The 57,671-nt window shown below is 34.9% G+C and carries 50 protein-coding genes and 3 tRNA genes (2 of these 53 cut by a window edge); 24 read left to right on the top strand and 29 right to left on the bottom strand.

The window, feature by feature from the left end:
- A protein-coding gene (locus AC3E9W_RS03980; RefSeq protein ID WP_488767010.1) for a L,D-transpeptidase family protein crosses the window boundary here: on the top strand, positions 1 to 1,053 show its 3' portion. It extends 540 nt beyond the left edge of the window; 1,053 of the gene's 1,593 nt are visible here — the last part of the coding sequence; its start codon lies off the left edge, out of view; it ends in the stop codon at positions 1,051 to 1,053.
- 64 nt (positions 1,054 to 1,117) lie between these two features.
- Here AC3E9W_RS03980 and AC3E9W_RS03985 read toward each other — a convergent pair whose 3' ends face one another.
- From AC3E9W_RS03985 to AC3E9W_RS03995, 3 genes are all read right to left on the bottom strand, one after another.
- Positions 1,118 to 3,544, bottom strand: coding sequence for an ABC transporter permease (locus AC3E9W_RS03985; RefSeq protein WP_488767012.1), 2,427 nt, complete (start codon positions 3,542 to 3,544; stop codon positions 1,118 to 1,120).
- Between the two features lie 133 nt (positions 3,545 to 3,677).
- Entirely contained in the window at positions 3,678 to 4,385 is a 708-nt protein-coding gene (locus tag AC3E9W_RS03990) for an ABC transporter ATP-binding protein (RefSeq protein ID WP_125719006.1), read from the bottom strand.
- Positions 4,386 to 4,534: 149 nt separating this feature from the next.
- Positions 4,535 to 5,773, bottom strand: coding sequence for an efflux RND transporter periplasmic adaptor subunit (locus tag AC3E9W_RS03995; RefSeq protein WP_488767014.1), 1,239 nt, complete (start codon positions 5,771 to 5,773; stop codon positions 4,535 to 4,537).
- Positions 5,774 to 5,933: 160 nt separating this feature from the next.
- Here AC3E9W_RS03995 and AC3E9W_RS04000 point away from each other — a divergent pair, with 160 nt between their 5' ends.
- Together AC3E9W_RS04000 and AC3E9W_RS04005 are read left to right on the top strand one after the other, a co-directional pair.
- Positions 5,934 to 7,283, top strand: a complete 1,350-nt coding sequence (locus AC3E9W_RS04000) for a sigma-54-dependent transcriptional regulator (protein WP_488767016.1) — start codon at positions 5,934 to 5,936, stop codon at positions 7,281 to 7,283.
- A gap of 151 nt (positions 7,284 to 7,434) precedes the next feature.
- Positions 7,435 to 8,760 (top strand): sensor histidine kinase, encoded by a 1,326-nt coding sequence (locus AC3E9W_RS04005; protein ID WP_488767018.1) that lies wholly within the window; start codon positions 7,435 to 7,437, stop codon positions 8,758 to 8,760.
- A 265-nt stretch (positions 8,761 to 9,025) separates the two neighbouring features.
- On the opposite strand, the gene AC3E9W_RS04010 is transcribed toward AC3E9W_RS04005, so the two are convergent.
- From AC3E9W_RS04010 to AC3E9W_RS04030, 5 genes are all read right to left on the bottom strand, one after another.
- Entirely contained in the window at positions 9,026 to 9,352 is a 327-nt protein-coding gene (locus tag AC3E9W_RS04010) for an MGMT family protein (protein ID WP_286968192.1), read from the bottom strand.
- Positions 9,353 to 9,490: 138 nt separating this feature from the next.
- Positions 9,491 to 10,129, bottom strand: coding sequence for a LysE family transporter (locus tag AC3E9W_RS04015; protein ID WP_488767021.1), 639 nt, complete (start codon positions 10,127 to 10,129; stop codon positions 9,491 to 9,493).
- A 41-nt stretch (positions 10,130 to 10,170) separates the two neighbouring features.
- Positions 10,171 to 10,848, bottom strand: a complete 678-nt coding sequence (gene trmB, locus AC3E9W_RS04020; protein ID WP_306154793.1) for a tRNA (guanosine(46)-N7)-methyltransferase TrmB — start codon at positions 10,846 to 10,848, stop codon at positions 10,171 to 10,173.
- A 282-nt stretch (positions 10,849 to 11,130) separates the two neighbouring features.
- Positions 11,131 to 12,513 carry an ammonium transporter gene (locus AC3E9W_RS04025; RefSeq protein ID WP_306154795.1) on the bottom strand — a complete coding sequence of 461 codons (1,383 nt, stop codon included), beginning with the start codon at positions 12,511 to 12,513 and terminating at the stop codon, positions 11,131 to 11,133.
- 263 nt (positions 12,514 to 12,776) lie between these two features.
- On the bottom strand, positions 12,777 to 13,265 hold the full coding sequence (locus AC3E9W_RS04030; protein WP_456891128.1) for a nuclear transport factor 2 family protein: 489 nt from the start codon (positions 13,263 to 13,265) through the stop codon (positions 12,777 to 12,779).
- 333 nt (positions 13,266 to 13,598) lie between these two features.
- Between AC3E9W_RS04030 and AC3E9W_RS04035 the strand changes: the two genes are divergently transcribed.
- Entirely contained in the window at positions 13,599 to 14,258 is a 660-nt protein-coding gene (locus AC3E9W_RS04035) for a hypothetical protein (protein WP_488767024.1), read from the top strand.
- Between the two features lie 246 nt (positions 14,259 to 14,504).
- Here AC3E9W_RS04035 and AC3E9W_RS04040 read toward each other — a convergent pair whose 3' ends face one another.
- On the bottom strand, positions 14,505 to 14,819 hold the full coding sequence (locus AC3E9W_RS04040) for an HPF/RaiA family ribosome-associated protein (RefSeq protein ID WP_306154800.1): 315 nt from the start codon (positions 14,817 to 14,819) through the stop codon (positions 14,505 to 14,507).
- Between the two features lie 341 nt (positions 14,820 to 15,160).
- On the opposite strand from AC3E9W_RS04040, the gene AC3E9W_RS04045 reads away from it, so the two are divergent.
- Complete coding sequence (locus AC3E9W_RS04045) at positions 15,161 to 15,334, top strand: hypothetical protein (RefSeq protein WP_488767025.1); 174 nt, start codon at positions 15,161 to 15,163, stop codon at positions 15,332 to 15,334.
- A 119-nt stretch (positions 15,335 to 15,453) separates the two neighbouring features.
- Here the strand turns inward: AC3E9W_RS04045 and AC3E9W_RS04050 are convergent, their stop codons facing one another.
- From AC3E9W_RS04050 to AC3E9W_RS04060, 3 genes are all read right to left on the bottom strand, one after another.
- Positions 15,454 to 16,620 (bottom strand): phospholipase D-like domain-containing protein, encoded by a 1,167-nt coding sequence (locus AC3E9W_RS04050; RefSeq protein WP_488767027.1) that lies wholly within the window; start codon positions 16,618 to 16,620, stop codon positions 15,454 to 15,456.
- A 7-nt stretch (positions 16,621 to 16,627) separates the two neighbouring features.
- Positions 16,628 to 17,860 carry a DNA (cytosine-5-)-methyltransferase gene (gene dcm, locus AC3E9W_RS04055; RefSeq protein WP_488767029.1) on the bottom strand — a complete coding sequence of 411 codons (1,233 nt, stop codon included), beginning with the start codon at positions 17,858 to 17,860 and terminating at the stop codon, positions 16,628 to 16,630.
- A 96-nt stretch (positions 17,861 to 17,956) separates the two neighbouring features.
- Entirely contained in the window at positions 17,957 to 20,452 is a 2,496-nt protein-coding gene (locus AC3E9W_RS04060; protein ID WP_488767031.1) for an AsmA family protein, read from the bottom strand.
- A 220-nt stretch (positions 20,453 to 20,672) separates the two neighbouring features.
- Between AC3E9W_RS04060 and trxA the strand changes: the two genes are divergently transcribed.
- The gene (gene trxA, locus AC3E9W_RS04065) at positions 20,673 to 20,990 is read left to right on the top strand and encodes a thioredoxin (RefSeq protein WP_008466289.1); all 318 of its coding nucleotides are present in this window, start codon (positions 20,673 to 20,675) and stop codon (positions 20,988 to 20,990) included.
- Positions 20,991 to 21,325: 335 nt separating this feature from the next.
- Here trxA and AC3E9W_RS04070 read toward each other — a convergent pair whose 3' ends face one another.
- Complete coding sequence (locus AC3E9W_RS04070; RefSeq protein WP_488767033.1) at positions 21,326 to 23,401, bottom strand: tetratricopeptide repeat-containing sensor histidine kinase; 2,076 nt, start codon at positions 23,399 to 23,401, stop codon at positions 21,326 to 21,328.
- On the bottom strand, positions 23,398 to 24,105 hold the full coding sequence (locus tag AC3E9W_RS04075; protein WP_456891111.1) for a LytR/AlgR family response regulator transcription factor: 708 nt from the start codon (positions 24,103 to 24,105) through the stop codon (positions 23,398 to 23,400). Before AC3E9W_RS04075 ends, AC3E9W_RS04070 begins: the two co-directional genes overlap by 4 nt.
- Before the next feature lie 207 nt (positions 24,106 to 24,312).
- On the opposite strand from AC3E9W_RS04075, the gene AC3E9W_RS04080 reads away from it, so the two are divergent.
- Together AC3E9W_RS04080 and AC3E9W_RS04085 are read left to right on the top strand one after the other, a co-directional pair.
- Entirely contained in the window at positions 24,313 to 24,867 is a 555-nt protein-coding gene (locus AC3E9W_RS04080; protein ID WP_488767035.1) for a hypothetical protein, read from the top strand.
- 42 nt (positions 24,868 to 24,909) lie between these two features.
- On the top strand, positions 24,910 to 25,491 hold the full coding sequence (locus AC3E9W_RS04085) for a hypothetical protein (protein WP_456891107.1): 582 nt from the start codon (positions 24,910 to 24,912) through the stop codon (positions 25,489 to 25,491).
- Between the two features lie 302 nt (positions 25,492 to 25,793).
- Here the strand turns inward: AC3E9W_RS04085 and AC3E9W_RS04090 are convergent, their stop codons facing one another.
- From AC3E9W_RS04090 to AC3E9W_RS04110, 5 genes are all read right to left on the bottom strand, one after another.
- Entirely contained in the window at positions 25,794 to 27,017 is a 1,224-nt protein-coding gene (locus AC3E9W_RS04090; RefSeq protein ID WP_488767037.1) for a hypothetical protein, read from the bottom strand.
- A gap of 49 nt (positions 27,018 to 27,066) precedes the next feature.
- The gene (locus AC3E9W_RS04095) at positions 27,067 to 29,274 is read right to left on the bottom strand and encodes a TonB-dependent receptor (protein ID WP_488767039.1); all 2,208 of its coding nucleotides are present in this window, start codon (positions 29,272 to 29,274) and stop codon (positions 27,067 to 27,069) included.
- Positions 29,275 to 29,284: 10 nt separating this feature from the next.
- Positions 29,285 to 29,752: a DUF4625 domain-containing protein gene (locus tag AC3E9W_RS04100; RefSeq protein ID WP_488767041.1), complete on the bottom strand. Its 468-nt coding sequence runs from the start codon at positions 29,750 to 29,752 to the stop codon at positions 29,285 to 29,287.
- Between the two features lie 16 nt (positions 29,753 to 29,768).
- Positions 29,769 to 30,689, bottom strand: coding sequence for a DUF4625 domain-containing protein (locus tag AC3E9W_RS04105; protein ID WP_488767043.1), 921 nt, complete (start codon positions 30,687 to 30,689; stop codon positions 29,769 to 29,771).
- 468 nt (positions 30,690 to 31,157) lie between these two features.
- Entirely contained in the window at positions 31,158 to 31,511 is a 354-nt protein-coding gene (locus AC3E9W_RS04110; protein WP_488767044.1) for a hypothetical protein, read from the bottom strand.
- Positions 31,512 to 31,664: 153 nt separating this feature from the next.
- Between AC3E9W_RS04110 and AC3E9W_RS04115 the strand changes: the two genes are divergently transcribed.
- The 10 genes from AC3E9W_RS04115 to AC3E9W_RS04160 all read left to right on the top strand — a co-directional run bounded on the left by AC3E9W_RS04115 (position 31,665) and on the right by AC3E9W_RS04160 (position 43,765).
- Positions 31,665 to 34,241, top strand: coding sequence for a M1 family metallopeptidase (locus AC3E9W_RS04115; RefSeq protein ID WP_488767045.1), 2,577 nt, complete (start codon positions 31,665 to 31,667; stop codon positions 34,239 to 34,241).
- On the top strand, positions 34,238 to 35,164 hold the full coding sequence (locus AC3E9W_RS04120) for a DUF58 domain-containing protein (protein WP_488767046.1): 927 nt from the start codon (positions 34,238 to 34,240) through the stop codon (positions 35,162 to 35,164). The genes AC3E9W_RS04115 and AC3E9W_RS04120 overlap by 4 nt, the downstream gene beginning before the upstream one ends.
- Before the next feature lie 86 nt (positions 35,165 to 35,250).
- A tRNA-Asp gene (locus tag AC3E9W_RS04125) sits at positions 35,251 to 35,324 on the top strand.
- Positions 35,325 to 35,880: 556 nt separating this feature from the next.
- Positions 35,881 to 35,954: transfer RNA gene (locus AC3E9W_RS04130), tRNA-Asp, on the top strand.
- A gap of 65 nt (positions 35,955 to 36,019) precedes the next feature.
- A complete protein-coding gene (locus AC3E9W_RS04135) occupies positions 36,020 to 36,265 on the top strand; it encodes a GIY-YIG nuclease family protein (protein ID WP_488767047.1) in 246 nt (81 codons plus the stop codon).
- 1,169 nt (positions 36,266 to 37,434) lie between these two features.
- Entirely contained in the window at positions 37,435 to 38,259 is an 825-nt protein-coding gene (locus AC3E9W_RS04140; RefSeq protein WP_488767048.1) for a helix-turn-helix transcriptional regulator, read from the top strand.
- Positions 38,260 to 38,720: 461 nt separating this feature from the next.
- Positions 38,721 to 40,025: a TolC family protein gene (locus tag AC3E9W_RS04145; RefSeq protein WP_488767050.1), complete on the top strand. Its 1,305-nt coding sequence runs from the start codon at positions 38,721 to 38,723 to the stop codon at positions 40,023 to 40,025.
- Between the two features lie 141 nt (positions 40,026 to 40,166).
- A complete protein-coding gene (locus AC3E9W_RS04150) occupies positions 40,167 to 41,219 on the top strand; it encodes an HlyD family secretion protein (RefSeq protein ID WP_488767052.1) in 1,053 nt (350 codons plus the stop codon).
- Between the two features lie 82 nt (positions 41,220 to 41,301).
- Positions 41,302 to 42,804 (top strand): MFS transporter, encoded by a 1,503-nt coding sequence (locus tag AC3E9W_RS04155; RefSeq protein ID WP_488767053.1) that lies wholly within the window; start codon positions 41,302 to 41,304, stop codon positions 42,802 to 42,804.
- Positions 42,805 to 43,099: 295 nt separating this feature from the next.
- Positions 43,100 to 43,765, top strand: coding sequence for an HAD family hydrolase (locus tag AC3E9W_RS04160; protein ID WP_488767055.1), 666 nt, complete (start codon positions 43,100 to 43,102; stop codon positions 43,763 to 43,765).
- Positions 43,766 to 43,916: 151 nt separating this feature from the next.
- On the opposite strand, the gene AC3E9W_RS04165 is transcribed toward AC3E9W_RS04160, so the two are convergent.
- The 3 genes from AC3E9W_RS04165 to AC3E9W_RS04175 all read right to left on the bottom strand — a co-directional run bounded on the left by AC3E9W_RS04165 (position 43,917) and on the right by AC3E9W_RS04175 (position 45,522).
- Positions 43,917 to 44,708 (bottom strand): hypothetical protein, encoded by a 792-nt coding sequence (locus tag AC3E9W_RS04165; protein WP_488767056.1) that lies wholly within the window; start codon positions 44,706 to 44,708, stop codon positions 43,917 to 43,919.
- Between the two features lie 159 nt (positions 44,709 to 44,867).
- Positions 44,868 to 45,269: a hypothetical protein gene (locus AC3E9W_RS04170; RefSeq protein WP_488767058.1), complete on the bottom strand. Its 402-nt coding sequence runs from the start codon at positions 45,267 to 45,269 to the stop codon at positions 44,868 to 44,870.
- Between the two features lie 22 nt (positions 45,270 to 45,291).
- Positions 45,292 to 45,522: a helix-turn-helix domain-containing protein gene (locus tag AC3E9W_RS04175; RefSeq protein ID WP_488767060.1), complete on the bottom strand. Its 231-nt coding sequence runs from the start codon at positions 45,520 to 45,522 to the stop codon at positions 45,292 to 45,294.
- Between the two features lie 82 nt (positions 45,523 to 45,604).
- Here AC3E9W_RS04175 and AC3E9W_RS04180 point away from each other — a divergent pair, with 82 nt between their 5' ends.
- On the top strand, positions 45,605 to 45,829 hold the full coding sequence (locus AC3E9W_RS04180; protein WP_488767062.1) for a hypothetical protein: 225 nt from the start codon (positions 45,605 to 45,607) through the stop codon (positions 45,827 to 45,829).
- Positions 45,830 to 46,072: 243 nt separating this feature from the next.
- Here AC3E9W_RS04180 and AC3E9W_RS04185 read toward each other — a convergent pair whose 3' ends face one another.
- Both AC3E9W_RS04185 and AC3E9W_RS04190 read right to left on the bottom strand, forming a co-directional pair.
- Positions 46,073 to 46,984 (bottom strand): hypothetical protein, encoded by a 912-nt coding sequence (locus AC3E9W_RS04185; RefSeq protein ID WP_488767063.1) that lies wholly within the window; start codon positions 46,982 to 46,984, stop codon positions 46,073 to 46,075.
- Between the two features lie 200 nt (positions 46,985 to 47,184).
- A tRNA-Leu gene (locus tag AC3E9W_RS04190) sits at positions 47,185 to 47,269 on the bottom strand.
- Positions 47,270 to 47,378: 109 nt separating this feature from the next.
- Between AC3E9W_RS04190 and AC3E9W_RS04195 the strand changes: the two genes are divergently transcribed.
- From AC3E9W_RS04195 to AC3E9W_RS04215, 5 genes are all read left to right on the top strand, one after another.
- Positions 47,379 to 48,767, top strand: a complete 1,389-nt coding sequence (locus AC3E9W_RS04195) for a dipeptidase (RefSeq protein ID WP_488767064.1) — start codon at positions 47,379 to 47,381, stop codon at positions 48,765 to 48,767.
- A gap of 630 nt (positions 48,768 to 49,397) precedes the next feature.
- A complete protein-coding gene (locus tag AC3E9W_RS04200) occupies positions 49,398 to 49,826 on the top strand; it encodes a toxin-antitoxin system YwqK family antitoxin (RefSeq protein ID WP_488767066.1) in 429 nt (142 codons plus the stop codon).
- A gap of 10 nt (positions 49,827 to 49,836) precedes the next feature.
- Entirely contained in the window at positions 49,837 to 50,799 is a 963-nt protein-coding gene (locus AC3E9W_RS04205; protein ID WP_306155611.1) for a DUF6624 domain-containing protein, read from the top strand.
- A gap of 125 nt (positions 50,800 to 50,924) precedes the next feature.
- Complete coding sequence (locus AC3E9W_RS04210) at positions 50,925 to 51,296, top strand: BlaI/MecI/CopY family transcriptional regulator (RefSeq protein WP_026726910.1); 372 nt, start codon at positions 50,925 to 50,927, stop codon at positions 51,294 to 51,296.
- Positions 51,293 to 52,510 carry a M56 family metallopeptidase gene (locus AC3E9W_RS04215; RefSeq protein WP_488767069.1) on the top strand — a complete coding sequence of 406 codons (1,218 nt, stop codon included), beginning with the start codon at positions 51,293 to 51,295 and terminating at the stop codon, positions 52,508 to 52,510. Before AC3E9W_RS04210 ends, AC3E9W_RS04215 begins: the two co-directional genes overlap by 4 nt.
- A gap of 151 nt (positions 52,511 to 52,661) precedes the next feature.
- On the opposite strand, the gene AC3E9W_RS04220 is transcribed toward AC3E9W_RS04215, so the two are convergent.
- The 5 genes from AC3E9W_RS04220 to AC3E9W_RS04240 form a co-directional block, all read right to left on the bottom strand.
- A complete protein-coding gene (locus AC3E9W_RS04220) occupies positions 52,662 to 52,880 on the bottom strand; it encodes a DUF6814 family protein (RefSeq protein WP_488767070.1) in 219 nt (72 codons plus the stop codon).
- A 10-nt stretch (positions 52,881 to 52,890) separates the two neighbouring features.
- Positions 52,891 to 54,429: an MFS transporter gene (locus AC3E9W_RS04225; RefSeq protein WP_488767072.1), complete on the bottom strand. Its 1,539-nt coding sequence runs from the start codon at positions 54,427 to 54,429 to the stop codon at positions 52,891 to 52,893.
- Positions 54,430 to 54,450: 21 nt separating this feature from the next.
- Positions 54,451 to 55,755: a DcaP family trimeric outer membrane transporter gene (locus AC3E9W_RS04230; RefSeq protein ID WP_488767073.1), complete on the bottom strand. Its 1,305-nt coding sequence runs from the start codon at positions 55,753 to 55,755 to the stop codon at positions 54,451 to 54,453.
- Between the two features lie 91 nt (positions 55,756 to 55,846).
- On the bottom strand, positions 55,847 to 56,266 hold the full coding sequence (locus tag AC3E9W_RS04235) for an IS1/IS1595 family N-terminal zinc-binding domain-containing protein (RefSeq protein WP_488767075.1): 420 nt from the start codon (positions 56,264 to 56,266) through the stop codon (positions 55,847 to 55,849).
- Between the two features lie 226 nt (positions 56,267 to 56,492).
- Positions 56,493 to 57,671: the 3' portion of a saccharopine dehydrogenase family protein gene (locus AC3E9W_RS04240; protein ID WP_488767077.1), read on the bottom strand. 186 nt of this gene lie beyond the right edge of the window; the window shows 1,179 of its 1,365 coding nt (coding positions 187–1,365); its start codon lies off the right edge, out of view; its stop codon occupies positions 56,493 to 56,495.

The raw sequence follows: 57,671 nt of genomic DNA on the forward strand, positions 1-57,671 counted from the left end.
AATGAAGATGATTATTTGTTATTCTCACAATATTATAAACTTCAGGATGCTTTAAAGAAATACAGAAAGATAGAAAAAGATGGTCTTTGGCAGAAAATCACGATTGATAGCGCTACATACAAAGATATGAGACCAGATACTACTGCACCAGCGATAAAACAAATAAGACAAAGGCTCTATGTGCTTGGCGATCTCAAGCAAGATTCTAAAATTGATTTTTATGATAGAGAGTTGATGGATGGTGTTATGAATTACAAAAAAAGACACGGTTTGACACTCAATTATATTATTAATAGAGATCATATTAAGCAGTTTAATGAACCCATTAGCAAAAGAATCAAAACCATTATGCTAAATATGGAACGATGCAGATGGATTCCGACCAAATTGGCACGCGCAGAAGAATATGTAATGGTTAATATTCCGTCTTTCAGAATGTTCTATGTAAAAGACGGCAAGTATGATTTGGTGTCGGATATTTTTGTCGGTAATAGGCTTAGCGAAACCGTCATATTCAGCGGTAATATGGACCGCATCGTTTTTAGCCCTTATTGGTATGTGCCGAACAGTATTATTCAAAACGAGCTCAAACTCCAAATTGCCAGTAATAAAAATTATCTTGCCGAACATAATATGGAATGGAATGGAGGGAAAGTAAGACAAAAACCAGGACCTAAAAATTCGCTAGGATTAGTGAAATTTATGTTTCCAAATCCAAATGACATTTACATGCATGACACACCTGCCAAAAGTTTGTTCCAGTTTGAAAATCGTACATTTAGTCATGGCTGTATCAATGTAAAAGAAGCGAAACAATTGGCTCTGCATATTTTAAAAGATGATCCCGATTGGCCAGTTGATAAAATTGAAAAAGCCATGAGTGGCGAAAAAGAAACTACTTGCATGCTTAAACGCAAAATTCCGGTTTACATAGGGTATTTTACGGCTTGGGTTCAGGACAATGGCGAGATAAATTTCTTTCCAGATGTCTATAGCCGCGACGAAAGTTTAGATAAATTGCTTTATTCGGATGCTGTAACGATGAAAGATTAAAACAAAAGCCCGACGGATTTTACTGAAATCTGTCGGGCTTCTTTAAAAAAAATGGTCTACAAGCTTATTCGTATTTTAGATATTTTAATACATCTATTTTGGTAACCTGAAACGCTTTTGTCAAAACGATAATTAAAGTTAAAATCAAAAGAGAAATCAGCGCAATTACAAAAGGAACAGAGGATATTCCGATTCTAAAAGCGAAATCTTCGAGCCATTTCTGTAATAATATATAAGCAGGAACAATTCCGATTCCAAATCCTATTAAACAGAAAACAATATACTGTTTCGACAATTCTTTTAAGAGTATATCTGTTTCAGCTCCTAAAGTTTTTCGAATGGCGATTTCTTTCAATCTTCTCTCCATCGAAAATGATGCCAAAGCAAACAATCCAAATACAGCAATTACAATTACGACTAGATTTAAGATAAAAAACAGGTTTTTTTGCTTTACTTGCTCTTCATAAGTTCGCGCAAATCCTTTGTTAACAAATTCGTAGTCAAAAGGATAGTCAGGGTTTACATTTTTCTCCCAGTATAATTTCAATTTTTCTAACGTTTCTGTTAAATTATTTGGAGAGACCTTTACAAGGACAGTTCCAAAGTTATTCCACTTTAAAGTTTTAAGATTTATAAAAACCATTGGAGGCACTTTATTCTGTAATCCCGTTAGGTTAAAATCTTTTACAACCCCGACAATTTTAAATTTTAAATTATCTCCTCCGTTGCTCCAACCAGAAGTTATAATAGTATTAACTGGATTTTTTAGATTTAATTCTTTAACCAGTGTCTCATTCATTAACATACTGCTAATAGTATCTGATGCAAATTTAGGAGATAAATCGCGTCCTTGAGCCATTTTTATGTTCATCATGTCTAAGAAACCAAAATCCATTTCGATGTTTTTTGGCTGTACAAAAATCCCATTATGTTTAAATCCTGAACTAGAACCGCTTGAACTTCCAAACGCTCCTGCAAAAACAGTAACATCAACGACACCTGGAATCTTTTTCATTTCTTGTTTTTGTACCAGATATTGATCTGTTCTTCTAATTCTGTCTGGAGTATTATAACGAATCGAAAGAACCTGATCTCCGCTAAAGCCCAGATCTTTATTCATCATATAATCAACCTGCGAGTTCACAATTAAGGCGCCGATGATAAAAAATGCAGCAATTCCGAACTGAAAAATAAGCATCGAATTTCGAATCCAGATTCCGCTTTTGCTTCTCGAAAAATTACCTTTTAATACTTTTAAAGTCTCAAAGTTTGAAATATAAATGGCCGGGAATATACCTGCAAGAACAATTACTAATCCAAAAATGAAAATGAGCTGCAGGTAAAATTCGCTACCATTCAAAGTCAAAGTTTTTCTTAAAAAAGAATTATAATAAGGCAATGAAAGTTCGACAATGGCAAGAGCAAATAAAATAGCCAGTGTTACAATTATAGCAGTTTCAAAAATAAACTGAGTGATAATCTGGTTTTTAGAAGCCCCTACAATTTTACGTACTCCAACTTCTTTTGCGCGTTTTATTGCAGATGCTGTTGCTAGATTGATATAGTTCACCAGTGATAAAACCAAAATCAAAATAGATAAACCAGCCATAATGTAAAGCAGTTTTAAATTACCAACACCTTCTGGGTAATTTTGTCCTGCAGAACTTTTGGTTCCATGCAGACGAGAAGTTTTTAATTGGTCTAATATGACTTTTATTTCTCCATTCTCTTTGACATATTGAGCCACAGTCATTCCACTTTCTTTGGCATCTTTTACAGTTCTGTTTACAAAATAGACATTTTGCATTTTCTTTAAAACAGCATCAATATTGGCATCTTTTTTTGTTCTAATCAATAAGCCGTAATTAAAATTTCCCCAGCTGTTTTCGTCGCCTTCCCTTTTTACTCCGTTAAAAACAAAAGAAGGCTGAATAGAGGAAGGCTTAATAATTCTATAAACCGATTTTATAGTATAATTTTTTCCTCCAAAAACAATAGATTTACCAATCGGATCCTCATTTTTAAAAAATAATTGCGCCTGTTCTTCAGAAATAGCGACACTATTTTTTTCTTTCAGAATATTAGTTTTTGCTCCTTTTATAATATCAAAAGGAAAAAAATCGAAGAAATTTTCGTCAGTGGTGGTTATGTTTTTAACCACTACTTTTTGATTCTCATATTTGATAAGATCTTCGTCGTACCAAGTGTTAAAGAAGCATATTTTTTCGATCTCTGGAATTGTAGCTTTACAAGTTTCACCAAATGGTATCGAATTAGATCCCCAAGTGTCCCCATTGCTAAGTCTGTTCAAAACCATGTAAGTATTGTCTTTTCCAGGATTCCATTGATCGTAAGCATGTTCGTTATTCCAGTACAGAATGGCAAAAATGACCGCAGAAATTCCGATGCTTAATCCTAGAACATTTAAAAACGAAAACAGTTTGCTTTGCTTTAAATGATATATAAATATTTTAAACCAGTTAAAAATCATTTTGATGTATATTTTTTATAGTTGATATGGCAGTTTTTTAAAACCTTTAAGGCTTTAGATCATTGTAAAAATCTTGCAGACTAATTCTACAAGAACTACGAATGCTGTGACAATAATTTTAATCATCATTTTGTTATTTAGCGTCCATAAAAACATCAACATTTCGTTGATTTAATTTCTCAGAAAATATAACTCCATCTTTCATGTGAATGGTTCTTTGCGAAAAAGAAGCATCATAATCAGAGTGGGTAACCATCAAAATAGTAGCGCCTTTAGCATGTAAATCGGTTAAAAGTTCCATTACTTCATTACCGTTTTTACTGTCTAAATTTCCTGTTGGCTCATCGGCCAAAATAATCTTCGGATCATTTACCAAAGCTCTTGCAACGGCAACTCTTTGCTGCTGACCTCCAGAAAGCTGTTGCGGAAAATGTCTCAAACGATGCGAAATATTTAGTTTCTCAGCAATCGCTTCAATCTTTTGCTTTCTTTCAGAAGCTTTTACATTGTTGTAAAGCAAAGGCAATTCGATATTGTCATAAACAGAAAGCTCATCTATTAGGTTGAAATTCTGAAAAATGAAACCAATATTTTCTTTTCTCACTTTCGCTCTTCCTTTTTCTTTTAAGCCAATCATTTCCTGATCTAGTAATTTGTAACTTCCGCCATCTGCACTGTCCAAAAGACCGATAATATTCAGTAAAGTCGATTTTCCACAGCCTGAAGGCCCCATAATAGTTAAAAAATCTCCTTTTTTTATTTCTAAATTGATTCCGCTCAAAGCAGCAGTTTCTATTTCTTCTGTTCTAAAAACTTTGGTTAAATTCTGAATTGTGATCATAATTTTTTAAGGTTTTGAAATGTTATTAAATACGTTTTTTGATTGATGATTGATGTTTTTATATTTTTTGTTTCAAGTTTAAAGTTTCAGGTTTTTGCAGTTCGATAACTTGATCCCGACACTTCGGGAGAAACCTGAAACAAAACAAACTATTCTAAAGAAAGCTCTTCGATGTCTTTATAATCAGTATAAGAAGAAGTAACTACAGATTCGCCTTCTTTCAAACCTTCAAGAACTTCATAGTAAGAAGGATTTTCGCGTCCTAATTTGATATTTCTTCTTACTGCTTTGTTTCCATTCACTACAAAAATCCATTTTCCTGCAGCTTCTTGGTTAAAAGCGCCTCTCGGAATTACCAGCGTTTTATTCTTTTCAGATAAAATCAATTTTACGCCAAAGCTAAGTCCGTCTTGAAGAACAATATTTTCCTTAGATGAAAAAGCCAATTCTACAGTAAAACGTCCGCCTTTAACTTCAGGAATTACTTTAGTTACAATAACTTCAAGAGTTGCGCCTTTAAATTCTACCTGTCCTTTCAGGCCTTCTCTGATTTTTTCCAAATAAAACTCATCCACTTCTGCGGCCAGTTTGTATCCTTTCTTAGAGTCAATTTTTCCGATGCTATGACCTGCCTGAAAAGTTTGTCCCAAAACAGCTTCAAAAGAAGTTAATCGTCCTGTTTCTGGAGCTGTAATTAAAAAGTTCTTTTTATTATTTCTAAGAATATCCAAACTCTTTTCCATTGTCTGAATCGAACGGTTTATCTGCGAAATCTGAACCTGATTGCTTTGTTTTTCTTTTTGAATGCTCTGCTGAATTGTTCTTTTGCGCTCTTCCTGAAAGCGAAGACTTTCTTTAAAAGTATTCCAGTCATTTTTAGAAATTACATCCTTTTCGTAAAGCTTCGCATTCATGTCGTACAGCCTTTTGGCGTCGTTATAATCGTGTTCAATCAGAACTAAATCTTTGTTTAAGTTCAATTCTTGATTTCTGATGTTTAGTTTTCCTGTATTTAAATTGTTGATTTGCTCAATAATAGCCGTTTCCTGAGTCAGATAATTCAGTTCTGTATTCGGATTGTACAAACGTGCTAGCGACTGTCCTTTGGTAACCATAGCACCGTTTTCTACAAAAATCTCTTTTACAGAACCGCCTTCAGTTACATTTACCAGCATCATATTCAAAGGTTCTACTTTTGCCTGAAAAACGACAAAATCTTCGAAAAACGCTTTTTCTGCTTTTTGAATTACCAATTCATCTGTTTTTACGTTTAAGGTTCTTTTGGTGTTAAAAGCAAAAATCGTGATGGTAAGCAAAACTAAAAAAACAGCAATTGCTATTGCGAGATATCTAAATTTTTTATTTTTACGAGGAATTATCGTGTCCATTTTTTTAATTATTTTACTGATAGTCAATAGGTAAATACTGTGCCATAAAATTTATTATTTGTAAGGCATTGATTTTGAAGAGACTTTAAAAACCGCCTCAGAAAAGCAGTGTCCGATAATGAACAGTTGACCGTTCGGAAGCGGACAGAAAAAACACCACATGAGAAAAAAACTAGCCCAAATATTAGTTGTTGACGATCAGGAAGAAATTCTTTTTTCTGCAAAAATGATTCTCAAGAAACATTTTGAAACGATTTTTACCACTAATAGTCCAAAAAAAATCATTTCGATCTTAAGCGAAAATGACATCAACGTAGTTTTGCTGGATATGAATTACCGAATTGGTTTTGAAGATGGGCGAGAAGGAATTCATTGGCTAAAAGAAATAAAAACGCTTTCGCCAAACACAATTGTAATCTTAATGACGGCTTTTGGTAAAATCGAAACTGCTGTAGAAGGCATTAAAATAGGTGCTTTTGATTATGTTTTAAAACCTTGGAATAACGAAAAACTGCTTGAAATCATTGATAAAGCGGTTACCGAAAGCAGAAAAAACAGTAAAAAAACCGTTGATAAATTAGAAAAAACAGAAAAGAAATATTTCGTCGGAACTTCGGCCAAAATAAAACAAGCTTATGCAATCTCCGAAAAAGTAGCGCGTACAGATGCCAACGTTTTGATTTTGGGCGAAAACGGAACTGGAAAGTATGTCTTTGCCGAATATATTCATCAGCATTCTGAAAGAAAAAATCAGCCTTTTGTGCATGTAGATTTGGGCTCGTTGAGCGATAATCTGTTCGAAAGCGAACTTTTTGGTTATGCGAAAGGCGCTTTTACTGATGCTAAAATAGATACTGCCGGAAGATTTGAAACAGCACAAAACGGCACTATTTTTTTAGACGAAATAGGGAATATTCCGCTTCATCTTCAAGCCAAATTACTCCATGTCTTGCAGACTAAAACAGTAACGCGTTTGGGAGAAAGTAAACCAAGACCGCTGAATGTTCGTGTTGTCGCAGCAACAAACAGCGATATTAAAACAGAAGTAAAAAATAAAACGTTTCGTGAAGATTTACTTTATAGAATCAATACAATGGAAATCAATCTTCCGTCTTTACGCGAAAGAAAAGACGATATTGTACCGATGGCGAACTTTATCTTAGAACAGATTGCCGAAAAATACAATCAGCAAGATTTAAAATTTGAAGATAATGCGGCTTCTTATTTAGAAAAATATCCGTGGAAAGGAAATGTCCGCGAAATGGAAAATAAAATCGAACGCGCTCTGATTCTCGCTGAAAATAATACCATTTCAGTATTAGATTTAGATATTTTAGATTTTGAAGAAATTCAAGAAAATGATGAAAATCCGTTGTCTGAAATGGAAAAAGGTGCGATCGAAAAAGCATTATTCAAACATAATGGAAATATCAGTAAAACTGCCGAAGAATTAGGCTTGTCGCGCGCAGCCTTATATAGAAGAATTGAAAAATATGATTTGAAGAATTAAATACTATGAATAGCATCCAGCTTTAGCTGGATGTAAATAATAAGGAAAGAATTTGAGGCTTTAGCCAAAATGTGTATGTTTGGCTAAAGCCCTATTTCTATCAATAATTTTATCTCTCCAGCTAAAGCTGGAGGCAATTCAAATAAAATAAATGAAGAATTGGAAATTTTATAATGCATTGTTTATAAGAGTTGTGTTTGTAATGGCACTATTTCTCTGCAGTGCTTTGTTGTTTTATAAAGGGTTTCAATTCAACGGGATTCTAGTCGGCGCTTTTGTTTTGATATTTCTGTTCGAAATGTATTTTTTTGTCAAAAATCAATTGATGTTTTATGATAAAACAATTAATTCCATTTTGCACGACGACTTTTCTGCCCATTTTCCAGAAGAGCATAAAAAAGACAATTTTAATAGTTTATATCTTTTATACGATACTTTAAAGGTTCAGAAACAAGAGCAGATTTCCAAAGAATTAATCTATCGTTCGATTTTGAACAGTATCGATACTGCCGCTCTCATTTTAGAAAAAGAAGAAGACAGCTGGTCGATTTTCATTATGAACGATTGTTTTTCGAATCTGTTTAAAGTACCGAAGGTAAGCCATTGGAAATATCTCCAAAATTACCTTCCTGGACTCTGCAATGAAATCGAAAACGTAGATTTTAGCGAACTTAAAACGGCAATTTCGATTAAAATAGAAGATCAGGATTTGCAGACTTTTATGTTGCAGACTTCGCGCACGCAAACTTATAATAAAGAGTATTTTATTATTTTATTGGATAGTATTCAGCGTGTTATCGAGAAAAAAGAAAAAGAAGCTTGGATTAATTTAATGAAGATTATTTCGCATGAATTAATGAATTCGCTTACGCCAATTCGGGCGCTTTCGCAGAATTTACTTCATATCGTAGATCAAGAAGAATTGGAAGAAGATGATTTTGAAGACATCAAAAGCAGTATTTCTACAATCATAAACCGAAGTGATCATTTGCAGTTTTTTGTTGAAAATTACCGCAAACTGGCCATGCTTCCGACTCCAAACAAACAGATGACGCCTATAAATGCTTTGTTTGAAGATTGCTTGCGCATAATGAGTCCGATTTTGAAGGAGGAAGGAATTGAATTAATAAATGAAGTTCATAGTTCGCGCTCGATTCTGATTGATAAAAATCAGATGGAGCAGGTAATTATCAATTTGATTACCAATAGTATTCATGCTTTAAAAGAAAAAGAAGAAAAGAAACTGATTATTTCCAGCTATACGGAAAACAATCGCTTTTTTATCGTGATTTCAGACAATGGAAAAGGTGTAGATGCAGAAATTAGAGACAAAGTTTTCTTGCCATTTTTCACCACAAGAAAAGACGGCGCCGGAATCGGATTAACGCTTTCTAAAAATATCATCGAAGCGCACGGCGGTTATTTAAGCTATCAAACCGACGAAGATCAAACAAGTTTTGTGATATGCTTGATTTAATTTTTTTAAACCATATAAGCGATTTAAGTTCATTTAAAAAGTAAATCATTAATTTTTGTCGAATCTCTCGCAAAGTCGCGAAGTCGCAAAAAAATGTTTCACGCTGATTTAAAAAGATTTAAGCAGATCGCGCAGATTGTATTATAAAAAATCAAATTAAATCTGCTCTAATCTGCAGAATCTGCGTGAAACAAAAAAGCTTTGTACCTCTGCGACTTTGCGAGATTAAAAAAAAACTTACATGACTTATATGGTTCAAAAAAAATCACCCCTGAATTTCAGGTTTCCAAAAATGTTTTTCAAAATCGACAATCTGATTATTGACAACTTTAATGCCTTCATTTTCTAAAAGCTGCTGCATTAAATTTGTGCCGTCAAAATGGTGTTTTCCAGTCAAAAGTCCTTTTTGGTTGACTACTCGGTGTGCAGGAACATCATCCATATTATGGCAGGCATTCATGGCCCAGCCTACCATTCGTGCAGAACGAGCTGTGCCTAAAGCTTTTGCGATAGCGCCGTAAGAAGTTACTTTTCCAAACGGAATTTGTCTGGCGATTACATAAACTCTTTCGAAAAAATTCTCTTCAGCCATAATTATTTTGCCACAGATTAAAGGATTAGAAGGATTTTAAAATTACTATTTATCTGTTAAAATCTGTAGAATCTGCGAGAAAAATTTAAAAGCATAGAAGAAGGAATCGTTTTAATCCTTTAATCAGTGGCTATAAAATTATCCGAAGTAGTAATTCAGGATATTAAAAAGTGTCGCAAGGGCAACCAATCCAGTAATGGTTCCGATAATTGCATTCATGTTACGCATGAAATAATCGGTTTTCTTTTCTATTCTTCCAAAGAAAGCAATATAGCTGTATAAAATGATAAAAGCTCCAAGAACAGAACCCGATACAAAAGTCAAAATAATCGCGTTTTCGAATACAAAAAGATGATACGAGGCCAACGTCACGCTGACAACAACATAGTACGGAATAGGAAAGAAATTCAGTCCAGAAAGAAGCATTCCGAGAAAGAAACGGCTTTTTTTACTGCTCTTTTTGATCTTTGTTTTTTTCTTAGCTATTGGTTCTTTGGCAAAAAAGAAAAAGTAAATAGTTAAGATTGCAAAAATGACAAAACCAGCTTCGCGCAAAAGTATGACAACGTCTGGACGATTGTCTATAACGCGTGCAAACAATACTGCCACATACGCCTGAAAAAAAAGAACTAAAACAGCGCCAATTACAAACCAAATAGCATTCTTTCTCCCTTCTTTCATTTTTATTTTGGCAGCTGTCATATTGAGCAATCCTGGCGGAATTGTTCCAATGGCTGCGGCAATAAAACCTGAAATTAGTGGAGTAAGGTAGGTCATTTAGAAGTTAAATCGGTTAGATAAAGGTTTCAAAATTAAAGTTAATCTTTAATTTTGAAACGAATATACGTAATTGCCTTGTTAATTTCTAAATATTGTTTTTCGTAAAAAGTTTGGATAGAAGTTACCACTTCAGGACTTCCTTCATTTTTGTAAACATTGTGGTTGGCATAAAGAACTTCATGGCCTTCTCCATGAAGCAATCCAAGCGTATAACCGTGCATAAATTCACTATCAGTTTTAAGATTTACAACACCGTCTTTTTTCAGGATTTTTTTGTACAATTGCAGGAACTCAGAATTAGTCATTCTGTGTTTCGTTCTCTTGTATTTGATCTGTGGATCTGGAAAAGTAATCCAGATTTCGTCTACTTCGCCTTCGGCAAAAATATGATTAATCAACTCAATTTGAGTACGTACGAAAGCCACATTATGAAGACCATTTTCTACAGCGGTTTTTGCACCTCTCCAGAAACGCGCTCCTTTAATATCGATTCCGATAAAATTTTTGTCTGGGTATTTCTCTGCTAATCCAACAGAATATTCTCCTTTTCCGCACCCTAATTCTAAAACTAATGGATTATCATTTTTAAAGAAATCAGAATTCCATTTTCCTCTTAAAGGCATTAAGTTGCCTACAACTTCTTCTCTGGTTGGCTGAAAAACGTTTTCAAATGTTTCGTTTTCTCTGAATCTTTTTAGTTTATTTTTACTTCCCACTTTTACAAAAATTTTCCGCAAAATTAAGGAATATAAACGAATGAAAATAGCGGAATTAGGTTTAAAAGTTCTTTCGCCACGAATTCACGAATTATTCTTGATTTCTTTTTTGCCACAGATTATATAGATTAAATGGATTTTTAACTGGACGTAATTTTTTTGCCACGAATTGCACGAATTTTCACGAATTTTTTATTCTGTTTTTGTTTAGCTCAAACATATAATCAGCAAGCTGATTAAAAAAATTTGTGGAAATTCGTGCAATTCGTGGCAAACTAAAAATTAACCGTAATGTGGTTCAGTAATTGGTTGTGCTTTTGGATCAAGAGATTCATCGTGTTGCGATAAATCTAGTCCGATGTGTTCTGATTCTTCTGAAACTCTTAGTGGAATAATGAAGTTGGTTACTTTAAACAAGAAATAAGCTCCGAAGAAAGTAAAGATCGAAACCAAAACCAATGCCATCATATGGTGTCCGAAAACATTCCATCCGCCGTGAAGCAAACTTGCATTTTCGCCGTGAGCAAAAACAGCAGTAAGAATCATTCCCATAATTCCGCCAACACCGTGGCAAGCAAAAACGTCAAGCGTATCGTCGAATCTTTTAGAATATTTGCAGTTTACAGCCGTGTTAGAAACCAAAGCCGTGATGAATCCGAAGAACATACTTTCTGGAACCGAAACAAATCCTGCGGCAGGTGTAATGGCCACTAAACCAACAACGGCACCGATACAAGCTCCAAGAGCCGAAACTTTTCTTCCGTTCATTCTGTCAAAGAAAATCCAAGTTAGCATCGCTGCAGCAGATGAAGTCGTAGTTGTAGCAAAAGCCATAGCAGCAGTTCCGTTGGCAGCAAGAGCAGATCCCGCGTTGAATCCGAACCATCCAAACCAAAGCATTCCAGTTCCTAATAACACAAACGGAATGTTAGTTGGAATATGCTGGCTGTTTTTTCTTTTTCCTAAAACAATAACTCCGGCTAGAGCTGCAAAACCAGAACTCATATGCACTACAGTTCCTCCTGCAAAATCTTTAACGCCAAAGTAGCTTCCTAAAACACCCGTCGGATACCAAACGGCGTGACATAAAGGAGCATAAATAAATATGGTAAATAAACTGATGAATACTAAATAAGAAATAAAACGAACACGTTCTGCAAACGAACCTGTAATAATCGCAGGGCAGATAATCGCAAATTTCATTTGAAACAAAGCGAAAAGCATAAACGGAATCGTATTTGCCAGTTGTTTATGAGGCAAGACGCCCACATAATCCATAAAAGCAAAAGTAGTCGGGTTTCCGAAAAAGCTGTAAAAATGATCTCCAGAACCGAATCCGACTGGTTCTCCAAAGGCTAAGCTAAATGCCACCACAACCCATAAAAGCGTTACTACGCCCAAACAGATAAAACTTTGAAGCATGGTAGAGATAACATTTTTCTTTCCTACCATTCCGCCATAAAAGAAAGACAATCCTGGCGTCATGATCAAAACCAGACAGCTTGAAGTAAGCATCCAGGCAACATCGGCAGGAACGATATGATCTAAAGTTCCAAATTCTGATAAAACATAATTATTTTCTGTAACTGTCGGCCAAAATGCACCTATCGTACATACGACGCTTATCATAATAAAGGAAATAATCCAGCGTTTTTCTATTTTCATTTTTAAAATACTTTGTTTAACCCTATTTTTTTTGGGGTCAAAGTTAGAAAAAAATAAATATTCTCGTTTTAAAGGCTATTAAAATAGAGGTTCGGCTTTTATTTTGATCGATTTTGTAAAATACGGCTTCTTTTTTTGACAGTATCTTATTCTAAAGTTACAAAAAAGCATTGTTTTTGACGAATTAATTAAAATTAGTCTATCAACAATGCTTTTAAAGCGCTCAAAAAGTTATGTTTATAATAAGAAAAGTCGAAAATGTTTTATTTTTTCTGAAGTTTTGCAATCAAAGCATCTTCAATTGGCGCTTTTATCTTGGTTACAGCGTCAACTTCGTCATTTGGAACTGTCATTGATAAAACATAATGCTGAATTTTCCATTCGTTACCCACTTTAACCAAAACACCAGAACCGCGGCAGATTTTCATTTGCGTGTCTAGTAATTCGTCAAACCAAGCAATTTTTCCTGATTTGTCAAAAAAGATATGGCGTTCTAAGGCTTTAAAATTCCATGTCGTTCCTTTATCAAAAAAAGGTTTTGCCCAAACAGCGAATTCTTTTTTAGTCCAATTTTCGGTAGCATCTGTGCCAATATAAATCGCATCTGAATTTAAGACACTAAAATAAGCGTCAAATTTTACCTCAGCTGCAGCTTTATGCCAAGCATCTAAGGTCTGATTGATTTTGTTTTTGTCGGTTTGTGCATTCGCGAAAGCGGTAATAAATAGAAGGAGTAAAGCAATTTTTTTCATGAGATATAAATTTAAAGTTTAAAGATATTATTTTTTTTAAACCATATAAGTTATTTAAGAAGTCAAAGAATATGCAATTTTTGCCACAAAGACACGAGGGCGCAAAGTTTATTTTAAGATTCTTGGTGACTTTGTGCCTTTGTGGCATTTGTAAGTAAAGGGAATTTTTTTGCTCAATTAAATATAAAATATCTTCCCGATCTGCGGGAGAAAAAAATCACGTTTTTGCAACATTTAAAATTCATTAACAAATAACTTTAAATGAACTTACATTACTTATAGGATTTAAATTCAAAAAACAAGTATATTTGATTGATCTTAAATAATACCCCAATGAATGCAAAAATACTTCTAAGCTCGCTAGCAGTTACTTCTTTACTTTTTATTTCCTGCAAAAAAGAATTGGAACCGCAGGAAAGTACAGCAACATCTGAATTAGTAAGGTTAGGACTTGCAAAAGATACAACTAAAGCTGCTGCGCCTGTGGTGCAAAATCATGCAGCAAATCCAAATACCGTTTTAAGTGACACCAAAGGAATCAATCCAGCGCACGGACAGCCGGGCCATCGTTGCGATATTGCAGTTGGAGCGCCTTTAAATTCGGCACCCCCACAGCAAGGTCAGGTTGCGACGCAAACAGGACAAACGGTAAAAGTTGGCCAGCCTCAAGTGGTAACCACTACGACAGTTCCTGCTAAAACAGCAAAAGGAATGAATCCGCCACATGGACAGCCAGGACACAGATGTGATATTCCGGTTGGAGCACCTTTAAATTCGCCTCCAGCAAAAAATACAACAACAACCACAAATACAGCACAAAGCGGAACGGTTACACAAAACTTTTCGGTAACACCTCCGCCAGCATCAAATCCAGTTCCGGCATTATTGAGTACCGAAGGAACAGAAGCGACTGTAGCAGACGGAATGAATCCGCCGCACGGAAAACCAGGTCACCGCTGCGATATTGCCGTTGGCGCTCCGCTTCCTAAATAGTTTATAAACCATATAAGTGATATAAGAAAATTTAAAGTTTTTTTATTCTTACTGTAAACAAACAAAGCCTCAAAGTATGAACTTTGAGGCTTTGAATTTTTAGAAAATTTAAGTTTTTATCATTTATTTAATAAAAGCACGAAGCCGCAAAGTATATATAAACTTTGCGGCTTCGCGTCTTTGCGAGATTAATTCATTTCAGTAAAAAACTAAAAATGAACTTATATCGCTTATATGGTTTAAAAATTAATGTTCTTTTATTTTTTCGAAAGTGCTAGTCAACGATTTTTTTACTTTAGCCAATGCACCACTGAAAGCTTTTTCAAGCGATTCGGCGTGTTCTGTAACCGTTATAGGCTGTAATTTTACAGGGCGGACTTCAATCACACATTTTTTGTCATGCAAGCTGAATTTTTCGCCGTTTTCATCACCAAAATGAATCTCGACACGGGTAATTTTATCTTGAAAACGATCTAAACTTTTTTCAACTTCTGAAGAAAAATAACTCTCTAATCTTGCACTTCCTTCAATGTTTTTGTCTGTATTGATTTGTACTTTCATAACGGATAATTTTTTAATGATTCATTCTCAAACTTATCGATTTTACAACTAAAAGACAAGTAGGTTAAGGAAATATTATGAAATATTAAACGATTTATTTTTCAATTTTGTAATTTCGATTGGTGAAAATATACTTATAGTATTTTAATTTATAAACGAAGAAAAAACTTACAATTTATTTTTGTTTTTTATATCTTTGTCGTTCAAAACTTTCAGATAATGATACAACAAAAAAGATTTGCCCACGTGGTATGCTGGCGGTATTGGAAACAACCGCGACGCTCTGAAAGGCGTTGAGCAGCTAATCCATGTGGGTTTTATACTCTCAAAACTTTCAGATTATGAGTACAAACACCCTTTCCAAAGAAACCGAATTAAGATTAGCTGAATTCTTCAACACTTCAATTGATTCGAAAAGTATGGCGAAAACCCTTAGACAAGTAAATTATATTCTTGCCTTAAACGTAATGCACGAAAACGAATTTCTGCAACAAGAAAATATCAATCTGGATTAAAGCTTTTACTGGCTGAATAAATTGGCCGAGATTCTGGATCCTTATTTGGAGGTTGAGTAGAATTTTTAGATTTAATGGAAAAGCCACTGGGAAGTGGCTTTTATAATTTTGATATGATATTATTCGGTTAACGTATCGATAAAATCATAATAAGAATTAATTTTCTTAAAATCAATTTCGTAATTTTCAATATCAATTTTCCTAATTTCGACAGAATCAATCCCTAATTCTAGAAGCATTTCGTATGTAACTAATTTCCCTTCGGGAATTTTTAAAATATCCCTCAAAATCCATTCTCCTAGTTCTTTATTAGGATTGCTCATTAAGCCTTTCCCTTTATTGATTGTTTGACCTTCAATATTTACATTGAAGCCCTGACACATACTAGCGACTAAAATTTTGCCATTTGGCAGATGAAGATTAAAATTAATTCCTTTTTCATTCGGTGGGAAAAAGTTTGGAAATTCATGGTGAATTATAGCAGGCACTGGAATGTATACTTCATTTGGATGTCTTGATCTACCTCCTGCATTCCATTGATTTAATCCACTATTTTCAGCAACTTCTCTTTGTCTCGTAGAAAATAAAGGTAAAATGACAAACTCTTTCTCTTCATTACTTTGAACAAAATCAAGTTTATTGTTGTTAAAAATGTTTCTTAAAACTTCATATGGATCTTTTAGGACTTCAATTTTTAATTCAATTTCATTAATTGTATTAAAGCGCTTAAATAAAGTACTTTTACTTAAATTGAAATTGTATTCATGAATTTTATCATTAAAAGAAATTGAATTAGCATTTAATTTGATATCTGTTATCTGTGCTACATCTATGAAATCCATTTTTTCTTCAAAAATCAAAAATCTGTCAGCTTCCCTTGTGACACAATGATAAGCAAGATCATCAATCGAATGAATCGCTTTTGTTGACTCAAGTCTTTTATTTCTTAAAGATGAAATGTAATGTACAAAATCTTGTGGTTTTTTTTCAAGTTCCCTATAGTCAATTCTGTCTTTATTGAATTCAGCAATTTTTTGTAAAGTTTTGCCATTATTGTTTAAGTAAGTTTTTAAACCAATTCCCATAGAATCCTTCGAAGCGTCTGCTGAACTATCGCCTCTAGATAAATTATCAGCCTCAAAAGCTTTGCAAAAAATGTTTTCTGCGGCTCTATAATATAAATATGGAACATTGCTATCTGAAAAAAGATTTGATATACCTCCTACAATTTTCAATAAATTATAATATTCTTTTATGTTTTCTTTAGGCTGATTTTTTAAAAACATAATTTCATTACTTAATGATTTCTATAATATTATTAGCTATTCTTTCGATTAACGTTGTTGTTACGGAATTTCCAGCCTGCATATATAATTTACTGTTAGCAATATTAGGCAAAATATATCTATCCATTGGATATCCTTGAAAAGCAAAACATTCTTTTGGAGTTAATTTCCTAATGCCATAGTCATCAAGAATTAAAGGAACATTATGTCCTCCTGTTCCCATATTAGCTGTTAGAGTTGGGCAAACTTGGTTTTTGTTTTCTCTAACATAAACTCTTCTCCATTGATATATGGTATCTTTTGAAGTAATTGTTTTTTCTAACTCAGGATAGTATTGGTGATCTTTTTTATAATAAAGGTTATCTGCTTGTTTTCCTTTTTCTAAAATATCATGGATTGTTTTAGTTAAAGGAATAGGTTCTGGAAATTTAAAATCTCCATGATTTGGTACTTGTTCTTTGTCAAACGCTACAATAAAGATACGTTCTCTATTTTGAGGAACATTTGCATGTGTAGAAGAATTTAAAACTTTTGTATATGCTTTATAGCCAAGTTTTTCTTCTAATATTTCTAAGATCACTTTAAAAGTATTACCCTTATCATGAGAAACTAAATTTTTCACATTTTCTAAGAAAACTACTTTTGGTCTTTTTGTCTCAATGATCTTTTCTACATCAAAAAAAAGAGTTCCTCGAGTATCTTGAAACCCTTTTCTGTTTCCAGCAATAGAAAAAGCTTGACAAGGAAATCCTGCACATAGAACTTGAATATCATCTGGAATGTAGTTTTTCGTAGAATCTTTTGTGATATCGCCAAAAGGAATTTCACCAAAATTTTCACGATATGTTTTTTGCGAATCTATATTCCATTCACTAGTGTAAACACATTTACCACCTAAATTTTGCAAGGCAATTCTAAAACCTCCAATTCCTGCAAATAGGTCAATAAATTTAAAAGTATAGTTTTCGGGAGTAGGAAATGGAACATCTTCCACTTCAAAAAGTAATTGTTGTAATGCAGAATCAGAAACCATATTTAGTTTCTCTTCTTCATTTTTATATTCAACAATTTGTTTGATGTATTCAGCAGCTTCTTCTTCAAAATGATCCTTAACACCATTATGATAATTATGCAGATAATGTGTAACAACGGCTTTTCTATTATCGTCTTCTTCTACAAAGCGATTTTTAAATTTTTTGTTATCAAATTCGTCAATGTTGATCTTTTCTTCTCCCGTCATTTTGCGCTAAAATTAGTGGTGCAATTTATGAATAATAATCCAAAATCAGGAATTATATTTTCCACAAACTGTATTTGATAAAAGGCAATTATTTGGTTACCCCTTCTCCCTCTTCCCCCACTTAATCTTCATCTTCCCCTCATTATCATAAGCAATAAGATGCAGGACAATACCACGTTCGCGCACGGCTTTTCGTTCGGCTTTGGTGGCGAGTTTGGCGTCGTTTTTAGAATTTCGTAGCGGAACGGTGAGGGCGAGATTCGTGCCTCGGCCGAAAGAATAAATGCCTTCGGCGTCAAGGTTGAGAACGCTGGAACTTATGGTGAGTTTGTGGACATCAATTTGTTCTCCGCGAAGATTGAGCGAACCCGATAAATCGCTGAAAGTAATATTCTCTACATCTCGAAGCGGAAAAGCAAATTTGCCGACTTTCATAATTGGTTCAAAGTTGAGCAATGCGCCTTGATTGACATTAAAGTCCAATTTTCCTTTCATCGAATTGACGATTAAATCGCCTTTACTGCTCATTAAACCCACGACATTGGCATTGCTTGTTAATCGGCCGCGAATATTTTTCGGACTAAAAGATTTGATTCCGAAGTTGTTGAACGATCGTAAAAAACTGGCAATATCTACGCGGTTTACCTGAGCATTCGAACTAAAAACATAATGATTGCCGCTTGGCTGTACAGAACCGCTAAAATTGATGCTTCCGCCAGAGGTTTGCAGGGTTCCGTTTTGGAGCAGCACTTTAGAATTGAGCATTTGCAAAGTCGCTCGGGTGTTTGTTGCCGTTAATGATCCGTAAGTGATTTTGTCTGCTTTGAGGTTAATTATTGCCGTACATTTATCAATTACCGGTTTTAGCTGCGTCATAAAATTGACATTTCCCTTAACGGGCTTTTTCTGTGCTATTTTCTTTTGAGCCGGACTTTGTTTGAGTACGCCCAAGAATTGTTTTACATCGATATGCGGACAATAAATATTCCAGTTTACCACCATTTTTTCTGGCGCATCATAATAGAGATTCAAGAAATTATCGATTTTTCCATCAATGCGGATGATATTATTTTTGTGTTTGTAGGCAATCTTTTTAATGTAAAGCGCCTGTTCGGTAAACGATAATTGCACGTCAGTTTTTTCGGCCCTGATATTCTTCGGAAAATAATCAAAAGTTGTGTCGTCAATGTCAACATCGCCTGTAAAACGTGGTCTGTTGATATACAAATTGACAATATCAAACTGAAATTTTAAATTGGCTTTGGCATGACCGCTTTCAAAATGAAGAATTTTATTGTTGGCCATTCCGTTAAGTTTCGAAACGTCAAAATCGGCGTTTACAACTCCTGTTGCAATTGGTTTTTCGAGATCATTGATAACGGCTTGGGCAATTGTTAGAGGAATAGTCTCGTATTCTGCTTTAAAATGCGTTAAAATAATAGCAGAGTTTGGGTCGCTGAAACCTTTTTCGGGTTTGAAATTATTGGTAAAAATTCCTTTGAAAGAGCAATTAGTAAACAAACCATCAGGAATCGTCAATTCGTTGTTTCTAATGTCGGCCTGCACCACAATTTTTGGGTCGCCTTCTACATTCAGATCGCCTTTGATGTCGCAGTTGACCTTAATCGGTTTCTTTAAATCGAATTGATTAAGCTTCGAACTGATGTTTGCCGATAATAAATTGGAAGCATTTCGCCATAAAATATCCGTTCCGATATTGATTCCGAAAAGCGAATTTCCTTTTCCGATATTAAAGAAAGCTGCGATATCAAAAGTGTCAGAACCAATTTTAAGGTTTTTGGTATGAATGTCAATTTTCTGATTGCTTTCAGAGTACGAAATGTCAAATTTGCCTTCGAGCACTTTTTCTTTAGCAAAACTTCCGTGAACGGTATTAAAAGCGAGACTATTGATTTTGGTTTTCAAAAACAGATTCGTCTGCCAGTTGTCATTATCATAATTTACTTTAGATTCTAAATTTGCCACATCAAAATCAAACAATTTATGTCCCAAATGGTTGTCGATAATTACATGAACTCGGTTGAGGTTGATTTCGTCTATTGTCGTTTCTGGCTTATCTGTATTGGTTTGCGGTTTTTTCTTTTTTGGTTTGAAAATATTGACATTAGAATAACCGTCTTCAGCTTTATAAATATAAATATCGGCGTCGTTAATTAAGATTTTATGAATATTAATTTCGTGCTGCAGTAAACTCCAGATGTTTAAACGCGCTTCTATTTCTTTTGCTTTCAGTAAAGTATGTTTGTGGCTCGGCCATTTATTGTCTTTAATTTCGACCTCATTAAGCGCAAGCGTAAAATTGGGAAAACCCGTCAGAAATTTATAATGAAAATCGGTTACGTGAAATTTGCCATTGATATTTTCATTGATTTTGGTATTGACTTTGGCTATAATTTCGGTTTTATTTTGGTTGAAGTAAATCGACAGGGCTCCGCAGGCAAGTAGGAGTATAGCAAATAATCCCAAAATAAAAAATCCGAAGCGTTTGGCATATTTTTTAAAACGTTCAGATTGGAAAAAGGTCTTTATTTGAAGTAAAGTTTCCGGCATTAAAATCAAATTTGTTGACATTAAAGATACTATAAAAATTTAACTTTAATTTAAATTTTTGATATTCAAATTAATACGAACTTTATAAATAGAACAAAAATGTATTTACAGTATATAATTAATGACAATACATTTATAATGAAAACTAATTTAGTAATGGTGTTTGATTTGTTTTAAATTTTTAAATTTGTACTGTAGTTTGAAAGTTAATAATTCAGACATAATTTAATCTTAATATATTATGGCATTAGCAATAACAGATGCTACTTTTGATGAAGTAGTTTTAAAATCAGATAAACCAGTAATGGTAGATTTTTGGGCAGCATGGTGTGGTCCTTGTAGAATGGTTGGTCCAATCATTGACCAATTAAGCGAAGAGTACGCTGGTAAAGTAGTTGTTGGTAAAGTAGATGTAGACGCTAACCAAGAATTTGCTGCAAAATACGGTGTGCGTAACATACCAACAGTTTTGGTTTTCCAAAACGGTGAAGTTGTAGGTAAACAAGTAGGAGTAGCTCCGAAACAAGCCTACGCAGATAGTTTAGACGCTTTGTTGTAATCTCCAAAGATTGCAATTGATATAAAAGAGGTTTGACGAGAGTCAAGCCTTTTTTATTGGGCTGTTTTTTTTTGCCACGAATTATTTTTTTTCGCCACGAATTCACGAATTGACGCTAATTTTTTTACTGCATGAATTTCTCGAATTTTTATAATGAAAGTGAAGCTTATTTTTTTGCCACAGATTACGCAGATTAAAAAGGATTTTTTCGCCACGAATTCACGAATTGGCACTAATATTTTTGTGTAATTGAATTTCGCAAATTGAGTTTTTCTTAAAGCATAACAATAATTCGTGAATTCGTGGCGAAAAACCTTCAATTCGTGGCGAAAAACCTAGAATATCAATGTAAAAGTAACACCAGCATTTGGTTTGGACGAGACTTCAATTTTGCAGTTTATGGCGTTGGCCAAATCGCGAATTAAATGTAAACCCAAGCCCGATTTGATTCCGATTACTTCAGATTCGTCGTAAAGGGCTTTGAATTTTTCCTGTGTGCCACCTGGGCCGTTGTCGGTAATAGAGAGGAAGTTTTTTCCGTTTTCCTGCCAGGCTTTCCAAATAATTTGTGCGTTTGGTGTTTTGTCTAAAGCTTTTATGGCGTTTCCGGTTAGGTTTCGCATTATGGTTTTTAGATAATTTTCGTCGGTTTCTAGAATGATGTTTTCCGGGTTTTCGAATATAATTTCGACATTCTCTGCGCTCGAAAAATGCTTTTGGATTTCATAAAAAATAGAAGAAACAGTTGTTTTTCTCGGTTGAGGTTTAAAATTCTCCATTTGGCTTTTGCTCCAAAGTAGCATATCTTCCATAGAATCCAATAGATTTTCGGCTCCAGTCGTAATTTTGGTCTGCATTCTTAGTGCGGTTTCTTCGTCTAATAATTCTGGATTTTCTTTTTGAAGATGAAGAAAATGAATCAGATTTGAAATTGGACTTCTCAAATCATGATTCAGTATGCTAAAGAAACGTGCCTTTATTTTATTGGCTTCATCCAATTCCTGATTCAACGCCTGAAGCTTCAGATTGGTTTTTTTCCTGATCTGGCTTTGTCTCCATAACAACAATCCGATAATGAAAACCAGAATAATTCCTGCGGTCAGGAAAATACGCTGTTGTCTGGCATCTTCAATCTGAATGTTTTTAATGGCATTTTCGGTCGAAAGATTCTTGATTTCCTGCGCTTTGGTTTTGTTCTGAAATTTAGCTTCTGCATTGGCAATATTTTGCTTGGCAGATTCAGCCATCATTTCGTCGTTGTTTTTGCTGTAGATTTCGTTGTAATAATAGGCTTCTTTCCATTGTCCGAGTGCGGCGAAACTTTGAGAGAGTCTTTTGTTGATGTTGACAAACGATTCTTTATCATATTTTAAGGCATTTACAGAAGCTTTTTTTAAGGTTTCAATGGCTTTTTTGTACTCTCCTTTTTCATACAAAACTCTTCCCATTATCGCATTGGCTTCCATAATAATATCCTCATCATTGGATTTTTTTCCTAATAAAACCGCTTTTTTAGCATACAAATAAGCGGTTTGTGTCTGGCCGTCGTTGACATAATATTCCGACAGACTTCGGTTAGCATAACTTAGATTGAGAAATAAAGAATCTTTGGGTGTAGGATAAGTATAGACTTGGTTGTAATATTTTTGAATGCTGTCTTTTTCTTTTAATGAACCATAACAATGCAGGTAATAATTGCATAAAAAAGCGTTGACATAAGGAGAATGAATCGTATATTTTTTGGTTTCGTTCAAATATTCGATTGCCTTTTGATATTGTTTCATTCTCGTATAAGCACTCCCGATTTGAAGATAGGAAATGCCAATATTTTCCACATTAACGTTATCTTTTTTAAGCAGTTTTTTATACGAAATCGCTTTTAATTGGTAACTGATAAAAGTCTCGTATTGGGCATTATCCTGATAATATTCGGCTAAACTTCCATACAAAACAGCTTTTGTATAATTGCTTTTGGTAGTATCGACAACCTTTTTAATGTATTGGGCTAAAAATTTACTTTTTACAGTATCCTGAACCGAATAATAAGCGTAGTTCAAACGCATTAAAACGGTGGTTTCATTTTTTAAATGGCGCGCTTTTCGAGCATATTTCCATGCGTTTTCATAATTTACTAGCGCATTCTGATACTGATTGTTGCTAAACTCATACGCAAGTCCTTTTTGAATATAAAAACGGCTTTTATAAGCATTCTGGTTTTTAGCGATTAAAATACCTTTGTCTGCAGCGCTTATTAGTTTTGAATAATCTTCTTTTTCTAAAAGTTGGGTAGTATATCGAAGCCAGACTTTCAGTTTTTCGTCTGTTGTTTTATAACGCGCTAAATTAGGTTCCTGCTGTGCAAAAGCATTCCAAGAAATGAAAAGTAAAAGCAGTAGCCCTACGCTTTTCATGCCATTAAGTTTAGGTTTTCCTTATAACTTCTTCCAATCGGAATTACGGCATTATTATTCAAAATGATTTCGTTTGAATTGATTTTCTGCACATATTGCTTCTGTACGGCGTAGCTTCTGTGAATACGAACGAAGGACTGAAAATGATTTTCTTTCAGCAAATTTCCGATACTCGATAAAACACAATGTCTTTTCTGATTTGTCACCACCAAAGTATAATCTTTAAGCGCTTCGAGATACAAAATTTCGTGAAGTTTTACTTTAGTCTGTTCGTGACCTTCTTTTATATAAATGGTATCGCCGCCAATGCTGGCTTCAAAAAGAGAAGCTTTGAGTTTTATTTCCATAAACTCTTCGATCCGATTTATAGTTTGGGTAAAACGATCCAGTTTTAAAGGTTTTACGATAAAATCTAAAGTTTCGATTTGAAAACTTTCTACCGCATGTTCGGGATGAGCGGTAATAAATACGCAGACAGGAACTTCTAATGCCTGTTTTCTAAATTCAATTCCGTTTAATCCTGGCATATCGATATCCAGAAACAGAATGTCAATTTTTTCTTTTTCTAAAAAAGGAACTGCCTCTTCAGCCGATTCAAAAACGCCAGCAATATCTAGAATAGGAAACTTCTTGGCATAAGAAACCGCCGTAAGCCTGTCTATTTCGTCATCGTCAACAATAATACAAGAGTATTTTTTCATCATCAAACTGTCTTTGAATTGCAAAAGTAGGTCGTCTGTCTATTTAAAATGCCGTTCGTCTATTAGCGGTTTTTTCACAGAATTTAATCCGGCAACTTTGTCCTGTAAATCTATCATAAATAAACAAAACTGCCTTTGTGATAGTTGCAAAAATAAAAGCTATTAAGTTAAAAAAGAACTATTTAATTAAATTTTTTAAACCAAAATGTTATGAAAACTTTTAAGTCAATTTTTTTCATTTTTCTAATTTCAGTTTCAATAATTTCCTGCAGCTCAGATGACGGTACCGATGGAGTAAATGGAGTCGACGGAGCACCCGGAGCGCAAGGACCAGCCGGAACAGCAAATGTAATCTATAGCGGCTGGATTAATGCGCCAGCAGGAACACCAGAAACAATAGACGGAACGTCAGGATTATCTACTTCTTTTGCTGTTCCGCAACTTACGGCAGACATTATGGCTAAAGGAACCATCTTAGTATATATGTCTTTTGGATCAGGAGTTAATGTTTACACACTGCCTTACACTTCAACAGCTGGCGGATATGCAAATACAATTACAGCCATTGCAAGCCTTAATACAATCAAAATTTTCCGATTTAAACATGCGGCTGACGGAACAACAGTTGGACTGCCATCAACTCTTACCTATCGTTATGTCTTAATTCCTGGAGGCGCGGCAGCTGCTACAGCAAAAACAGCAAAACTGGATTATGCTAAAATGAGTTACGAAGAAGTTTGCGCGCATTTTAATATTCAACCTTAACTAAATCAATTTAAATAAAAACTAATCTAAAAATAATATACCATGAGAGCTTTTAAAACTTTTATTACCGTTCTAATTATTACTCTTTCTGCAGCTTGCAGTAGTGATGATGACAAAGACAATACGCCAAAATTTGAAACTGAAAATCCGCTTGCGGCTTATTATACTGCGACAGGTTTTACTACCGTTTCCAATTTTATTAACTCAGGAGATTACGAATTCGGACTTGTATTTACGCCAACCGTAAAAGGAAAAATAAACGCTTTAACTTTAAAGCTTCCCGCGGCAAACCCGACGATTCGGGTAACAATCTGGGATTTTGCTTCTAAAGCAGTTTTACGTTCTGAAACTGTAAACGTAGTTACTGCAGATGTGCAGGTTACAAAAGAAATTAGCGAACTGGCTTTAGAAAAAGACAAAAAATACATGATTACCATGAACTCAAATGATTGGTACAAAAAGAATAAAGCAGATAATTCTAACGTAACGTATCCAATTGTGGCGGGAAATATCACAATTAATGAGTACAGATGGCTTTCGGGAACAGCACAAACATTCCCAACTATGGTGTCTTCAAGCTACAATGCGGGAGATTTAAGCTTTGATTTTCAACAAACAGAATAATTCTTTTTTTGGATAGCTTTTGAATTAGTAAAGGAAAAGGTTTGACAATCGTCAGACCTTTTTCGTTTGCAATGTAATGCCGGTTATTTTAAGCGCAAAGTTTTTTTATTTCTATATGTTTTTAATCGCGCAAAGTCGCAGAGACGCAAAGATTTTTCTACTTAATTTTTTTAACAAACTTGGCGTCTTTGCGACTTTGCGAGAATTTTTTTGGACTCAAACAAAACTAAAAGAGAAAAAGTTCGCAAAGCTTTTAAAACTTTGCAAACTTGTCCTTGAAAATGGTATGCAGCTAAACTAAATTAGTGATTGTGTGTTTCGCTGTTTTCATAACCTAAAACCGTAATCATATAAGGAGTGCTAGAAACTTTAGTCTTTTTGATTGCCGATGTAGAAAGATTTAACCGCAATAATTCTCCGCTTGTTGGCGAAGTAATGTACGCAAAACGGTCAGTTACTGCCATTTGTGGTTTTAAAGTCGCATCTGTTGCCGTTTCTGAAGTTGCTTTAACTTCTTTTACAACTTGTAAACTGCTGATGTCGTAAAGTTTGAAATCTCCTGAATGCAATAAAACAGCCAGTTTTTTATGATCGTAACTCACTTTGCATTGCATAATCGTTGTATTCGCAATGATTGGTTTTACCGTATTAGCCACAACATCGATTAAATAAGCGCCTTTTGCAGCCGTGTAGCCAATGAATTTTCCAGCCGAAGCGGTTTCTAAAATACTTCCAAACCAAGCTGTTCCAAAATCAGATGGATGCTCTATTAGTTTTTGGTTTCCGTTGCTTTCTACAACCAAAATTCCGCTTGACGAACCAAAAACAGCGTAAACTCCGTCTGAAGCATTTCCGTGAATTCCTTTTGTAGCAATTTTAGCATCAAAAAGTGTTTTTCCAGAATTGTCAATAATTTTTACTTTTTCTGGAAGCGTTCCCGTAACCGAATTGTCTTTTACCGTAATTGCATAGGTTCCGTTTGTAAAAGTTGCCATTGCGCCGTGATGCGCCAATAAACCTGCGTTAATGTTTTTGAAAGTCGCTCCAGCTTTGTTTACATCAGCTTCTTTACCCACAGAAAGCGTTCCGTCTCCGTCGTTAAAAGTCAGGATTTCTCCGATTTTACTTTTAAAATGAGTTGGTTTTAATGCGCTTGTCGCTAAAATTCCAAATTTCGGAACATCATCAACATCAATATGGTCGCCGTGTAATTCCAGTCCGCTGTCGAAGGTTTCAACAAAATTATTGTCTCTGTGAACAATTCCTGCAAAACGTCCAGATTCTGTTGTGTACAAAGACGATTTCGCAAATTTTGCCGTAAAAGAACTCGTTTTCTCTTCATGCGGATCAAAAAGTGTCAGTTCTGTTGTTTTTTCGTCAGAAATTAAAACTCTAACAAATGTATGTTCTTCCGAAGTGTCATGATCGTGATCATGGTCGTCGTGATTGTCATCGTCGTTGCTGCACGAAACCGCAAAAAGCGACAAAGCAAATAAAAATAGCAGTTTGTAAAACTTGTTTTTCATTGTAATAAAGGATTTAAAATTTGTAAATAATTGATTTTGAATGGTACGCTTATCGCGAAATCGAAAACGGAATTTTCATAGAAACAATAATATTTCTTCCTGCTTCAGGAAGTTCGATAAGTCGGTAAAAGCTAGTGTGATTTAAATATCTCGTATTGAATAAATTCTGGATCTGAATATTGATGCTGATGTCCTCTTTTCCCGTTTTTACTTTAGCGCCCAAAGCCACATTAAAAACATGACTTTCGGCTGTTTTTTTCTCAGGTGGAACAATGTTGTTTTGTGCTGCTGTAAAACGATAATCAACAGAGAAATAAGAATCTTTTAAAAAGCTGATTTGTGGTTCGTAATTCAGTCCAAACAAAACCGAAGGCGGCGGAGAAAACGGAAGTGTATAGCCTTTTTTGCTTCCTGATTTTTGTTCAGAATACAAATATTCAGCCGCGATTTCGGCGCTTAAAGATTTGATGAAATAATAGCGCGTCTGCAATTCGGCCCCATAACGAAAAACTTTACTTTGCTCATATTCAAAAACCTGATTTCCTGCTCCGTAATAAATATCATGCGCTGGGGTTGGATTCAAGTAAATGAAATTCGGAAAATAATTCACAAACGGCGTCAGCTGAAAAGACCAGTGGTGTTCTTTCCACTCCATCCCCAAATCCAGTTGATACGAACGTTCCGCATCCAGATTTGGATTTCCTTTTTCGAATCGGAAATAATGATAATTCACTCCGTTTGAAGCCAGTTCCTTCGCAATTGGCATTCTAAAACTAGATCCTAAATTCGCTTTAAGCGAAAGTTTTCCAGGATTATAATTGATTCCCGCCGACCACGTAAAACTGTCAAAAGTCTTCGTTAAATCCTGAGAACGCTGCAAATATTCCATCTGCGTCTGATTGTTTTCTGTAACAGGACTTTGAAACCAATCGTAATATGATTTCATTTTAATTTTGCCATAATCGTAACGAACAGCGCCGTGGAGAAACCATTTTTCGTTCAGTTCCATTTTATCATAAACAAATAAACCCGCATTAATTTGGTTGAAAGCCGGAATCAAAAAACTCCATCCGTTAATGGCATTTTCTTGAGAAACCACATTAGTTCCAACAGTAATTTGATGGCGATTAACAGCAAATTCATCTTTAGCAGAAAACGACCAAACGTCTTTATCGTACTGACGTTCGAGATCTTGTGGCGCGTACATATCTTCAGGATAAATTGGGGGCATATAACCGTGATTTACATAATGGCTCCATTCTCTTCGAAAGTTTTTCTGAAAACCAATTTGCGTTTCAAAAGCATGATTTCTCCAATTGAAAGAAGTTGTATTACTCACCTTTAAATGGTTCACCTGCTGATACGGCATCAAAATATCGCGGCTCGATTTATCGTGCAATTCGGTATCGACATTTCGAGGTTCGAGTCCGTGCGCATTCGCGAAAAAACCGCTTTTGGTGTAAACATTACTGAAATAAAAAACAGACTTCAAGTTTTCTCCAGAGTAACCCGTGCTCAAATGAAAATCGAGTTCGCGCCCAGCCGTATTCCGTAAATGATTTTTGTATAATGGAACTTCGTAACTGTAAACTTGCACCTTATCAGTCGGAACACGATAATCACCATAATCCATAGCCGTTACCCGCGTGTCGAAGAACCAGTTTTCATTTCGTCCAAATAAATTAAGCGAACTCCCAAATTGTGCATTGTTGCTTTTTCCCGTAAGATCGACGCTTCCGCCAAAAGTATTTTGGAATGGAAGAGGAAGCGGTTTAATGTTTATTGCGCCGCCCACAGCATCAGATCCGTAAATAAATGAAGAAGGGCCTTTTATGATTTCTACTCTGTTTACCGCATATTGGTCAATTTCCAATCCGTGATCGGCGCCCCATTGCTGGCCTTCGTGTTTTAAACCATTTTCGACCACAATAACCTGATTAAAACTCAAGCCTCGAATAAGCGGTTTTGAACCTCCAGAACCAATCGAAATAGTTTTAACTCCAGGCAATTTCTGCAAAGACTGCATGAGGCTTCCGCCAAGATTACGCTGAATAAAACTGCTGTTCACCGTTTCTACATTCAACGATTCTTCTTTTTTGCGTTTTTCGGCAGCATTTCCGTTTACCAAAACTTCTTTCAATTCTTTTATTTCAGGCTTTTTTTCTGAAGGCTGATTTTGAGAAATAACTTCAGTTGAAACCAATAAACTGAGGAGTAAAAAACAAGATTTCCAAAAAAGGAATTGGGCATTCTTCATTAAATCCGATTTATAAAATTTTAATACTTAAACCTTTCAGCGTCTGCCAGCCTTCTTTGTCCGTCAAACGGATCATAAAATGATAATCGCCTGGATCAACATCCGCTGGAATTGAGATTTGTGCCGTTGCTTCATAACTTTTCACACCATCGGGAATGGTATAATTGTTAATGAAAAGCATTGGTTTTACAGGTTTTTTTATGGCATCCATTTCGCAGCTTTCCACTTCTGTACTATGTGTGTGATGATCAAAATTGTGATGAATGTCTAAGCTGTACGAACCCAATTCGACATTATCACTAAAATTGGTTTTAAAAGTGAATGTTTTTCCGCGTTCGATTGTACTGCACTGAATCGGAAATGCATCTGTTGTACTGTAGATTACAGGATATTCCGTATCGATTTCAGCGTTATCGCTGGAGCAGGCAGAAATAAAAGCAAGAGCCAAAATGCCTAATAATAACTTTATCTTTTTCATTTTTTCTGATTTTTAATTAAAGGGCAAATGGCAAATCGATCGATTGAGAAAAATTGATGTTGTACGTCGTATTTTTATACAAAACCAAGAAAGTATAATCGCCTGCAGCCCAAGATTTGTTAGCAATTAAATCCTGACCAACAGGAACATTGTTGTCTTTTGCAGCGCCAATGGTAAGTTTTGGAGTTTCTCTCGTAAACTTGGTACCATCCCAAGGAACATTAGAGAACTGACTCGCATCGGCTACATTTTTATGTTCGAAAACATCGTAAACAATCACTTTGCTAAAATCAATCTGATCTACGCTTTCTGGAGTGTGTTTGATGTTTTTATTAATTAAAAGCAAATACATAATTCCGTCTCCTTTTACACCTTCAAGCGTTACCTGAGAACTGAAAATGTCGTTGTTTTTGTACTTGGCATCAGGATTGGAAAATTTGCCTTTTCGGTACATAAAAGCATCATTTATAAAAACCGTAAATACCGATGCTACAGGATTTACAGGAATATTTTCTAGTTTATAGATCGTTAAGTTTTTCTTTACCTCGAGTTTGCTTCCGTTTTGGTCGTTTACAATAATGATGAAATCATATTTTCCTTCCGCAGCGTCTTCTGGAATATCAAAATGTTTGTGAACGGTAGCGTTTTTTGCACCCGCATATTGCGTCCAAGTAATTTCGTGCGACCAAACTTTAGAATAGGTTTCACCGCTTCTTTGAACAATTTTTACCTGTACATTTTCGATTTTATCAGCTGCAGTGACTTCAGCATTAAAATGGAAATCTGCGCCAATAGTTGCCGTTTCGTTGTTGCCAAGACCCAATTCGATTTTGTCGATTGTGGGAATAGCTTTTTCTGGTTCTGAATCGTCGTTGCTACAGCTTGTGAAAGCAAGAGCCGCAAAAACCGAAGCCAGAATGAGTTTTGTTGTTTTCATTTTTTCTGATTTGATTTTGACCATTTTATAAAGAGTATTTGGGTTACGTAAAAGGTTCAATGTGTCTGAGTCCAAGAAGGACGATACATTGAGGCGAAAGCCCCAGAGGACGAAATGTTTATAGAAATATAAATTTGCGTTTGATGAATAAGCCCCAGCGGGGCGACATATTTATAGAAATCGATTTGCCATTACAACAGAGCTCCAGCGGAGCGAAACATAAATAAACGGACCAAAAGCCTTAATTAAGCTTTAAGTGAGAATACAGAAATCGATTAAAAAGGGAAATAATTTTTGTGCGGAAAAAAGCAGTATCTCAACATCAAAAAATAGATTTTTGATGCAAAAATGAATTCAATGTAAAGTATTAACTTCTGAAAACAGATGTGATTGTTAATCGCTTTTTAAGATTTTAAATCATTAAAAAGGACAAATAACAAAAACAGCCGAACAATCGGAGCACAAAAATTAAAGTGTAAAAGCAGGAGGGGCTCGAAGTGAAAACAATGACCCTTTAAAAAATGCTAAATGCTGTTCGCTGTAGAAACTGAGATGTTTGACAGCAACATTATTTTTATAAAATTGAAAAACAGCAAATTCAAAAGTTCCGACAGCGCTGAATTTAAAATCGCAAATCGAACATTTATGAAACGAATGTAATTTTGCTTTGAACTGTGGCTTTTCTGAAATTGAAATTTCCAGTTTTTCTTTTGATAAATTGGTATCCAGAATATGCTCATACGAATGGACAGCCGGAAACAGTATTGCGAACAATACGATTAATGGCATCAGAAGATTGATATATTTAATTTTCTTTTTCATTCGTGAAGGTTGACTTCTGGACGAGTTTTTTGCTAATTAATGCAATAATGTTGCAAATATAGAAATCTTATTTTTAAATGCAATACTGTTGCAGTAATTGTTTGAAAAAAGCAGCTAATTTGCTATTTTAGCCAATCATATATTCCTTCAAAAATGAAATTTCGCTATAGCTTTCTCAGTTTTTTAATGACCATTACGATTGGATTTTCCCAATCCAAACCAAAAGAAAATATTGTTTTAGAAAACGGTGTTTCAGAGCAATTGGCGCATTTTAGAAAACAGCAGATTTCTAATTTGAAGTACGATCTTTCATTCGAAATTCCGAATCAGAAAAGCGAAGATATTGGTTCAAAATTGGTTTTAGAAGCAGCTTTGTCAGATGTAAGTCAGCCATTATATTTAGATTTTAAAGAGAAATCTCAAAACATAAAAACAATTGAAGCAAACGGAAAAAACATTGCGATTATTCATGAAAAAGGACATATTGTAATTTCTTCTCAGAGTTTGGTTTCAGGGCAAAATACAATCCAGATTTCGTTTATTGCTGGGAATTTATCTCTTAACCGAAACTATGATTTTCTCTACACTTTATTAGTTCCAGACCGCGCGAGTACACTGTTTCCGTGTTTCGATCAGCCCGATTTAAAAGCAACTTATAAATTAAGTTTAACTGTTCCGAAAGATTGGAAAGTTTTGGCTGGAGCAGAAGTGAAAAGCAAAGTTGAAAAAGGCGATTTTACTTCGTACACTTTTGGAGAAAGCGATAAAATGAGTACGTATTTGTTTTCTTTCGTAGCAGGAAAATTTGATAATGTAATGAAGAAACCAAGTAACATGGAAATGACGATGCTGTATAGGGAAAACAATCCGAGAAAGATTGAAATGAGTACTGATACGATTTTCAATTTGCATCAGCAGTCGATAGATTTTTTAGAAAAATATACCAAATATAAATTTCCTTTTCAGAAACTAGATTTTGCTGCAATTCCAGTTTTTCAATATGGCGGAATGGAACATGTTGGAGCGATTCAATACCGAGAATCGACTCTGTTTTTGGATAACAGTTCGACAGACAGCGAAAAATTAAACCGAGCGAAATTAATCGCACACGAAACCTCGCACATGTGGTTTGGCGATTTGGTAACCATGAAATGGTTTGATGATGTTTGGATGAAAGAGGTTTTTGCCAATTTTATGGCAGACAAAATCATGAATCCGATTTTCCCGAAAGTAAATCATAATCTGCAGTTTTTTACAGCGCATTATCCTAGCGCTTACGCGGAAGATCGCTCTTTAGGGACGCATCCGATACGACAACATTTAGCAAATTTAAAAGATGCTGGTTCGCTTTATGGCGCTATGATTTACAACAAAGCGCCAATTATGATGCGTCAGTTAGAAGCTTCGATGGGAAAAGAAGCTTTCCAGAAAGGAATTGAAAAATACATTCAGAAATACGCCAACGACAATGCCGATTGGAATAATCTCGTAGAAATTCTCGATGCCGAAACTCCTCTCGATATGAAGAAATGGAGCGAGGTTTGGGTAAACAAATCGGGAAGAGCTATTTTTTCTGATAAAGTGGAATTCGATAAAAACAATAAGATTAAAAGCTTTGAAATCAGTCAGAAAGCAGAAGACGGTTCGGACAATATCTGGCCTCAGATTTTCCAAATCGGATTGGTTTATAAGAATGAAGTAAAAGTTTTGACGGCAAATATTATAGATAAAAGTTTGGTTTTAAAAGAAGCCATCGGTCTTGAAAAACCACTTTTTATTATTTACAATTATAAAGGTTTTGGGTACGGAGTTTTTCCGCTTGACGGGAATTATTTAAATGCAATTTCAAGATTGAAAGATGAGGTGGCGAGAGCTTCGGCTTACAGTAATCTTTATGAAAATACTTTGGTTGGGAATGTTTCGCCAGAAAAAGCTTTTGATTGTCTTTTTAGAGGAATTCAATCGGAAGAAAATGAATTGGTTTTGCGAATGGTTTCAGGTAATCTGAATACAATTTACTGGAGATTTTTGACTGAAAAACAGCAAAATAAAGTCCAAAAGCAACTTGAAGATGTCTTGTATACCCGTTTAAACGAAAAATTATCAGCTAATATTAAAAAGACTTTATTCGTATTGTTTAGTTCGATTGCTTACTCAGATTCTGAAAAAGAGAAATTATTTAAAATCTGGAGCAAAGAAATTACAATTCCTGGATTGAAATTAAATGAAGACGATTACACCAATATGGCGATGAATCTGGCGATTTTTAAACATGAAAAAGCCAATCAGATTTTAGTGAAAGCTAAAATGGCGATGACAAATCCAGATAAAATAAAGCGATTTGAGTTTTTGATGCCTTCACTTTCTCAGGATGAAAACGTGAGAAATGCGTTTGTCGAATCTTTGAAAGACGATGCTAATCGTGAGAAAGAATCTTGGGTTTCTGTTGGATTGGCCAATGTAAATCATCCGCTTCGTCAGGACAGTGCGCAAAAATATCTTAGATTTTCACTAGATTTGGTAGACGAAATTCAGCGTACGGGAGATATTTTCTTTCCGAAAGACTGGCTGGACAATACTGTTGGAAAGTATTCGTCGAAATATGCTTTTGATGAAGTGCAGCGATTCTTAAAAGAAAACCCTAATTTTAGTCCGATCTTGAAGCGCAAATTATATCAAGCGACAGATTTGCTTTATAAAGCACAAAATATTAAAAAAGAAACCGAATGAAAATCGAAACAGAAATAGAGAAAGTCTCCAGTTTTCAGCATCTTGAAATGCTGGCAAACCAAGTTGTGGAAGGTTTTATTTCGGGAATGCACAAGAGTCCGTTTCATGGATTTTCGGCCGAATTTGCTGAGCATAAAGTTTATAACGCGGGCGAAAGCACCAAACATATCGACTGGAAATTGTTTGCCAAAACAGACCGTTTGTACACCAAACGTTTTGAGGAAGAAACCAATATGCGCTGTCATATTATTGTAGATAATTCGTCGTCAATGCATTATCCAGAACTGAAATCGAATCAGCCTTTTTATGAAAAGAAGATTGGTTTTGCGGTTTTGGCTTCGGCGGTTTTGATGAATATTTTAAAGAAACAGCGCGATGCTGTTGGTCTAAGCGTTTTCTCCGATCATTACGAATATTACGCTCCAGAAAAAGGAAGTGATCGCCATCATCGAATGCTTTTGAATAAACTGGAGCAATTATTAGAACAGCCAAAAGTCAAAAAAACGACTGATACCATTACGTATTTGCACCAAATTGCAGAGAAAATGCATCGCCGTTCGATGATAATTTTGTTTACCGATATGTTTCAATCGGCAGACGATGAGAAATTGTTCAACGCTTTGCAGCATTTAAAACACAATAAACATAAAGTCGTTTTGTTTCACGTGGTAGACAGCAAAACCGAATTGGAATTTGATTTTGATAATACGCCGCGAAAGTTTATTGACTTAGAATCAGGCGATGAAGTTTCTATTTTTGCCGATAATGTAAAAGAAGAATACGAGAAAAGGGCAGAAGCGTACTTTAAAGAATTGTCTTTAACTTGTGCGAAGAACCAGATTAAGTACGTTTCGGTTAATGTTGGTGATAATTTTGAAAAAATATTGACTACTTATTTGGTTGAAAAACAAAACTTTGGATAATATTTTAAATAAAAATTAAATATTTTTTATAAAAACACTTGCAGAAACGAAATTCTGTTATATCTTTGCAACCGCAATAACGCAGAGGTTTGGTAGTTCAGTTGGTTAGAATACATGCCTGTCACGCATGGGGTCGCGGGTTCGAGTCCCGTCCAGACCGCAATATTGGGAAAAGCCTTTCGTAACAGAAAGGCTTTTTTGCCCAAATACGGTATCTAAGATTAGTTGTGTTGTTTTGCTACGACTTTGTAACTCGTAGCTGGTTTAGTAGTTAGACCAATGAAAAGCTTTCCACTTTTGTGGATGGCTTTTTTGATTTAAGACCTTTTGTAAAAAGGTAAATTCCAATGATTTTGAAGTCTCAAAATTAAATTCCAAATTCCAATTTTCTCGAAATTATTTTACCGCAAAGTTCGCAAAGATTTTTACGCAGAGCACGCTAAGTTTTTTAAGTATGTTTTTATATAATAAAAAAGTTCGCAAAGCTATTTGGATAAAGCTTTGCGAACTTTGCGATTATTTGTGTCGTCTTAAAAAAACTTTGCGTGCATTGCGGTTAGAAAAAGCTAAGAATAAAGAAAATTCTTCTTTTTTGATAAAAACTTCAATTTTTAAAATATTGGAATTTAGCTCATTAAAAAATTATTAAATTTTATTTCTAAAAACCCTTGCAGAATCCAGTTTCTGTTGTATTTTTGCACTCACAATACAAGCAGGGTTTGGTAGTTCAGTTGGTTAGAATACATGCCTGTCACGCATGGGGTCGCGGGTTCGAGTCCCGTCCAGACCGCTTAGTTTTAAAAATGCCTTTCGAAAGAAAGGCATTTTTTTTGTTTATACTTAAAGCTTACTATTATGTTTTACGTTTATATTATTTATTCAAAAACTTTTGATGTCTACTATAAAGGCTTTAGTGAAAACGTAGATCAAAGATTGATATATCATAATGAAAATAGAAGTAAATATACGGCTAATAAAGGCCCTTGGAAATTAGTTTATTTAAAAGGTTTTGAAACTAAAAGAGAAGCTTTAATTGAAGAATTACGGTTGAAAAAATTGAATCGTAAATCAATTGAAGTTCTGATTCAAGACAGAAAATAAGTTGGTTAGAATACATGCCTGTCATCTCGTCTAGAGACGAGACGGGTTCGAGTCCTCTCGTTTCAAAACGAGACTTAAATTTAGAAAGTCTTTCCGTTATGGAAAGACTTTTTTTTTGGATTTAACCGCAAGGGGCGCTACGATTTACGCAAAGTTCGCAAAGGTTTTTTTTAATCTCGCAAAGTCGCAAAGACGCCAAGTTTTTATTTCACGCTCCCGATACCTATCGGGATTAAAAGATTTAAGCAGATTGCGCAGATTATTTTAAATTTATAATCTGCGAGAGAAACAGAAAATCCAATAATAATCTGCCCTAATCTGTAAGATCTGCGTGAAACAAAATCCTTATTTTTTGGAATTTAACCGCAATGGAAATTTTGCACATAATAACATCAGAACATAGCCCAAGGTTTCAACCTTGGGTGCACAATCAATATCACATCACGGAATCACAATACGTTTCCCAAGGGCGAGACCTTTGGCGATGGTTTTTCTTTAAAAGGAATTCGGAGAATCTTGTCATTTCGAACGGAGTGAGAAATCTTCGTGAGAAACTCTACAAAGATTGGCGATATTCTGTATCGAGCTACTTGTGAAGATTTCTCACTCCGTTCGAAATGACAAAAAATGGTAGAAAAATCCTTGTTTTTTTTGATTTAACCGTAAAGAAAAATTCACATAGAATATCAGAAAATAGCCCAAGGTTCAACCTTGGGTACGCAATCAATATCACATTACGAAATCACAATACGTTTCCCAAGGTTGAAACCTTGGGCTATGGTTTTTCTCTAAAAGGAATCTTGTCATTTCGAACGAAGAGAGAAATCTTCGCGAGAAAGTCTACAAAGATTGGCGACATACTACGTCGAGCTACTTGTGAGATCCTTCGTTTCTCAGGATGACAAAAATAAAAATAAACTTTTGCTTTCGAAGCTTAGGGATCGTGACTTGTGAGCATATTTGATTTTTTATAAAATAATCTGCGACATCAGCTTAAATCTTTTAATCCCGATAGCTATCGGGAGCGTGAAATAAAATAAATCCTTTTAATCCATATAATCTGTGGCAAAAAAAACAAAACTTGGCGTCTTAGCGACTTTGCGAGCATATTTCAACGCCTAATAAAGAATTTTAGCGAACTTTGCGTAAACCTTAGGGGTTAAAAAACTATGGAACAATCACCCTTTAAAGTAGACAAATATTACATCAAGAGAGTGGATGCAGACCCAAAAAGCATTTACTGTCATCATGATATAATGGGTGAATTGCTGGTTCCAACACACAAGCACGAAAAAGCTCAGATGCTTTATGCAGAAGGCGACGTGGTTTTTGTAACAACCGAAACCAAATCGTACTTTTTGCCCGCAAGGCATTTTATTTGGATTCCTGCCGGATTAGAACATAGTATCGAACCCAAGTCAGAACATGTGATGATGCGGAATCTTTATTTTCCGGTTGAAGAAAATGAAGAGGAATTTTATAAAAGCGAAGGTATTTATCCCGTAAATAACCTTTTGCTACAAATGATGCTTTTTACCAATCGCTGGAACGGTGACCTCGAAGAAGGAACGCCTAATTTTAGCATTGCCAAAGCGATAAAAGCCATTTTACCGCAAATCTGCCTGACGAATCTTCCGTTAGAATTACCGCAACCGAAAGACAAACGCTTGGGTAAAATTTTGCGTCATGTGGAGAATAATTTGGGAGAAACAATTCTCTTTTCGAACGTAGCGCATGAGTTTGGCTATAGTGAAAGATCGTTATCAAGATTATTCCAGAAAGATCTCAAAATGTCTTTTATTCAATATTATACTATTCGAAGAATTTTAAAGGCAATCGAACTTTTATTAGAAAGAAAACTTTCGGTAAAAGAAGTAGCTGAAGAAGTGGGTTACAACAGTGTTCCTACATTCAGTAATACCTTTTTCAAAATTCTCGGTCAAAGACCTTCTGATTACTTAAATGGTCAGGAAATTTTGGAGCAGACTAAATAGTTATTTCACACAGAATTTTTGGTTTCACGCAGATTTAAAAAGATTAAAGCAGATTTAATTTTGATTTTTCTGTGTTGGAGTATATAATTTTTTCTCCCGCAGATTTTGGAGATTGAGAAGATAAATATTAAAAAAAATCTGCCAGATCTGCTAAATCTGCGGGAGAAAAAAAGGAATCTGCCAGATCTGCTTTAATCTGTCTAGATCTGCGTGAAACTTTTTTTTTCTAAACCCTTGAAAATCTGTATAAAACAAAAATCTATAAACTTTTGTATCTCAATATTTTAATATAACGTTTTCGGAAATGGAGATTTTAACATTTGGCTGAAATGAATATGTTCTTGGCTTTTAATAATTATCAGTCAACGAAAAAATGAAGGAACTTTGCAGCATCAAATAGTTAAATATTCATGTTCCTTAAAACAACAAATTCTAAAGAAGATTGTTTTCTCAAAAGCTTATTGATATTTTTAATTGCGTTCGCATTCAATGGTTTACAAGCTCAGGAGGTTCATACAGTTTCTTTACAAGAAGCGATGAAGCTGGCAAAAGAAAACAACAAAAAAGTCCTAAGATCTCAATTGGACATTACGCTCTCAGAGCAAAACATCAAAGAAAGAAAAGAACTCCGACTTCCAGATGTTGAATTAAACGGAATGTATTCCAGAATTACCAACATTACCGAATTTAAAGGAAATGGTTTTCTTAACGGAAAAGAAGTAACCAAAGCAATTCCGGAAATCTACGAAGTAAATTCGACTTTTAAAATGCCAATTTACGTTGGAAACAAAATCAACAACGCGATTAAAATTGCGAATGATGAAAGCGAAATTGCCAAAATAAAATCGGAAAAAACAGAAAATGATATCGAACTGCAGGTTGTGGCCAACTATCTGTCGATTTATAAAATGATGGAGCTTCAGAAGATTTTTGAAGAAAACATCAAAGAAGAAAAAAGCCGATTGAAAGAAGTGCAATCGATGCAGAAACATGGTACGGTGACCAAAAATGAGGTTATTCGTGCCGAATTGCAACTCTCAGATCGCGAATTGAATGCGTTAACTAACTCCAAAAACATTAAAATCGCACTTCACGATCTGAAGACGTTGATTCAGCTTCCAGAAAACGAAGAAATAGCCATTGATACGACTTCAAACCTAGACGAAATGAACGGCTTGGATCCGTATGATTTTTATCTGAATAAAGCCATGCAGAACGAAGAAATGCGTATTGCAAGCCAGGAATTGAAAATCAGTAAAACCGAATTGCAATTGGTAAAAGGGAATTATCTGCCAAGCGTAAACTTTTTCGGGAACTACGGATTTTATTATCCAAACTATAAATTCTTTCCGCCCAATCCGTATTTGTACACTTTAGGTCAGGTGGGAATCGAGGCGCGTTTTGATCTTTCGGCTTTGTATAAAAACAAAACGAAAGTAGCGCAGGCGAATACTAAAATCGAGTGGCAGAAAATGCAAACGGAAATTGTAAAAGACGAAATTCAGGATAAGCTTTTTAAAGACCATACACAATATCAAGAAATTCTAGAAAAGTTTGTGGTGGTTGACAAAGCCTTGGATTTAGCCGAAGAAAACTATCGAATTGTAAAGTTGAAATATTTGAATCAATTGGTTTTAATAACCGAAATGGTCGATGCTGATAATGCTTTGCTTCAGGCGAAATACAACAAAATTTCTACCCGATTGGATGCCATTTTGAAACATTACGAACTGCTGCATACGGCGGGAATGCTTTCGCAGAGCTGATTTTGGGACGAAAGAAGCTAGAAACAAGACTTGGAATAAGAAAATAGAGAATAGAATAAAGAATATAGATTTAGTTCCAGAGGAACGATTCATATTGTAGCGCCGGATTTTAATCCGGGGAAATTAAAAGATATAAAGTTTATGGTTAAGATAAAAAATGAAACTAGAAGAAATAGAACGTTTCATATCATAATAACAATTATTGCGTGTACGCTGGTTATAAGCGGGGTTATTTTAGGGATTTGGTTTTATGTGTTTAACCGAAACCACGAAGAAACCAATGACGCTCAGGTCGAACAATATGTAACGCCAATTATGTCGAGAATTACAGGTTATGTGCAGGAAGTTCGTTTTAACGAAAATCAATTTGTGCATAAAGGAGATACATTGGTGGTGATTGATAACAGGGAATATCAGTCGAAATTAAATGTGGCTTTGGCCGATGTTCAAAACGCGAAACAAAATAGCGTGGTTGCAGAGAAAAATGCTGTCAATACGGCAAGTGCAACCGCAATAAACGAATCGCAATTGGAAGCGGCAAAATCAAATCTTTGGAAAACGAAATTAGAATACGAGCGCTACAAAGCTTTGGTAAAGGAAGAAGCGGCAACGTCTCAGCAATTAGAAAAAGTAAAAGCCGATTATGAAACCGCTCAGGCGCATTTTCAGGAAATGAAAAATAGAATTCATTCTTCGGCGTTAAGCACTTCTGTTGCCGAAGCTAATGTACCAACAACGCAGACAAATATTGCTTCAAAACAAGCTGTCGTTGACAATGCGGCTTTATTTCTTTCGTACACGATCATTACAGCGCCTTATGATGGCTGGGTTGGAAAACGAACTTTACAGCCAGGACAAATGGTAAAAGAAGGACAATCTTTGCTTTCAATAGTAAGTAAAGAAAAATGGATTACAGCCAATTTTAAAGAAACGCAACTGCAATATTTAACCGTTGGTCAGGAAGTAGAAATTAAGGCTGACGCTGTAAATGATAAAACATTTAGTGGAACAATTGCTTCGCTATCGCCTGCGAGCGGTGCGAGATTCTCGTTGCTTCCTCCAGATAATGCAACGGGGAACTTCGTGAAAATTGAGCAAAGAATCCCAGTTCGAATTCAGTTAAAAGACAACGACAAACAAACCGATTTTTTAAGAGCAGGAATGAACATTACAGTTGTTGCTGCACACAAATAAAATGGAAGATAAAAGTATATTTAAATCCTGGGTGCCGCGATGGGCGATCATTATTATATTGTTCGTCTGTCTGCTACATTCCATGATTTTGTTGGGGGTTTATACGTCAAACGTAACGTATGCGGCAAGTTTTCTGGATATTGAACCAGAAGATTTGCAATTTGCAATGTGCGTTACGTACGGAACTCTATTGGCAACCATTTTAATAGAAAGCCGATTCTCGAGTTTTTTTCCTGCTAAAAATTACCTGATGGCGGTTTATTCTCTTATCGGAATTACAATTGTTTCGTCGGCATATATTACCAATTTTTCGGTTTTTTTATTGATGAGAGTTTTAGAAGGAATTCTTATGGCACTTCCTGTAATCACAATCAGACAATTGCTTATAGAGCAATTCAATACAAAAAACGCCATCATTATCGGGTTTTCATTTTACTACGGCGCGCTGTTGTTGTCTACGCCCTTTATTATGAATATCGCCGTGTGGTTTCTCGATCATTACGACTGGAAATATATGTTGTATGTTTCGGGCGGACTGCAGGTTTTAAACGTCTTTTTAATCTTAGTTACTTTCAGAGGGCACCGAATTACAAAGAAGATTCCGTTGTATCAAATCGACTGGATGAGTTATTTTTTGGTTTTAATTTCGATTCTTTGCGGTGCCTACTTTTTTGTTTATGCCGAGAAAAAATATTGGTTGCAGTCTTCAGAAATGGTTTTAATACTGATGATTTCGCTCATAACAGGCGGATTGTTCATCTTTAAAGAACGTTTGGTAAAAAGACCAAGTTTTGATTTTGAAGTGATAAAATACGCTAATCTGCGAATAGGATTTTTATTGTTTTTCCTTTTCTATATCAGCAGAGCAACGTTGAGCCTTTGCCATTCGGCGATGTTCTCCATCTGGAATTGGGATCCGTCGCGTGTGGCAGGCGTACAATACATAAACGGACTGGGAAATGTAATCGGACTTGTTTTAGCTGCTTTTTTTCTGATGAAATCCGTTTCGACTAAAATCATTTTTATGATAGGTTTTACGCTTATTGCGATATTTCATTTCTGGTTTACGTTTCTTTTTGTGCCAGATGTAGCGTTGAGCGATATTATCATTCCATATATTTTGCAAGGAATCGGTGTTGGGTTTTTATTTGTTCCGCTTATCTTATTTACCACATCATCGGTTCCAGCAAATATGGCAGTTTCTTCGGGAATTGTCGGCGTTTCAGGGCGTTTTTGGGGAAGCACAATTGGTTTCTGCGTCATGCAGAATGCGATGGTTTTCTTAAATAAAAAACACTTCTTAAAATTAAGTCAATTCGTAACAGGAGAAAATCCCGAAGCACAGCAAAACATTGCCACAACAACACAGAGTTTTATGGCCAAAGGATATTCTGCAGATAATGCGAATGTTCTTGCCATGAAAAAGATATTCGGAACCGTCAGCAAACAATCGACTTTATTGGCCAATATGGAGATTTATACGATTGTGGGTTATGGTTTAGTAGTTTTGATTATTCTAATAGCGTGCAATCAGCATTTGAGACAGACGATTACTTTGGTTAAAAGTAAAATTTGGATCGGGTAGGTTTTGTTTCAGGTTTAAAGTTTTAAGTTCAAAGTTATTCCGTGTAGTTTGTCATTTCGACGAAGGAGAAATCTCCGCAAGTAACTCCGCAAAGTAAAGCCAATCTTTGTAGAGCTTCTCACGGAGATTTCTCCTTCGTCGAAATGACAAAAAATGAGAACAAAACTTTGCGCCTCTGCGCCTTTGCGAGATTAAAAAAACTTAGCGCATCTCTGCGAAAAACCTTTGTGAATCTCTGTGTAATAAACGCTTTATTGCCTTACCTTGCAACCTCTAAAAAACAACAAAAACAATTATGAGCCAAAAATGTGTAATCTTCGATATGGACGGCGTAATCTGCCACACCAATCCGCATCATGTAGTTGCTTTCGAAGAGTTTTTCAATAAATATAAAATTCCGTACACCAATGAAGAATTTGAGGAGCACATGTACGGAAAACACAATAGTTACATTATGTCGCATTTCTTCAAACGTCCGATTTCGGGAGAAGAACTGATTAAATTGGAAGACGAAAAAGAAGGAATGTTTCGTGAAATTTATAAAGACAAAGTCGAAACGATTCCGCATTATATGACGTTTCTGGAAGAATTAAAATCCCGCGGATTCAAAACGGCCGTTGCCACTTCTGCGCCGCGTGCGAATCTGGATTTGATTGCCAATTTCCTAAAACTCGACCAAAAAATGGATTCGATGATGTCTAGCGAAGACGTTACGTTTCACAAACCAAATCCAGAAGTGTATTTAAAATCGGCAGAGCGTGTTGGTGTTTCTCCGTCTGACTGTGTGGTTTTTGAAGATTCTTTTTCGGGCGTTACAGCAGGATTAAATGCCGGAATGAAAGTCGTAGGTGTTTTGAGTACGCATACCAAAGAAGAACTTCCGCCTTGTGATTTTTATATCAATGATTATAGTGAAGTGAATGTGGGGAAAATAGTTGAGATATTAAATACCAATTCTTAAAATCCCAAATTTCCCCAAAGTTTGTCATTCCGAGGAACGAGGAATCACACTAGAAACTCCACAAAGTATGTTGCCAATCTTTGTAGAATCCCGAGTGTGATTTCTCCTTTCAGTTGAAACGACAAAACAAGACGGATTAAATTGAGTTTCGTCAATACTTCTCCTTCAAAAAAGCCATCCAGCCTTTTTCAAATTCTTCGGGAGTGACTTTCAATGTTTTTTCAATATTGCCAAATGACGAAATTAATTGAGCGACGCTCTCTTTTCCCCATTTAGAAGTGACATAATCTATAATCGTATAGCCAATATTATAAATCTGATTGCTTTTATTTAATTCTTCTAAAGTCAGGTTTTTGGTTTTGGCATATTTTACGCTTAATTTATTTACTTCTTTCGCTTCAAAAATACTGATCGATTCCCAGAGCCAGCGCTGATATTCGGTTTTGAATTTTTTATCGAATTCTTTTTCAAAAGTTGCTCTGTCCTGCGTAATAATGGTCTCTTTGGCTTTATCGATCAAAATATTTAACTGAACGCAATGCGTAAATTCATGAAGTGCCGTTTTTAATGGATCGTCGGGAAAAAGAGAATTAAACCAACTCGTCCAGACAAAATGAAATTCGTTTGGGCCGCGGCTTGTGCCTTTTGTGTTTTCTTTTAAGCCAGTCGCAGCTTTAAACTTGTGTGAATAACCGTAAATAAAAACCTTTATTACATCGTGTTTTACGTCTTTTAAGTTTTCTCGTATCGGAGCATAATTTTCTTCCAGATGTTTACTGACTTTTTCTGCTTCACTTTTGTAAATTCCGCTGTAGGAAACAATAAAATGTTCCGATTTTATGGTTTGGATTTCCTGTTTAACAGTAAAGTTTCGAACCGTTCTCGCAAGGTAAAAAAGCACAATAACTCCTAAAAGGATAACTAATAATCTGTATTTTTTCATGTGTTCTAAAGGATTTTAGAGTTTTAAAAATGAATAAAATAAGGAGAATTAGTGTTTTTGGTATTTTAAAAATAAGAATATTTGTAGACTAAAACATAAAATATTTGAAGAAATTTCTGAATTGCTAAGCTTTGGAGAGTTTTTATGTTTAAAGAAGTTTTAATCATAAAAATTGTTTAGGATTAAAAAAGTTTTACCATCGTTCTCTCGTAATGATATATTAAAAACAACTTCTCCCTCTTGCACCATTGTTTTTCCAGAAGCACAAAATCCACCCATATTTAATTTATAGACTTTTCTGTTTTTTATTATTCCAGTTATTTCCTCATAAGGAATGCCATTTTCAAATAAGATCTTTTTAAAATGAATAAAATCAGTTGCGCTATCTTTTTTAACTTTTCCAACATAAGTTCCTGCCACAAATAATGAATCAATATCTTCTCCGGTTTTATTGTAAAACTTTAAATGGACATTTTTAGTGTTAAAAAAAATGAAAGTACCAATTATGATTATTGATGCAATTATTAGTGGTTCAATTAATCTTGGTTTGGAAAGTTGCATTTTAACAAACGGCTTTTGAGTTTTATTTTAAAGGAAAATCCAACAACTCTTTAGGTTCAATATCTAAAGCATTGGCAATTTTTACAATATTTTTTATGGAAGTATTTATTTCAGCTCTTTCAATTCTGGCAATTTGATTTCTTTTAATATCACAATCATCAGCTAAGGCTTGTTGGGATAAGCCTTTTTTTTCACGTAGCTGTCGAATGTGAATGCCGAGATTTTTGATAAAAGTTTCTTCTGAAATATTCATATTTCAAAAGTCATAACAATTATTTTTTATTTAGACACATATTTGTATCAATAATTATTATATTTGACCAAAAAATAAGATAATGATTACAGAAAATATTTCGGAAGTTGAAAATCGGTTAAATAATTTCTTTACAAATGTTATAGATCCAAAAGATATGGCAAAGGCAATTCGTCAGGCAAATTATATGCTGACTTTAAGTGTGATAAGAGAAAGAGATTCTTTAGGGAAAATAAATCTCGAAAACTTCTATTATTGGCTCAATGAATTGGCAGAAGTTTTAGATCCTTATTTAGATGTTGAATAGAAAATAAACAATTCATCTCGACGAAAGGAGAAACCAAAATAACAGAACCGACAAAAAATTCCAGAGTGATTTCCGCAATTTTTTTCATAGTGTACAGACTTGTTGGTGATGTTGGGGGAACTTCTTTCGTCAAGGTGATATCGAGTAAAAATTTCACATAACGAGGTATACGAGGTCATAAGAAATTATCAATATTATTTTTTATTAGTGAAAATAACAGATCTAAGGAATTGTTAAATGCTATTATGATTTGTTAGTCTTTTTCACAATTTCATTTAAAGTTGATGATAATGATTCAATAATGTTTTTATCGCTTTTAAGTCTTTCCATGTCTTCAGTGGTTTCATCAGTTTTAAGAACCAATGAGGCTACTTTATTGCCATCGCTAAATTTTTTCAAAATTTCTTTTACTAGTTCTGTATCGTTTTGATATATGGCCATTTTTATAGATGAAATTTTAAATTTTATGTTGGTTATTTCGTTTTCAAAGAATTTAATATCTATTAAACATTCCTTGTAAAGTTTTAAAAAGAAAAAGGAAAATATTTGGAAAAATAAAACAATTGTTATTCGAGGTATGAAATAGCTTATAACATCAGAAGTTGCAGAATCGAAAGTATAAATTGCTATAGACAATGTAATAATACCGATACTATTAATTATAATTCCTATTGTTAGGTTAAGATTTGAATTATATGTAAGTCTTTTTATTTGTTTTCGAATATTATCTTCGATTTCGAATAGTTCTTCTAAGAGAATACTTGTAGAAACAGTAAAAGGGAATTCATGGAAGAATTTTTGTTCCATTGAATTGTAAAGTTTAGTTTTAAACTCATCGTACTTGTTTTTATCATCGCCATCATCGAGAATCTGAAACATTATGTCTAAGCTGCTTTTGGTAGTCTCATCGTCATCTTTTTTGTTGTTATCATTCCAGAAACTTTTTGCTTTAGAGTAATTGCTGTCAGATAAATCAAGATAATTTTGAATTATATAAAAAAGTGAAACCAGAAAAATTATGATGCTTAAAATTAATGTTGTTTTTTGTGGTAGTACAAGCCATTTGGTGTTAATTGTTGAATATCCACCAGCAAAGCTTATGGTTAATAAGATTGCCAAAAAATAAAATTTATAAATTATTTTTCTTTTTGTCATGTTAAAAAATTAAGAATTGTATATTATTACTGTAAACACTTAATAAATGATTAGCTTTTTTTAGCAAATATATGCACTTCTTTGTGGTATATTCTATTAACAAATAATTAATTAGAATATGTATTAAAAGTTAGGATGGAGTAATTTAAAATAGGTCAGAAAACAAAAAAGCTTCTGAAAAAATTTTCAGAAGCTTTTTTTGGTGCGGATAATAGGACTCGAACCTACACGCCTTGCGGCACCAGATCCTAAGTCTGGCATGTCTACCAATTTCACCATATCCGCGGAATTGTGGGTGCAAAGATAGGCATACTTTTGAATTATCAAAGCATTTTTTGAAAATTTTTTTTAATTCTTTTTCTTGTACTTTTGGGTTTCTATAAAAATTATTTAAATGGAAAATATTAAGTCCTACGTTCAACAACATAAAGATCGCTTTATCAATGAGTTGATCGAATTATTAAAAATTCCGTCGGTTAGTGCCGACACTGCATACTCTCAAGATGTTATTGACACAGCAGAAGCTGTTAAGGAAAGTTTAACAAAAGCAGGTTGCGATTATGTCGAAACTTGCGACACTCCAGGTTACCCAATTATCTACGGCGAAAAAATTATAGATCCAAATCTTCCAACGGTTTTAGTTTACGGTCACTACGACGTACAACCGCCAGATCCTTTAGAATTATGGACTTCGCCACCATTTGAACCGGTTATTAAAACTACAGATATTCACCCAGAAGGTGCCATCTTTGCGCGTGGAGCATGTGACGACAAAGGCCAGATGTACATGCACGTAAAAGCATTGGAATATATGGTTCAGAACAACGAGCTTCCGTGCAACGTAAAATTCATGATAGAAGGAGAAGAAGAAGTAGGTTCTGCAAGTTTGGCTTGGTTCGTAGAACGTAATCAAGAAAAACTAAAAAACGACGTAATCTTGATTTCAGATACAGGAATGATCTCCAACCAACAGCCGTCTATCACGACAGGTTTAAGAGGTTTGAGTTATGTTGAGGTAGAAGTTACAGGTCCGAACCGCGATTTACATTCTGGTTTATACGGTGGAGCTGTTGCGAATCCGATTAATATTTTAGCAAAAATGATTGCTTCGCTTCACGATGAAAACAATCATATCACGATTCCAGGTTTTTACGATAAAGTTCAGGAATTATCTTCAGAAGAAAGAGCCGAAATGGCAAAAGCGCCTTTCAGCCTTGAAAAATATAAAAACGCTTTAAATATCGAAGATGTTTACGGTGAAAAAGGGTATGTAACGAATGAAAGAAACTCAATTCGTCCGACATTAGACGTTAACGGAATCTGGGGCGGTTACACCGGAGAAGGTGCTAAAACGGTTATTGCGAGCAAAGCTTTCGCTAAAATCTCAATGCGTTTGGTTCCAAATCAGGATTGGGAAGAGATTACAGAATTGTTCACGAAACATTTTACGAGCATTGCTCCAGCTGGAGTTACAGTAAAAGTAACGCCTCACCACGGTGGACAAGGTTATGTAACGCCAATTGACAGTATCGGTTATCAAGCGGCAAATAAAGCGTATACAGAAACGTTTGGAGTTCCTGCGATTCCGGTTCGTTCTGGAGGAAGTATTCCGATTGTGGCTTTGTTTGAGAAAGAATTAAAAAGTAAAACGATCTTAATGGGATTTGGTTTGGATAGCGATGCGATTCACTCGCCAAATGAGCATTTCGGAATTTTCAATTACTTGAAAGGTATTGAGACGATTCCGTTGTTTTACAAGTATTTTGTGGAGTTAAGTAAGTAAGGTTTTGCCACGAAGTCGCTAAGACGCTAAGTTTTTTTAAGCGCGTTGTTTTTTGCTCGCAAAGTCGCAAAGACGCTAAGATTTTTTACCGCAAGGACGCGGAGGATTTACGCAAAGTTCGCTAAGATTTTTTTTAGCAAGATTTATAAAAGTTCGCAAAGCTATGTACATACATATAGCTTTGCGAACTTTGCGTTTATGTGCGTAACCTATGGTAAAAATCCTTGCGAACTTTGCGGTTAAATTTTTCACACAAAGTGCGCTTTTTTTTGCTCGCAAAGTCGCAAAGTCGCAAAGTTTTTTAAGTTTTTCACTTTGTCAAAGTTTTAAACTTTGACAAAGTTGATTTAGATACAAATCCGTTCAGAAATGAGCGGATTTTTTTACCACAAGGACGCGAAGAATTTACGCAAAGTTCGCTGAGATTTTTTAAGTAAGATTTTAAAAAGTTCGCAAAGCTTTATGTACAAAGCTTTGCGAACTTTGCGTTTATAAACGTAACGTTTGATAAAAATCCTTGCGTTCTTTGCGGTTAAAAAAATAATCTAAGAGATAAAAACATAAGAAAAAACTTGTCCGTTTGAAATTTAATTCTACATTTGTAGAATAGAATCTATAATTGTAGAGCCAATGGTTGAAAAAATGACTTTTATTTTGATGCTCTTTAGCTTTCTAAGTTGTAAAACTTCTGTTGTTAATCAGAAAATAGACAAGAAAAAAGAAGGGAAATGGGTTGATGTGTATGTTCAGGATAATATTCAATATAAATCTATAGAGCATTACAAAAACGATCAGCCTGTTAAAAAATGGAAAACCTACATTGGCGGAAAAATCTATAAGGTAGAGAAATACAAAAACGGAATTTGTGTTGTAAAAAGTTATTACGAAAACGGAAAATTAGAATCGAAAGGAAAAACTAAACTTGAAACCAATTCAGTTGAGTCGCACTGGTTTTATTTTGGCGAATGGAAATTTTATTCGGATAACGGGAAATTGAAAAACATCAAACATTACGAAAAGGGAGAATTGATCTCAGAACAAAATACATTAAACAACTAACTATAAACCTATGAAAAAATCGATTGTTTTTGTTTTGCTGATACTGAGCAGCAGTTTCTTAAAAGCTCAGACTTATAAAGATTGGGTTCGCAAAGCCGATTCTTGTTATGAGGCAGAAAATTATAAGTTGTCTGTTGATTATTATAGTAAAGCTTTTAAACTGGAGCAGAAATCGTATAAAGATTTCTACAATGCAGGCTGTTCTGCGTCTATGGCAGAAGAAAATAAAAAAGCTTTTAAGTGGCTGAATCTGTCTATTGATAAAGGCTATGAAAATATGGCGCATATCCGAATTGATAACGATTTAAAACGCCTTCATTCAGAAAAAGAATGGGAAAAGACAATTGAAAAACTGCAGAAGAAATTGGATATTATTGGAGCCAATTACGATAAGGTGCTAGAAAAACAACTCGCAGAAATTTATATTGAAGATCAAGAAATTCGTGGAGAATTTATGAATGTTTATAGAAAGCCAAATGCTGATAAGAAGAAAATAGATAGCATTGGTAAAATTATGGGAACCAAAGACAGTATTAATCTCATTAAAGTGATGAAAATACTGGATGAAAGAGGCTGGCTCGGCAAAAATGTGGTTGGCGAGCAGGGAAATAAGACTTTGTTTCTGGTTATTCAGCATGCCGATTTAGAATATCAGCAAAAGTATTTGCCGATGATGAGAGAGGCAGCTAAAATTGGTAATGCAGATCCAGGAAATTTGGCCTACTTAGAAGATCGAGTTGCTTTGAGAGAAGGTAAAAAACAAATTTATGGAAGTCAGAGTTCGATGAATAAAAAGACGAATAAGATTCGCATAGCTCCAATGATAGATCCAGATAATGTAGATAAAAGGCGTGCGGAAGTCGGACTTGGCACTATGGCTGAATATGCGGTAAAATTGAATATTGAATGGAATTTGGAAGCCTATAAAAAGGAATTAGCCGAAGCAGAAGCAGAAAAACTTGAAAAGAATTAAGAATTGAGAATTAAGAATTAAGAATTAAGAATTAAGAATTAAGAATTAAGAATTAAGAATTAAGAATTAAGATAGAACTTAAAATCTCAGAAGCTTAGCAGCTCAGAACCTTAGAACCTTAAAAAATGCAATTATCTAACGCAGAAGAACAATTAATGGAGCATTTATGGAAGCTTGAAAAAGCTTTTATGAAAGATTTGCTCGAAGCTTATCCAGAACCAAAACCTGCAACGACAACGGTGGCAACGCTTTTAAAACGAATGATCGATAAAAAGTTTGTGGCGTATAACGAATTTGGAAACTCTAGAGAATATTATCCTTTGGTGAAAAAGACAGATTATTTCTCCAAACATGTAAAAGGGTTGATTAGCAATTTCTTTAATAATTCGGCGTCGCAGTTTGCTTCGTTTTTTACAACCGAAACCAATTTGTCGGCTTCAGAATTGGAAGATCTTAAAAAAATAATCGATTCAGAAATTCAAAAAAAGAAAAAATGATAACCTATCTTTTAAAATCTGGAATACTGCTTTTGGTTTTTTATGCAGTTTATAAATTGTTGTTGGAAAATGAAAAAATGTTTCGTTTTAACCGTATCTATCTTCTCGGAAGTTTGGTGTTTAGTTTTGTAATTCCGCTGCACTTGTTTTCAGTGAAGGCGATGTTTGAAACAGGAATTAACACCATTCAATTGGACGAAATAATAATCCAAACTAATCGTACTCCTTTAGATGAAAATTATATTATGCAAAACCTGTTCGCTATTTTGAGCGGTGTTTATATTATGGTTTCAATAGTGCTGGCTTTCCGTTTGGTTTTAAACCTGAGTTCATTTTTTATAAAACTAAAAATAAAAGAAACCCTCGTGGTCAATGGCGTAAAAGTAGTTTTAACGGAAGAAACTGTTTTGCCTCACTCTTTTTGGAATGCCATTTTTATTAATAAAACAGATTTTGAGTCAGGAAAAATTCCATCAGAATTAATCGCGCACGAAAAAGCGCATTTAGTACAAAAACATTCTCTGGATATTTTGTTTGTTGAGGTTTTACAGATCGTTTTTTGGTTCAATCCGCTTATTATTTTGTTTATAAAAGCCATAAAACTCAATCACGAATTTTTGGCCGATGAAGCTGTAAATAAACAGTTTGGAGAAATAAGCAATTACCAGAATCTGCTGCTTGATTTTGCTTCAAATGAACAAACAGTTCCGTTAGCAAGTACGATTAATTATCAAATAACTAAAAAGCGTTTGCTTATGATGACCAAAAAAGAATCTGCTTTAAAAATAGTTTTAAAGGTTTTTATTGTTGGCGTAGTTTGCAGTTTACTTTTGTTTACTTTTAGTTCAGAAGCGACAGCTCAAAATGTTGACCCAGTTACCAATAAGATTTATAAATCAGGAGATTTAAAAATTAAACAGCCCGAATTTCCAGGCGGAATTATAGAATTTTATAAGTTTGTGGGGCAGCGTTTTAAAGTTCCATCAGAAGCTTCAAAAAATAATATCGAAACCAAAATATCGATGCAGTTTATGGTCGAAAAAGACGGAAGTCTGTCTGAATTCAAAATTGTAAAAGATGCTGGATATGGTTTAGGAGAAGAAGCAATTCGAGTTTTAAAACTTTCTCCAAAATGGATTCCTGGAATCGAACACGGAAAGCCTGTTCGAGTGCTTTATAGTTTGCCAATTACGATTCAGGCTGAGTCTAAGTAACTAAGAGACAAAGTTGCAAAGTTGCAAAGTGACAAAGAGACAAAGAAATTGCAAAAGACTTTTCAATAGCCTCCAGCTTTAGCTGGAGTTTTTTTTACGCACAGTAGAAACCCTTTGCCCCTTTGTTACTTTGCCCCTTAAAGAAAAAATATTAGTCATCATAATCGCCCATTAGCGCGTAATAGCCAAAAATACCTAGTCCGGCAGTTATTAATGGGGTAAGCACCAAAAGAGTGATAATCCCGAAAACTAAATCTTCTTGTTTGCCAGATACTAATTTTGGCAGACCGAAAATAAATATGCAAAAGTAAGAGGATGCAATTGCTAACGCTATCCAAATCAATCCGAAAGCTCTTTTTATCTGATTCATAGCTAAGTGTTTAAATATGAGTGTTTTTGTTGTCTTTATTTTTAATATAAATCATTCCGATTATAAAAGAGGCGGCTGCAATAATAATCGGATACCAAAGTCCTTCCAGATAGAAACTGGCATCGCCCTTTTCTTTAGCATTTATAACTAAATAAGTAGAAACTGCAGGAAGCAATCCTCCGAAAATTCCATTTCCTACGTGATAGGGCAGAGACATTGAGGTATATCTGATTTTTGCAGGAAACATTTCGACTAAGAAAGCCGCAATAGGGCCATAAACCATCGTAACAAATAAAACCTGAACGAAAATTAAAAAAACAAGTGACCATTTATCGGTGCTGTTAATATTTATCGTGGTTTTGATTTCTGATTTTATCTTTCCATCTGCAACTATTGCATTTCCGTTTTCTAGATGTACTGTTTTAACTTCCAGAAAAGTGGTTCCGTCTGTATACGATTTAGTAGTGGTATAAACTGAATCAATTACACGTTCTTTGCCTTCTTTGAGCGCTGCTGTAATCTTGGTTTTACCGACAATTTCTGTTTTATTTTTTACATCGGTTGTCTCATACATTTTTTGATAAATCGGCCTGTAGGATATAATTGCGATTAGCATTCCTCCCAGCATAATATATTTGCGCCCAACTTTGTCACTTAGCCATCCAAAAAAAATAAAGAATGGTGTGCCAAATAAAAGCGCTATTCCTAATAGCGTATCTACCTGAGAAGATTCGATAGACATCACGGTTTTCATGAAACTCATGGCGTAGAATTGTCCGGTATACCAAATAACGCCTTGCCCCATTGCTGCGCCAAACAAGGCCAATAAAACAAATTTGAGATTATACCTTTTTCCGAAACTTTCTGCCAAAGGATTTTTACTGGTTTTGCCTTCCTCTTTTGCTTTGGTAAAAACAGGAGATTCATGCATATTTTTACGAATCAAGTACGAAACTCCTACCATAAGAATAGAAATCCAAAACGGAACTCTCCATCCCCAAAGGTCAAACTGTTCAGGTGTTAGTAAATTTCTGGTGGCTAAAATGACCATTAAAGAAATAAATAATCCGACGGTTGCTGTAGTTTGAATCCAAGACGTCCAATAACCTCGTTCGCCCACAGGAGCATGCTCAGCTACATAAGTTGCCGCACCGCCATATTCGCCGCCGAGCGCAAGACCTTGAAGCATTCTTAAGATCAATACGAGAACGGGAGCCATAAATCCAATGGTTTCAAAACTCGGAATACAGCCTATCAGGAAAGTTGCGCCACCCATTAATAGTAAGGTAACCATAAAAGTATATTTTCGTCCTATAAGATCGCCCAATCTCCCGAAAAATAAGGCTCCAAATGGCCGAACTACAAAACCAACAGCAAACGTGGCCAATGTTGCTAAAAATGCCGCTGCTGGATTATCTGCAGGAAAGAATTTTGTTGAAATCACGACTGCCAAACTTCCAAAAATATAGAAATCATACCATTCAATCATTGTTCCCATAGAAGAGGCGGAAATTACTTTCCAAATCTTTTTTGTTGAATTTTGCTTCATAATGTGTGGTTTGTTAGTTAATTAAAAAGAGTAAGCGCAAGAAAATAATGCCCGTAAATTGGCGACATCTGTTTTGTTTAAACCTGCTTTTCCGTTTGCCTTTGTGTCCAAATCTCCCCATGTGGCTGCAGTGTATTCTAGTTCTGGAGTAACTTTAAAATTATTGCGTTTAAACTCAACACGGCCAGAAACGCGCCAGACATTATCTACGATTCTAGAGTTCGATACACCTCGCATATAATACTTTACAGTTTCATCGGCTACAAGACCATTTTTTCCATTTCCTTCATTTTTGGTATATCCAAAAAATAGAGCAGGGGCTATCTTTTTATTATTGCTTGCCAGATCCATCCAAAAAGAAGAGGTTTTAGTAGGCTCATATTTCTCAGGTTGCATCGAATTGGTGTATCCGATAAAACCGCCCAACATTACAAAATTGTTTAGATTGCCTCCTGTAATTCCATACGCTTTTATAGAAAATGTATTGTTTGTATATTTTAAAAATCCTAAGAAGGATGAGCTGTTTACTTTTTCAGAAGTTTTTGCTGTTGTAGATGGTGTCGGGTTATATTCTGTTAGAGGCTGGAGTGATTTGTATTCTGCTCCGATACCTGCAAACCAATTGGTGTTTTTAAATTGAAATTGCGCGTGAAAAGTGGGTAAAGCAGAATTTATGGAAGCCGAATTTTGTGTCCCTCCAGCTGCAGTTGCTGTTGTAAATTCACGTTCTTTATAGATTGTTGCCGCTAGTGATAATTCTTTAGTGAAATTTTGTTTCACTCTAATCTGCGATGCCCAGCCAAAAGGATTAAAGAGAATTCCGGTATTAAAATTGGCTACACCGGGAAAAACTTCGGGAATAAATGCCGGATACCATGTTTGGCCAACTAAAAGCGATATTTTTGACCAGTCCATTTTGATGTAAGCATGTCGCAGTCGTACTAATCCGATTGAAGCTTCTGTATTTCCAAAGAAATCTCCTTCGAGAGTTCCAGTCATTTTTGCTCCCCAAACATCTGGTCCTTTTACTTTTAGGCCAACTCTTGAAACTATAGATAAAATGTTAGAAGCTCCGGTGCTGTTTAAATCTTGTCCGTTTATATCCAAGTTTTTGTCTAACGGATAAAGATTCAAATTGTCCTCACGCACCTGCGCCGATTTTCTAGTATCAAAAATATAATCGGTTCTTATAAAACCGTAAAAATTAAAATCCCATTCTTTTGCAGTTAAGGTTGGTATAGCCGAAGTGTTTTCGACTTTTGAATTTTGCGCAAGCCCCTGCAGAGAAAGTATCCCAAGTAAAAAGAACAGCAATTTTTTTTTCATTATAGCGGTTGGTTAGTTTTTCAAGACCGCCAAATTGAAATTATTTATCAGTAAAAAAAATACTGGTATATATTTGTGTAAAGAGGTATAGTTACGCTTTGTAGCGTTCCCATTTTATAACCATAAATTTATCTCCAAGTTCTGTTATTATAACTCCTGCGCCAGATAAAAGTTCCTTTTTTGACAAGAATTCAATTAATTCTATATGGTTGAAAATCTTGTAGGTTGGGTGGTAATCAGTCTGAAAAGGCTTTTGGATATGAAATGCCTTTATCCAATTACTGATTGTTACATGAGAAATATCTAGAACACGTTCTATTTCTCTATAACTCAGGCCTTCCAAATACAATTGCAAGGCTTTTGTAACATAATAGCTGTCAATCTTTTTACCAATTTTATTAACTGTAAAATAGTAATTACATCCTTTACATAAATACCTCTGCTTGCTTTTGATCACACCGCTCTTAATAATTGTGCTGCTCTGGCACTTCGGGCACGCTAAAATCTTCATATATAATTAATTTGCATAAATATAGTAAATTAGCTACAAAATTATATTATGTAAATAAAAAACATCATAAAAAACTTATATTTATTTTTTTAATGTTAAAATAAAGAAGATTTCTATTGTTTGAAAATCCTTGAAATTCTCCAAAAAAAATCCGCCTCTGATGGAAGAAGCGGATCAAAATTAAAAACTAATTAAAAAAAATTCTAAAATAAACATGCAGTCCAGACTAAAATAAGTCTGGATTGTATCCAAAATAAGGCACTTTCTGTTCGTTAAAAATGACCCCATACTCTTCTAACTCTTTCAAAATAGGCTCATAAACTTCTTTTTTAATTGGAAGCTGTACGCCGGCAGTTGTAATTTTTCCGTTTAAAATCAATAATGTCGCAATCGCAACCGGAAGTCCGACCGTTTTTGCCATTGCGGTATAGGTTTGATCGTCGCCAATGCAAACCATTTTAGAGTCGATTTGTTTCTTTTCGCCATTCAGTTCATAACCAAACTTATGATACATGACAATCATATCTTTATCATCTGGTTCTAGTGCCCAACCTTCGCTTAAAATTTTTTCTAAAATCTGGGCAGGAGTGGCATTTGGTAGGTTTACCTTTTTGTTTGGGTTAAACAAATCCAGTTCCAAGAGTTTATCCCACATAATATCGTCTTGATCTATTTTTAAGATCAATCGAGTTTTAATTTCGACAGAATCCGTTGGATGATACGGAAGAAAAGAGTTGATAAACTGACGATAACTCATATTTTCTGACCCCTCTAAAATATAACTATCATCAGTCATTCCGAGCTGTACAAACATGTTCCAAGCTCTAGAAAAACCAACTCTTCTAATTGTACCTCTATATAAAGTGAGAATATCGTCTAAACCATAAACCGAACGGTATTTAAGAGAGTCCCGATTCGAATAGGCTTCAAATTTTCCGTAGCCTTCCACTTCTAGAAATTCAGTTCTTCTAAACAAAGCGCTGTACGGAATATATTTATAAGTGCCTTCCTGAATAAATTTGGCAGCACCGCCTTGTCCTGCCAGAACAACATTTCTTGGCGCCCAAGTAAATTTATAATTCCATAAATTAGTATCAGATTCAGGCGCTACAAGTCCGCCGCAGAAAGATTCGAACAAAAGCATTTTTCCGCCTTTCGATCTGATTTCGTCAATAACTTTCATGGCACTCATATGATCGATTCCCGGATCAAGGCCAATTTCGTTCATAAAAATCAGATTGTTCTGTTTGGCATCTGTATCAAGCGCTTGCATTGCATCACTTATATAAGAAGCCGTTACCAGATGTTTTTTGAATTCGATACAATCTTTGGCAATTTCAATATGCAGATGTGCGGGCAACATTGAAATCACGATTGAAGCATTCGCAATAGCGGCCTTTCTTTC

The sequence above is a fragment of the Flavobacterium sp. 38 genome (assembly GCF_057799715.1).

What these genes read in the sequence shown, in the direction of transcription:
- AC3E9W_RS03985 (WP_488767012.1), bottom strand. Translation starts at nt 3,544, where the DNA reads ATGATTTTTAACTGGTTTAAAATATTTATATATCATTTAAAGCAAAGC.
- AC3E9W_RS03990 (WP_125719006.1), bottom strand. Translation starts at nt 4,385, where the DNA reads ATGATCACAATTCAGAATTTAACCAAAGTTTTTAGAACAGAAGAAATA.
- AC3E9W_RS03995 (WP_488767014.1), bottom strand. Translation starts at nt 5,773, where the DNA reads ATGGACACGATAATTCCTCGTAAAAATAAAAAATTTAGATATCTCGCA.
- AC3E9W_RS04000 (WP_488767016.1), top strand. Translation starts at nt 5,934, where the DNA reads ATGAGAAAAAAACTAGCCCAAATATTAGTTGTTGACGATCAGGAAGAA.
- AC3E9W_RS04005 (WP_488767018.1), top strand. Translation starts at nt 7,435, where the DNA reads ATGAAGAATTGGAAATTTTATAATGCATTGTTTATAAGAGTTGTGTTT.
- AC3E9W_RS04010 (WP_286968192.1), bottom strand. Translation starts at nt 9,352, where the DNA reads ATGGCTGAAGAGAATTTTTTCGAAAGAGTTTATGTAATCGCCAGACAA.
- AC3E9W_RS04015 (WP_488767021.1), bottom strand. Translation starts at nt 10,129, where the DNA reads ATGACCTACCTTACTCCACTAATTTCAGGTTTTATTGCCGCAGCCATT.
- AC3E9W_RS04025 (WP_306154795.1), bottom strand. Translation starts at nt 12,513, where the DNA reads ATGAAAATAGAAAAACGCTGGATTATTTCCTTTATTATGATAAGCGTC.
- AC3E9W_RS04030 (WP_456891128.1), bottom strand. Translation starts at nt 13,265, where the DNA reads ATGAAAAAAATTGCTTTACTCCTTCTATTTATTACCGCTTTCGCGAAT.
- AC3E9W_RS04035 (WP_488767024.1), top strand. Translation starts at nt 13,599, where the DNA reads ATGAATGCAAAAATACTTCTAAGCTCGCTAGCAGTTACTTCTTTACTT.
- AC3E9W_RS04040 (WP_306154800.1), bottom strand. Translation starts at nt 14,819, where the DNA reads ATGAAAGTACAAATCAATACAGACAAAAACATTGAAGGAAGTGCAAGA.
- AC3E9W_RS04045 (WP_488767025.1), top strand. Translation starts at nt 15,161, where the DNA reads ATGAGTACAAACACCCTTTCCAAAGAAACCGAATTAAGATTAGCTGAA.
- AC3E9W_RS04050 (WP_488767027.1), bottom strand. Translation starts at nt 16,620, where the DNA reads ATGTTTTTAAAAAATCAGCCTAAAGAAAACATAAAAGAATATTATAAT.
- dcm (WP_488767029.1), bottom strand. Translation starts at nt 17,860, where the DNA reads ATGACGGGAGAAGAAAAGATCAACATTGACGAATTTGATAACAAAAAA.
- AC3E9W_RS04060 (WP_488767031.1), bottom strand. Translation starts at nt 20,452, where the DNA reads ATGTCAACAAATTTGATTTTAATGCCGGAAACTTTACTTCAAATAAAG.
- trxA (WP_008466289.1), top strand. Translation starts at nt 20,673, where the DNA reads ATGGCATTAGCAATAACAGATGCTACTTTTGATGAAGTAGTTTTAAAA.
- AC3E9W_RS04070 (WP_488767033.1), bottom strand. Translation starts at nt 23,401, where the DNA reads ATGAAAAGCGTAGGGCTACTGCTTTTACTTTTCATTTCTTGGAATGCT.
- AC3E9W_RS04075 (WP_456891111.1), bottom strand. Translation starts at nt 24,105, where the DNA reads ATGATGAAAAAATACTCTTGTATTATTGTTGACGATGACGAAATAGAC.
- AC3E9W_RS04080 (WP_488767035.1), top strand. Translation starts at nt 24,313, where the DNA reads ATGAAAACTTTTAAGTCAATTTTTTTCATTTTTCTAATTTCAGTTTCA.
- AC3E9W_RS04085 (WP_456891107.1), top strand. Translation starts at nt 24,910, where the DNA reads ATGAGAGCTTTTAAAACTTTTATTACCGTTCTAATTATTACTCTTTCT.
- AC3E9W_RS04090 (WP_488767037.1), bottom strand. Translation starts at nt 27,017, where the DNA reads ATGAAAAACAAGTTTTACAAACTGCTATTTTTATTTGCTTTGTCGCTT.
- AC3E9W_RS04095 (WP_488767039.1), bottom strand. Translation starts at nt 29,274, where the DNA reads ATGAAGAATGCCCAATTCCTTTTTTGGAAATCTTGTTTTTTACTCCTC.
- AC3E9W_RS04100 (WP_488767041.1), bottom strand. Translation starts at nt 29,752, where the DNA reads ATGAAAAAGATAAAGTTATTATTAGGCATTTTGGCTCTTGCTTTTATT.
- AC3E9W_RS04105 (WP_488767043.1), bottom strand. Translation starts at nt 30,689, where the DNA reads ATGAAAACAACAAAACTCATTCTGGCTTCGGTTTTTGCGGCTCTTGCT.
- AC3E9W_RS04110 (WP_488767044.1), bottom strand. Translation starts at nt 31,511, where the DNA reads ATGAAAAAGAAAATTAAATATATCAATCTTCTGATGCCATTAATCGTA.
- AC3E9W_RS04115 (WP_488767045.1), top strand. Translation starts at nt 31,665, where the DNA reads ATGAAATTTCGCTATAGCTTTCTCAGTTTTTTAATGACCATTACGATT.
- AC3E9W_RS04120 (WP_488767046.1), top strand. Translation starts at nt 34,238, where the DNA reads ATGAAAATCGAAACAGAAATAGAGAAAGTCTCCAGTTTTCAGCATCTT.
- AC3E9W_RS04135 (WP_488767047.1), top strand. Translation starts at nt 36,020, where the DNA reads ATGTTTTACGTTTATATTATTTATTCAAAAACTTTTGATGTCTACTAT.
- AC3E9W_RS04140 (WP_488767048.1), top strand. Translation starts at nt 37,435, where the DNA reads ATGGAACAATCACCCTTTAAAGTAGACAAATATTACATCAAGAGAGTG.
- AC3E9W_RS04150 (WP_488767052.1), top strand. Translation starts at nt 40,167, where the DNA reads ATGGTTAAGATAAAAAATGAAACTAGAAGAAATAGAACGTTTCATATC.
- AC3E9W_RS04155 (WP_488767053.1), top strand. Translation starts at nt 41,302, where the DNA reads ATGATTTTGTTGGGGGTTTATACGTCAAACGTAACGTATGCGGCAAGT.
- AC3E9W_RS04160 (WP_488767055.1), top strand. Translation starts at nt 43,100, where the DNA reads ATGAGCCAAAAATGTGTAATCTTCGATATGGACGGCGTAATCTGCCAC.
- AC3E9W_RS04165 (WP_488767056.1), bottom strand. Translation starts at nt 44,708, where the DNA reads ATGAAAAAATACAGATTATTAGTTATCCTTTTAGGAGTTATTGTGCTT.
- AC3E9W_RS04170 (WP_488767058.1), bottom strand. Translation starts at nt 45,269, where the DNA reads ATGCAACTTTCCAAACCAAGATTAATTGAACCACTAATAATTGCATCA.
- AC3E9W_RS04175 (WP_488767060.1), bottom strand. Translation starts at nt 45,522, where the DNA reads ATGAATATTTCAGAAGAAACTTTTATCAAAAATCTCGGCATTCACATT.
- AC3E9W_RS04180 (WP_488767062.1), top strand. Translation starts at nt 45,605, where the DNA reads ATGATTACAGAAAATATTTCGGAAGTTGAAAATCGGTTAAATAATTTC.
- AC3E9W_RS04185 (WP_488767063.1), bottom strand. Translation starts at nt 46,984, where the DNA reads ATGACAAAAAGAAAAATAATTTATAAATTTTATTTTTTGGCAATCTTA.
- AC3E9W_RS04195 (WP_488767064.1), top strand. Translation starts at nt 47,379, where the DNA reads ATGGAAAATATTAAGTCCTACGTTCAACAACATAAAGATCGCTTTATC.
- AC3E9W_RS04200 (WP_488767066.1), top strand. Translation starts at nt 49,398, where the DNA reads ATGGTTGAAAAAATGACTTTTATTTTGATGCTCTTTAGCTTTCTAAGT.
- AC3E9W_RS04205 (WP_306155611.1), top strand. Translation starts at nt 49,837, where the DNA reads ATGAAAAAATCGATTGTTTTTGTTTTGCTGATACTGAGCAGCAGTTTC.
- AC3E9W_RS04210 (WP_026726910.1), top strand. Translation starts at nt 50,925, where the DNA reads ATGCAATTATCTAACGCAGAAGAACAATTAATGGAGCATTTATGGAAG.
- AC3E9W_RS04215 (WP_488767069.1), top strand. Translation starts at nt 51,293, where the DNA reads ATGATAACCTATCTTTTAAAATCTGGAATACTGCTTTTGGTTTTTTAT.
- AC3E9W_RS04220 (WP_488767070.1), bottom strand. Translation starts at nt 52,880, where the DNA reads ATGAATCAGATAAAAAGAGCTTTCGGATTGATTTGGATAGCGTTAGCA.
- AC3E9W_RS04225 (WP_488767072.1), bottom strand. Translation starts at nt 54,429, where the DNA reads ATGAAGCAAAATTCAACAAAAAAGATTTGGAAAGTAATTTCCGCCTCT.
- AC3E9W_RS04230 (WP_488767073.1), bottom strand. Translation starts at nt 55,755, where the DNA reads ATGAAAAAAAAATTGCTGTTCTTTTTACTTGGGATACTTTCTCTGCAG.
- AC3E9W_RS04235 (WP_488767075.1), bottom strand. Translation starts at nt 56,266, where the DNA reads ATGAAGATTTTAGCGTGCCCGAAGTGCCAGAGCAGCACAATTATTAAG.